At 60.9% G+C, this 55,265-nt stretch carries 60 protein-coding genes (2 of these 60 cut by a window edge); 22 read left to right on the forward strand and 38 right to left on the reverse strand.

The annotated features are described in order from the left end of the window. Together FZZ92_RS07640 and FZZ92_RS07645 are read right to left on the reverse strand one after the other, a co-directional pair. Positions 1-757, reverse strand: partial view of a mechanosensitive ion channel domain-containing protein gene (locus FZZ92_RS07640; protein ID WP_226422942.1) — the start only. 995 nt of this gene lie to the left of the window's left edge; only the first 757 of its 1,752 coding nucleotides appear in the window; it begins with the start codon at positions 755-757; the stop codon falls past the left edge of the window. Between the two features lie 33 nt (positions 758-790). Next, positions 791-1,366: a nucleoside triphosphate pyrophosphatase gene (locus FZZ92_RS07645; protein WP_226423013.1), complete on the reverse strand. Its 576-nt coding sequence runs from the start codon at positions 1,364-1,366 to the stop codon at positions 791-793. Positions 1,367-1,478: 112 nt separating this feature from the next. On the opposite strand from FZZ92_RS07645, the gene FZZ92_RS07650 reads away from it, so the two are divergent. From FZZ92_RS07650 to FZZ92_RS07665, 4 genes are read left to right on the forward strand one after another with little or no spacing between them, the layout of a single operon-like run. Then, entirely contained in the window at positions 1,479-1,802 is a 324-nt protein-coding gene (locus FZZ92_RS07650) for an Npun_F0494 family protein (protein ID WP_226398824.1), read from the forward strand. After that, positions 1,802-3,295: a cobyric acid synthase gene (locus tag FZZ92_RS07655; RefSeq protein ID WP_370631255.1), complete on the forward strand. Its 1,494-nt coding sequence runs from the start codon at positions 1,802-1,804 to the stop codon at positions 3,293-3,295. The genes FZZ92_RS07650 and FZZ92_RS07655 overlap by 1 nt, the downstream gene beginning before the upstream one ends. Beyond that, positions 3,292-3,531: a 2Fe-2S iron-sulfur cluster binding domain-containing protein gene (locus FZZ92_RS07660; protein ID WP_115023866.1), complete on the forward strand. Its 240-nt coding sequence runs from the start codon at positions 3,292-3,294 to the stop codon at positions 3,529-3,531. The genes FZZ92_RS07655 and FZZ92_RS07660 overlap by 4 nt, the downstream gene beginning before the upstream one ends. Continuing rightward, complete coding sequence (locus FZZ92_RS07665; protein WP_226398823.1) at positions 3,528-4,751, forward strand: chloride channel protein; 1,224 nt, start codon at positions 3,528-3,530, stop codon at positions 4,749-4,751. The genes FZZ92_RS07660 and FZZ92_RS07665 overlap by 4 nt, the downstream gene beginning before the upstream one ends. On the opposite strand, the gene cbbX is transcribed toward FZZ92_RS07665, so the two are convergent. The 13 genes from cbbX to FZZ92_RS07735 form a co-directional block, all read right to left on the reverse strand. Further along, complete coding sequence (cbbX, locus tag FZZ92_RS07670; protein ID WP_115023869.1) at positions 4,705-5,610, reverse strand: CbbX protein; 906 nt, start codon at positions 5,608-5,610, stop codon at positions 4,705-4,707. The genes FZZ92_RS07665 and cbbX overlap by 47 nt on opposite strands. Further along, positions 5,594-5,845 carry a 4a-hydroxytetrahydrobiopterin dehydratase gene (locus FZZ92_RS07675; protein ID WP_115023871.1) on the reverse strand — a complete coding sequence of 84 codons (252 nt, stop codon included), beginning with the start codon at positions 5,843-5,845 and terminating at the stop codon, positions 5,594-5,596. Before FZZ92_RS07675 ends, cbbX begins: the two co-directional genes overlap by 17 nt. A 35-nt stretch (positions 5,846-5,880) precedes the next feature. Then, entirely contained in the window at positions 5,881-7,020 is a 1,140-nt protein-coding gene (locus tag FZZ92_RS07680; protein ID WP_115023873.1) for a CO2 hydration protein, read from the reverse strand. Beyond that, a complete protein-coding gene (locus FZZ92_RS07685; protein ID WP_226422943.1) occupies positions 7,017-8,507 on the reverse strand; it encodes an NADH-quinone oxidoreductase subunit M in 1,491 nt (496 codons plus the stop codon). The genes FZZ92_RS07680 and FZZ92_RS07685 overlap by 4 nt, the downstream gene beginning before the upstream one ends. A 10-nt stretch (positions 8,508-8,517) precedes the next feature. Next, entirely contained in the window at positions 8,518-10,362 is a 1,845-nt protein-coding gene (locus tag FZZ92_RS07690) for an NAD(P)H-quinone oxidoreductase subunit F (RefSeq protein ID WP_115023876.1), read from the reverse strand. Positions 10,363-10,473: 111 nt separating this feature from the next. Then, positions 10,474-11,010 (reverse strand): BMC domain-containing protein, encoded by a 537-nt coding sequence (locus FZZ92_RS13170; RefSeq protein WP_115023878.1) that lies wholly within the window; start codon positions 11,008-11,010, stop codon positions 10,474-10,476. A 53-nt stretch (positions 11,011-11,063) separates the two neighbouring features. Beyond that, the gene (locus FZZ92_RS07705) at positions 11,064-11,315 is read right to left on the reverse strand and encodes a carboxysome peptide B (RefSeq protein ID WP_115095164.1); all 252 of its coding nucleotides are present in this window, start codon (positions 11,313-11,315) and stop codon (positions 11,064-11,066) included. Further along, positions 11,315-11,629 carry a carboxysome peptide A gene (locus tag FZZ92_RS07710; protein WP_115023881.1) on the reverse strand — a complete coding sequence of 105 codons (315 nt, stop codon included), beginning with the start codon at positions 11,627-11,629 and terminating at the stop codon, positions 11,315-11,317. The genes FZZ92_RS07705 and FZZ92_RS07710 overlap by 1 nt, the downstream gene beginning before the upstream one ends. A 2-nt stretch (positions 11,630-11,631) precedes the next feature. Continuing rightward, a complete protein-coding gene (locus FZZ92_RS07715) occupies positions 11,632-13,377 on the reverse strand; it encodes a carboxysome shell carbonic anhydrase (RefSeq protein ID WP_226398821.1) in 1,746 nt (581 codons plus the stop codon). 7 nt (positions 13,378-13,384) lie between these two features. Then, complete coding sequence (locus FZZ92_RS07720) at positions 13,385-15,754, reverse strand: CsoS2 family carboxysome shell protein (RefSeq protein WP_226422944.1); 2,370 nt, start codon at positions 15,752-15,754, stop codon at positions 13,385-13,387. A gap of 101 nt (positions 15,755-15,855) precedes the next feature. Beyond that, entirely contained in the window at positions 15,856-16,197 is a 342-nt protein-coding gene (locus FZZ92_RS07725) for a ribulose bisphosphate carboxylase small subunit (protein WP_115023886.1), read from the reverse strand. A gap of 59 nt (positions 16,198-16,256) precedes the next feature. Next, the gene (locus FZZ92_RS07730) at positions 16,257-17,672 is read right to left on the reverse strand and encodes a form I ribulose bisphosphate carboxylase large subunit (RefSeq protein WP_115023888.1); all 1,416 of its coding nucleotides are present in this window, start codon (positions 17,670-17,672) and stop codon (positions 16,257-16,259) included. Positions 17,673-17,743: 71 nt separating this feature from the next. Continuing rightward, positions 17,744-18,055 (reverse strand): BMC domain-containing protein, encoded by a 312-nt coding sequence (locus FZZ92_RS07735; protein ID WP_006169870.1) that lies wholly within the window; start codon positions 18,053-18,055, stop codon positions 17,744-17,746. 356 nt (positions 18,056-18,411) lie between these two features. On the opposite strand from FZZ92_RS07735, the gene FZZ92_RS07740 reads away from it, so the two are divergent. Then, positions 18,412-18,993, forward strand: a complete 582-nt coding sequence (locus tag FZZ92_RS07740; protein ID WP_226398819.1) for a non-canonical purine NTP pyrophosphatase — start codon at positions 18,412-18,414, stop codon at positions 18,991-18,993. 25 nt (positions 18,994-19,018) lie between these two features. Here FZZ92_RS07740 and FZZ92_RS07745 read toward each other — a convergent pair whose 3' ends face one another. Next, positions 19,019-19,804, reverse strand: a complete 786-nt coding sequence (locus tag FZZ92_RS07745) for a BMC domain-containing protein (protein ID WP_115023891.1) — start codon at positions 19,802-19,804, stop codon at positions 19,019-19,021. 116 nt (positions 19,805-19,920) lie between these two features. Between FZZ92_RS07745 and FZZ92_RS07750 the strand changes: the two genes are divergently transcribed. From FZZ92_RS07750 to bchL, 4 genes are all read left to right on the forward strand, one after another. Next, positions 19,921-20,298 (forward strand): hypothetical protein, encoded by a 378-nt coding sequence (locus FZZ92_RS07750; protein ID WP_115023893.1) that lies wholly within the window; start codon positions 19,921-19,923, stop codon positions 20,296-20,298. A 111-nt stretch (positions 20,299-20,409) separates the two neighbouring features. Continuing rightward, positions 20,410-21,687: a ferredoxin:protochlorophyllide reductase (ATP-dependent) subunit N gene (locus FZZ92_RS07755; protein WP_115023895.1), complete on the forward strand. Its 1,278-nt coding sequence runs from the start codon at positions 20,410-20,412 to the stop codon at positions 21,685-21,687. A 4-nt stretch (positions 21,688-21,691) separates the two neighbouring features. Continuing rightward, positions 21,692-23,266 (forward strand): ferredoxin:protochlorophyllide reductase (ATP-dependent) subunit B, encoded by a 1,575-nt coding sequence (locus FZZ92_RS07760; protein ID WP_226422945.1) that lies wholly within the window; start codon positions 21,692-21,694, stop codon positions 23,264-23,266. Positions 23,267-23,416: 150 nt separating this feature from the next. After that, on the forward strand, positions 23,417-24,307 hold the full coding sequence (gene bchL, locus FZZ92_RS07765) for a ferredoxin:protochlorophyllide reductase (ATP-dependent) iron-sulfur ATP-binding protein (protein ID WP_226422946.1): 891 nt from the start codon (positions 23,417-23,419) through the stop codon (positions 24,305-24,307). A gap of 216 nt (positions 24,308-24,523) precedes the next feature. On the opposite strand, the gene FZZ92_RS07770 is transcribed toward bchL, so the two are convergent. The 3 genes from FZZ92_RS07770 to psaM all read right to left on the reverse strand — a co-directional run bounded on the left by FZZ92_RS07770 (position 24,524) and on the right by psaM (position 26,094). Beyond that, positions 24,524-25,477 carry a protochlorophyllide reductase gene (locus tag FZZ92_RS07770; protein WP_226422947.1) on the reverse strand — a complete coding sequence of 318 codons (954 nt, stop codon included), beginning with the start codon at positions 25,475-25,477 and terminating at the stop codon, positions 24,524-24,526. 69 nt (positions 25,478-25,546) lie between these two features. After that, positions 25,547-25,849 (reverse strand): hypothetical protein, encoded by a 303-nt coding sequence (locus tag FZZ92_RS07775; RefSeq protein WP_115024328.1) that lies wholly within the window; start codon positions 25,847-25,849, stop codon positions 25,547-25,549. A gap of 140 nt (positions 25,850-25,989) precedes the next feature. Then, positions 25,990-26,094: a photosystem I reaction center subunit XII gene (gene psaM, locus FZZ92_RS07780; RefSeq protein ID WP_170951253.1), complete on the reverse strand. Its 105-nt coding sequence runs from the start codon at positions 26,092-26,094 to the stop codon at positions 25,990-25,992. Between the two features lie 83 nt (positions 26,095-26,177). On the opposite strand from psaM, the gene FZZ92_RS07785 reads away from it, so the two are divergent. Then, positions 26,178-26,648: a CRR6 family NdhI maturation factor gene (locus FZZ92_RS07785; protein WP_226422949.1), complete on the forward strand. Its 471-nt coding sequence runs from the start codon at positions 26,178-26,180 to the stop codon at positions 26,646-26,648. A gap of 35 nt (positions 26,649-26,683) precedes the next feature. On the opposite strand, the gene FZZ92_RS07790 is transcribed toward FZZ92_RS07785, so the two are convergent. Further along, positions 26,684-27,451 carry a sulfite exporter TauE/SafE family protein gene (locus tag FZZ92_RS07790; protein ID WP_226408084.1) on the reverse strand — a complete coding sequence of 256 codons (768 nt, stop codon included), beginning with the start codon at positions 27,449-27,451 and terminating at the stop codon, positions 26,684-26,686. A gap of 27 nt (positions 27,452-27,478) precedes the next feature. Here FZZ92_RS07790 and FZZ92_RS07795 point away from each other — a divergent pair, with 27 nt between their 5' ends. Next, positions 27,479-28,195 (forward strand): lipoate--protein ligase family protein, encoded by a 717-nt coding sequence (locus FZZ92_RS07795; protein ID WP_226422950.1) that lies wholly within the window; start codon positions 27,479-27,481, stop codon positions 28,193-28,195. Here the strand turns inward: FZZ92_RS07795 and FZZ92_RS07800 are convergent. Continuing rightward, the gene (locus FZZ92_RS07800) at positions 28,153-29,403 is read right to left on the reverse strand and encodes a site-2 protease family protein (protein WP_226423014.1); all 1,251 of its coding nucleotides are present in this window, start codon (positions 29,401-29,403) and stop codon (positions 28,153-28,155) included. The two genes, FZZ92_RS07795 and FZZ92_RS07800, sit on opposite strands and share 43 nt — an antisense overlap. Before the next feature lie 62 nt (positions 29,404-29,465). Here FZZ92_RS07800 and FZZ92_RS07805 point away from each other — a divergent pair, with 62 nt between their 5' ends. Then, entirely contained in the window at positions 29,466-30,137 is a 672-nt protein-coding gene (locus tag FZZ92_RS07805) for a phosphoribosylanthranilate isomerase (RefSeq protein WP_226422951.1), read from the forward strand. A gap of 11 nt (positions 30,138-30,148) precedes the next feature. On the opposite strand, the gene folE is transcribed toward FZZ92_RS07805, so the two are convergent. The 6 genes from folE to FZZ92_RS07835 all read right to left on the reverse strand — a co-directional run bounded on the left by folE (position 30,149) and on the right by FZZ92_RS07835 (position 35,440). Next, entirely contained in the window at positions 30,149-30,904 is a 756-nt protein-coding gene (gene folE, locus FZZ92_RS07810) for a GTP cyclohydrolase I (RefSeq protein ID WP_226422952.1), read from the reverse strand. A gap of 9 nt (positions 30,905-30,913) precedes the next feature. After that, the gene (locus FZZ92_RS07815) at positions 30,914-31,621 is read right to left on the reverse strand and encodes an SDR family oxidoreductase (RefSeq protein ID WP_226422953.1); all 708 of its coding nucleotides are present in this window, start codon (positions 31,619-31,621) and stop codon (positions 30,914-30,916) included. A gap of 24 nt (positions 31,622-31,645) precedes the next feature. Further along, the gene (locus FZZ92_RS07820; protein ID WP_226422954.1) at positions 31,646-32,635 is read right to left on the reverse strand and encodes an acetyl-CoA carboxylase carboxyltransferase subunit alpha; all 990 of its coding nucleotides are present in this window, start codon (positions 32,633-32,635) and stop codon (positions 31,646-31,648) included. A 13-nt stretch (positions 32,636-32,648) separates the two neighbouring features. After that, entirely contained in the window at positions 32,649-33,689 is a 1,041-nt protein-coding gene (locus FZZ92_RS07825) for a long-chain acyl-[acyl-carrier-protein] reductase (RefSeq protein WP_226422955.1), read from the reverse strand. 113 nt (positions 33,690-33,802) lie between these two features. Next, positions 33,803-34,522: an aldehyde oxygenase (deformylating) gene (locus FZZ92_RS07830; RefSeq protein WP_226422956.1), complete on the reverse strand. Its 720-nt coding sequence runs from the start codon at positions 34,520-34,522 to the stop codon at positions 33,803-33,805. Between the two features lie 75 nt (positions 34,523-34,597). Further along, positions 34,598-35,440, reverse strand: coding sequence for a creatininase family protein (locus tag FZZ92_RS07835; RefSeq protein ID WP_226422957.1), 843 nt, complete (start codon positions 35,438-35,440; stop codon positions 34,598-34,600). Between the two features lie 74 nt (positions 35,441-35,514). Here FZZ92_RS07835 and FZZ92_RS07840 point away from each other — a divergent pair, with 74 nt between their 5' ends. The 4 genes from FZZ92_RS07840 (at position 35,515) to FZZ92_RS07855 (ending at position 39,141) form a co-directional block, all read left to right on the forward strand. Then, on the forward strand, positions 35,515-36,762 hold the full coding sequence (locus FZZ92_RS07840; RefSeq protein WP_226422958.1) for a S1 RNA-binding domain-containing protein: 1,248 nt from the start codon (positions 35,515-35,517) through the stop codon (positions 36,760-36,762). After that, on the forward strand, positions 36,759-37,643 hold the full coding sequence (locus tag FZZ92_RS07845) for a Tab2/Atab2 family RNA-binding protein (RefSeq protein ID WP_226422959.1): 885 nt from the start codon (positions 36,759-36,761) through the stop codon (positions 37,641-37,643). Before FZZ92_RS07840 ends, FZZ92_RS07845 begins: the two co-directional genes overlap by 4 nt. A gap of 11 nt (positions 37,644-37,654) precedes the next feature. Further along, positions 37,655-38,443, forward strand: a complete 789-nt coding sequence (gene pgeF / locus FZZ92_RS07850; RefSeq protein ID WP_226422960.1) for a peptidoglycan editing factor PgeF — start codon at positions 37,655-37,657, stop codon at positions 38,441-38,443. Between the two features lie 83 nt (positions 38,444-38,526). Next, on the forward strand, positions 38,527-39,141 hold the full coding sequence (locus tag FZZ92_RS07855) for a hypothetical protein (protein WP_226422961.1): 615 nt from the start codon (positions 38,527-38,529) through the stop codon (positions 39,139-39,141). Between the two features lie 144 nt (positions 39,142-39,285). On the opposite strand, the gene FZZ92_RS07860 is transcribed toward FZZ92_RS07855, so the two are convergent. The 6 genes from FZZ92_RS07860 to hemH are packed head-to-tail and all read right to left on the reverse strand — an operon-like array spanning position 39,286 to position 45,777. Then, positions 39,286-40,953, reverse strand: coding sequence for an NAD(P)/FAD-dependent oxidoreductase (locus FZZ92_RS07860; protein ID WP_226422962.1), 1,668 nt, complete (start codon positions 40,951-40,953; stop codon positions 39,286-39,288). Positions 40,954-40,975: 22 nt separating this feature from the next. Then, entirely contained in the window at positions 40,976-42,163 is a 1,188-nt protein-coding gene (locus tag FZZ92_RS07865) for an amino acid ABC transporter substrate-binding protein (RefSeq protein WP_226422963.1), read from the reverse strand. A gap of 33 nt (positions 42,164-42,196) precedes the next feature. Further along, a complete protein-coding gene (locus tag FZZ92_RS07870) occupies positions 42,197-42,421 on the reverse strand; it encodes a GIVxVP protein (protein WP_115095142.1) in 225 nt (74 codons plus the stop codon). Beyond that, entirely contained in the window at positions 42,414-42,761 is a 348-nt protein-coding gene (locus FZZ92_RS07875) for a nuclease (RefSeq protein ID WP_166016885.1), read from the reverse strand. Before FZZ92_RS07875 ends, FZZ92_RS07870 begins: the two co-directional genes overlap by 8 nt. Further along, a complete protein-coding gene (gene ilvB / locus FZZ92_RS07880) occupies positions 42,758-44,545 on the reverse strand; it encodes a biosynthetic-type acetolactate synthase large subunit (protein WP_226422964.1) in 1,788 nt (595 codons plus the stop codon). Before ilvB ends, FZZ92_RS07875 begins: the two co-directional genes overlap by 4 nt. Positions 44,546-44,601: 56 nt before the next feature. After that, positions 44,602-45,777, reverse strand: coding sequence for a ferrochelatase (hemH, locus tag FZZ92_RS07885; RefSeq protein WP_226398801.1), 1,176 nt, complete (start codon positions 45,775-45,777; stop codon positions 44,602-44,604). Positions 45,778-45,849: 72 nt separating this feature from the next. Here hemH and FZZ92_RS07890 point away from each other — a divergent pair, with 72 nt between their 5' ends. From FZZ92_RS07890 to cobO, 3 genes are read left to right on the forward strand one after another with little or no spacing between them, the layout of a single operon-like run. Then, positions 45,850-47,001: a site-specific integrase gene (locus FZZ92_RS07890; RefSeq protein WP_226423015.1), complete on the forward strand. Its 1,152-nt coding sequence runs from the start codon at positions 45,850-45,852 to the stop codon at positions 46,999-47,001. A 25-nt stretch (positions 47,002-47,026) separates the two neighbouring features. Continuing rightward, entirely contained in the window at positions 47,027-47,659 is a 633-nt protein-coding gene (locus tag FZZ92_RS07895) for a class I SAM-dependent methyltransferase (RefSeq protein WP_226422965.1), read from the forward strand. Positions 47,660-47,680: 21 nt separating this feature from the next. Beyond that, positions 47,681-48,346: a cob(I)yrinic acid a,c-diamide adenosyltransferase gene (gene cobO / locus FZZ92_RS07900; RefSeq protein WP_115023938.1), complete on the forward strand. Its 666-nt coding sequence runs from the start codon at positions 47,681-47,683 to the stop codon at positions 48,344-48,346. Positions 48,347-48,364: 18 nt separating this feature from the next. Here the strand turns inward: cobO and FZZ92_RS07905 are convergent, their stop codons facing one another. Continuing rightward, the gene (locus FZZ92_RS07905) at positions 48,365-48,559 is read right to left on the reverse strand and encodes a hypothetical protein (RefSeq protein ID WP_115023940.1); all 195 of its coding nucleotides are present in this window, start codon (positions 48,557-48,559) and stop codon (positions 48,365-48,367) included. Between the two features lie 83 nt (positions 48,560-48,642). On the opposite strand from FZZ92_RS07905, the gene pyrH reads away from it, so the two are divergent. Genes pyrH through FZZ92_RS07920 form a run of 3 tightly spaced genes read left to right on the forward strand, consistent with a single transcriptional unit; the run spans position 48,643 to position 51,088 of the window. Next, positions 48,643-49,356, forward strand: a complete 714-nt coding sequence (gene pyrH / locus FZZ92_RS07910) for a UMP kinase (protein ID WP_115023942.1) — start codon at positions 48,643-48,645, stop codon at positions 49,354-49,356. A gap of 41 nt (positions 49,357-49,397) precedes the next feature. Next, entirely contained in the window at positions 49,398-49,946 is a 549-nt protein-coding gene (frr, locus tag FZZ92_RS07915; protein WP_226398799.1) for a ribosome recycling factor, read from the forward strand. Further along, positions 49,943-51,088 carry a geranylgeranyl reductase family protein gene (locus FZZ92_RS07920; RefSeq protein ID WP_226422966.1) on the forward strand — a complete coding sequence of 382 codons (1,146 nt, stop codon included), beginning with the start codon at positions 49,943-49,945 and terminating at the stop codon, positions 51,086-51,088. Before frr ends, FZZ92_RS07920 begins: the two co-directional genes overlap by 4 nt. Here FZZ92_RS07920 and FZZ92_RS07925 read toward each other — a convergent pair. The 4 genes from FZZ92_RS07925 to FZZ92_RS07940 form a co-directional block, all read right to left on the reverse strand. Then, positions 51,085-52,563 carry a deoxyribodipyrimidine photo-lyase gene (locus FZZ92_RS07925; RefSeq protein WP_226422967.1) on the reverse strand — a complete coding sequence of 493 codons (1,479 nt, stop codon included), beginning with the start codon at positions 52,561-52,563 and terminating at the stop codon, positions 51,085-51,087. The genes FZZ92_RS07920 and FZZ92_RS07925 overlap by 4 nt on opposite strands. Positions 52,564-52,601: 38 nt before the next feature. After that, entirely contained in the window at positions 52,602-53,990 is a 1,389-nt protein-coding gene (locus tag FZZ92_RS07930) for an MFS transporter (protein WP_226398796.1), read from the reverse strand. A gap of 58 nt (positions 53,991-54,048) precedes the next feature. Further along, positions 54,049-54,432 (reverse strand): Crp/Fnr family transcriptional regulator, encoded by a 384-nt coding sequence (locus FZZ92_RS07935; protein ID WP_226398795.1) that lies wholly within the window; start codon positions 54,430-54,432, stop codon positions 54,049-54,051. 87 nt (positions 54,433-54,519) lie between these two features. After that, positions 54,520-55,265 carry the 3' portion of a transaldolase gene (locus FZZ92_RS07940; protein ID WP_115023950.1) on the reverse strand. Its footprint extends 427 nt past the window's final position, so 746 of the gene's 1,173 nt are visible here — the last part of the coding sequence; its start codon lies beyond the right edge, outside the window; the stop codon is at positions 54,520-54,522.

Genomic DNA, 55,265 nt, shown 5'->3' on the forward strand with positions numbered 1-55,265 from the left:
TCTCCAAGAGTTCCCGCTGCAGGCGCGTAATCCTTTGCCGCATCCGGTTCCAAAGGATTGTGGTGGCCACCACCAGCAGTCCCAACAGCAGCTCCAGCACCAATGCCATGCGGAAGCGTCGGATCAACTGAGCCGGCGCATACACCCTTCGGGCATGGTTCAACCGTTGCTCCAAACGCGCGCGCCAGGCCTGAGCCAGTGCCAGCTCCTTGGCACCATTGATCTCGGCATCAGCGGTGGTGACCGTCAGCAACGGGAACGGCTGATCCCGACCTGGCAGCAGCGCAGCCAGTTCATAGGGTCCTCGACCTTCGCGCAGCACCACCAGCTTCAGAGGATCACCCGAGCGGACCAAGCCATAACGCTGACCGGCACTGCAGATCTGATCTTCAACCTGAAGGAGAGAATCCAGCATCCATTCGCTGACGCGCTCACTGAAACTGCACAGCTGATTGGGGTCATACAGGGCCCGAAGGTTGCCTTGAATCACCCGAGCTCGTGTGGATGCCGCGATGGTGGTGCGATCACCGAGAGGAACCGGGCTGGCGACACTGATCGCCGGCACTCCAAGAATGCGAACTTTGGCGAGCTCAAACTTGCCTTCCAAGGTTTGGTTGAGCTGCTCCTCGACCGAACCCTGGCCTTCCAGCTGCGGCATCAAATCCATCAAGGAGGCTCGACTGGCCACAGGGCCGATCAGCAGTGCCAGCACCAAAGCCAATCCGACAGTGATCAGCCGCCGGAACCAACGCACCACGGGCAACAACTCAGTGAAACCCCATGATGCGCACTACGCCAGCTGTTGTCCCAAGACTGTTCGGAGCCAAGGAAGGCTGAGGCCGATCACGTTCGAATAACAACCCTCCAAGCCATCAATACACAGTCCGCCGCGGCCCTCGAGGGCAAAACCACCGGCACATTGCAGAGGTTCTCCACTGGCCACATAAGCCTCGATCTCGGCCTGATTCAGCGGCGCAAACCGCACAATTGTCTCCACACACGCCAGCACGTCAGCCTGACCACGACGCATCAGGCAATGGCCCGTCAGCAGGGATCCACAACCACCAGCCATCCGCTGCCAACGCTCGATCGCTTCGCCTCGCCCCGTGGGTTTACCGAACACCTGTCCCCCAAAACTGAGCACGGAGTCGCATCCCAGCACCGCTGTGATCTCGGCATCGCCAACAGGATCAAGCGCCTGAGCCACCGCCTCAGCCTTGGCCTGAGCCAGCAATTTCACCAGCTCTGCTGGATCTGAATGGTGGATCTGCGCCTCATCCACACCGCTGACGCGCACCCGATGCGGAACTCCCGCCTGCTCCAGCAAGCGGCGACGCGCCGGCGAGGCGGAAGCAAGCAAGAGCACGGAAACACACCACAGAACAACGCTCCTTAGGCTGCCAGGGACGGGAGGCTTCGCCATCGCTCACCCCACAGACCTGCTGGATCAACGCAGCCGCGACCGGGCCTGCAGGGCGATGGGATGTCTGCCCTTCTCGGAGGCCCTCTACCGAGATCTTCAGCAGCAAGGCTTGGATGCTGGCGACCTCTGGAGCGAGCCGGGCCGCTACAGCCGCAAGGAGCGCTGGTTCCGCAACAGCGAGGCCCTCGAAGACGATCTCCGTTGGCTGATCAGTGTGGGCGTGCTGCGCCGGGAAGTGGATGGGCAGGGGCTGACCAGCCGCTTCAGGCTCACCCCCCTGGGTCGCCAGCTTCTGGATGAAGATCCTGCAATCCTGCAGCGTCAGATCCCAGTGCTGGATCGACTGCGTCACAGCCTGCGTCGGCACTGGCCGTTGTAATGCAAACCACTCCTCGCCCTCTCATGGTGCTTGGCACCTCAAGCGGGGCTGGCAAATCACTGATGACGGCGGCGTTATGCCGGGTGCTCCAACGACGGGGAGAGCAGGCGCTGCCCTTCAAGGGGCAAAACATGAGCAACAACGCCTGGGTGGATGCCGATGGCGGGGAGATGGCCTACTCCCAGGCCATGCAGGCCTGGGCGGCCGGTCTTGAGCCCTGCTGCGCCATGAATCCAGTGCTGCTCAAACCCCGGGGAGACAGCACCAGTGAGGTGATCCATGGGGGCCGGAGCGTGGGGACAGCCCGCGCAGAGCACTACTACCGCGACTGGTTCCGACCGGGTTGGCAGGCCATCCGGACCGGGCTGATGCAGCTCCAGCAGCAATGGCCCCAGGGTCGGCTGGTGCTGGAGGGGGCGGGAAGCCCTGTGGAGGTCAATCTGCAGCGCCGCGACCTCACCAACCTGCGCCTGGCCCAGTACCTAAGGGCCAACTGCCTGCTGGTGGCCGACATTGAGCGCGGCGGAGTTTTTGCCCAGGTCGTCGGCACGCTCGCCCTACTGCGACCGGTGGAGCGCCCCCTGATCAAGGGCATCCTGATCAACCGCTTCCGCGGCCGTCGAGAGCTTTTTGATGAGGGTCGAAGCTGGCTGGAGGCCAACACAGGGGTTCCAGTGCTGGGGGTGATGCCCTGGCTCAACGATCTGTTCCCGCCAGAAGACTCCCTCGATCTGCTGGAACGCAAACCCACCCGCGGGACCACCGATCTGGAGATCGCTGTGCTGCGGCTGCCCTCCATCAGCAATTTCTCCGACCTCGATCCTCTGGAGGCCGAACCCAGCGTGAGGCTGCGCTGGATTCAGCCCGGTGAACCCCTGGGAGAGCCCAATGCGGTGATTCTTCCGGGAAGCAAACAGACGCTGCGCGATCTGGAGGCGTTGACCAACAGCGGACTCGGCGACCAACTCAAGACTTACGCCCGCGCTGGTGGCTCCGTCCTGGGCATCTGCGGCGGAATGCAGATGCTGGGCCAAACATTGAACGATCCTGAGGGGCTCGAGGGCATGGATCAGATGGGGCTACAGAGCGGATTGGGACTCCTGCCCTTGGCGACCACGTTCACCGGCACGAAAAGCCTGCGCCAGCGCAGCATCCAAAGCCTTTGGCCCATGGACACGCAGCTGACGGGATTTGAACTGCATTACGGAACCACCATCCCAGACCCCGGTCTTCAGCCGCTGAGCAGCGACCCTGGCTTGGGTTGGTGGACTCCCGGCCCGAAGGAATCGAGCGTGGTGGGCACCTACCTACACGGTCTTCTCGACAATGGCCCTTGGAGACGAGCCTGGCTCAACAGCCTTCGCCGGCAGCGTGGTCTCCAGCCGTTGCCCAACGAGCCCAAAAACCACAGCGTGCACCGTGACCTTTTGCTGGATCGATTGGCCGACGCCTTCGAGCAGCATGTGAACCTTGCACCATTGCTCCAGCCATGACCTCGATCCCCGTGCGCTGGCCCGATGGCCGCACAACTCAGGAACGCATCGGTGACGACTGGTTGGTGGCCGCCAATGGAGCAGGCATCAACATTCCCACCGGCTGCCTAGGGGGCAGCTGTGGGGCTTGCGAAATCGAGGTGAATGGAAAGGTGGTGCGCGCCTGCATCAGCACCGTGCCCGCTTCGAAATCAGCGAAACTCTCCGTTGACTTCGCCACCGACCCGCACTGGTGACTCCCTTTCGACTCAGCCTGATGGCTCTGCTCACCGGAGCCTTGAGCGGCGCCGGTGTCGCTCTTGGTATGGGCTGGATCGACAGCTTGAGCCGGATGCTCTGGGGAGACCCAATCCTGGAAGGGTTGGACCGCGGCCTGCCCCTGGGCTGGTCGCTGCTCATCTGCGGCGGCTGCGGCTTGATCTTGTCGCTGCTGCATCGACCAGGCCCCACCACATTGCTGCCTGAGCTCAGGGAGACCCTGAACGATCTGAATCATCCGGACCAGGCTCCGAAGCGCGATGAAGGCCGTGGTCTTCTTGGAGCGACCTTGGCCCAGATCGGTGGAGGTGCCGTCGGGCCGGAGGCCCTAATGAGCCGCATGGCCGCACTGATCAGCCAAAGGATTTGGCGCGGGCGAGACCAGAAACTCCAGGCTGCAACGGTGGCGGGAAGCCTCGGGATGTTCGGGGCGCCACTGCTGGGGGGTGCTGTTGTTGGCGAAGCCCCCCAACCGAACAGAAAACAGACTTACCTCGACCGCTGGCTGCCTGGAAGCCTCGGCGGCCTGGCTGGTTTTGCTGCATTTCATGGCATCGGTGCCGCCAGCGGCGGATCGCTCCAACGGCTCCCCTACATCTGGCCCAGCACTCTGGGGGAAGACCTCGGCACCCTGAGCGCAGGCGCACTGGGTGGAGTAATCGGCTGCGGGCTGGGTTGGCTGCTGCTGCGCTGGCAAGGCTGGCTCAAGCGTCGCCAACTCATGGCCCACTGTCCTTGGTGGCCGCTGCTGACCGGTTTACTGCTGGGGGCCTGCATGCATTGGCTGCCATTGGTTCCCTTCGCAGGAGAAGACCAGATGCGGCCCCTGCTGGAAGGCCAGAACTCGAATGAGGCCTGGCTCCTACTGCTCTCCGCGATGGTGAAACTGCTGATGCTGGGCCTGTGTCTGGAAACCGGTTGGCGCGGGGGGGTGTTTTTTCCCCTGTTCCTGGTCGCCTGCGCGATCGGGATGGGGCTGCATCTGCTCCTCCCGGATCTGGGCAGTCTTGGCAGCTGGTGCGGAGCACTCACCGGTGCCTTGTACCGCTACGTGCTTCCTGCGCCGTTGGCTGTTCTGGTGCTGGGGCTCGCCCTACTGCAGGGGCACGGCGCGGCAGGCCTGCTCATTGGCCTCTGCATGGCTCAATTGATCAGGCTTCATGTTTCCCCGGATGGTGGCCCTCCACCTCGCCATTGAACACACGACTGGCCCGGATATCTGCCGCCTCAATCGTGGTGAGATCCAGCCTGGTCAGGGACTCCCCCATCCGCGAAAACAAACGGTTGGCCTGACGAAGACGGGCCCGATCCAAGGCATTGCGTATCGAGCGCGCATTGGCAAAAAAGGGCAGTTGACGCCGGCGCGACACGTAGTCCCAGAAAGCTGTTTCGGCCTCAGCGCTGAATTGGTAATGCTGTTCATCCAGAAGCAAGCCTGCGATCGCCATCAGCTCGTCGTCGCTGTAATCCGGAAAATCCAGATGATGGGCCACCCGTGAGGACAGTCCGGGATTGGAGCTATAGAACGTCTCCATCCGATCTTTGTAACCCGCAAAGATCACCACCACGTCGCTGCGCCGGCTCTCCATCTCCTGCAGCAGAATTTCAATCGCCTCGGCGCCGTAGTCGCGTTCGTTATCCGGTTTGTAGAGGTAGTAGGCCTCATCGATAAACAGCACACCGCCCTGGGCCCGCTTGAGCATCTCTTTGGTTTTAGGGGCGGTATGGCCCACGTACTGACCCACCAGATCGTCACGGCTGGCCGTGACCACATGGCCTTTGCGCAGGTAGCCCAGGCGGTGCAGGATTTGCGACATCCGCTGCGCCACAGTGGTCTTGCCGGTGCCGGGGTGCCCGGTGAACGACATGTGCAAACTCGGCGCGGTGCTGGGCAGATCCAATTGCTGTCGAGCCTGATCCACCAGGAGCAGGGCAGCGATCTCACGGATCCGCGTCTTAACAGGGGCGAGTCCGATCAGCTCTTGATCGAGTTGGTCCAACACCTCAGCCACCCCGGAATCGGCATAGGCCGATGCCAGATCAACGGAGGAGGGCATCGATCTCAGCGGCAAAGGCGCGATCGGCCTCGCTCAGCTGTGCATCGGGGCTGTCCTCTTCAGGACGAAGGGTGATGTTCACGTAGGTGCGCCCGAAGCTGATGTCGGGGAAGCGTTGGGTTGCCTCGCTGTGCTCGCCAAGCTTGTCAAGGAAATCACGGGTGGCGTCGTAGCTGTCGAACTCAAAGCGACATTCGAGGCACACGGGTCGTTTCCGCTCCTGCCACTGATTCATCAGAGCCCCCCGATCAACCTAAACCTGTTGAAAACTTAGAGGAGCGCCACCCGCTGGCAGCCCATCAAGCGCCCGGCCCAGGACTCCGCATAGGCCCGATTGGCCGCCTGCTGCTCGGGATCATCGCTGTCGAGCGGATGGGGCATCGTTCCAGCGATGGCGGCATTGGTGACGCAGAACATCGACTTCTGGAAGCTGACGCAGATTTGCACATGCACATCGGTCTGCCCCCGACCGTGGTCGTCGTACCAGAGGCTTAGTTCCTCAGGCAGATGGCGGTACATGTCCTGCATGCAGAGGCTGGGGGGAATCCCCGCACCCATGCTCGGAATCGGATCGGCGTAAAGGGCGCCGTACTTGAAATCACTGATGTCTGGTGAGATCTGACGTGCCTGGGCGTTGTACGACACCGTTCCCAAGAAGGGCATGCCTCGGAAGAAGACAGCCTCCACGTAGGGCACCGCCACATCCATCAGGAAGGTGAGGCCGGCTTCGGGCGGCAACACCCAGATCTCTTCACCGCCGATCGACACCTTGTATTCAATCGGGCTTCCCGCAGCCGCCACCAAACCGTCACGGATGTGATGCACCACATCGTTGACGCAGGTGACTTCCTTAATCGCATAACGGCGCGCCAGGTCGATGAAGATGTCACTCATCACCCGCCAAAACAAGCCGAGGCAGTAGATCGTGGTGAGCGAGCGAATGGCCTCAGGCGCGAAGTCGGGATAGAGGCGGTTGTTCAGAGCAAGTAGCGGATCTCGAGCCGACTTGCGCTTGATCACCCGCTGGCAGGCCTCTGCAAATTCGGGCGTGTCCAGGTAGGCATCAAGCCCTCCGGTGCCGTGCCAGAACATCGCCTTCTGGCAGTACTCGGCGTACTCAAAATTGATCCGGTCACCCAACAGGTGCTTCCAGAGGCGCTTGACGCTGAACCCCTCATGGAAAAAGCGGAACACCGGGAAGGGGTTGAGCATCTGCTTCTCGCCCTGGTCCACCAAGTTCTTGCTGTAAGCATCGAGAACCAGGCCGTAGCTCTCCAAGACATTGACCACCTGAAGCAGATGATCGGGGGTGTCTTTGAGCAGAGGCGTATCGCTGAGCAGCCGGCGGATCAGCTCCTCCTGAGCCGGTAAAACCGGGGGCTGAACGGGGGACACGGATGTCGGGGTCATGACAGATCTCCGGTGATCAGGCTGAGGCCCGTTGTCGCCGCTTCACTGAGGTTCGAAAGCAGCTCAGGAGCAAGGCCAAGCACCAGCACACCAAGGCTCAGGGCGATGGCCGGAAACTGCTCCCGCAACGCCACGGGGTTGAGGATACGGGGATTCACGAGCTCGCCGGGGGCAATCGCTAGGCGACCGAAGAAGGCACGGTTGACCAGCAACAGGAAATACACAGCCGTTAGGCCTGATCCCACCATCGACAGCAACGTGGCCAGGGGGAAAGGTTGGAGACTGCCGCGAAAAATCAGGAATTCGGAGATGAAGCCCGCCATCCCCGGAATTCCGGCGCTCGCCATAACGCCAATGATCATCAGTGATCCGGTAAGGGGCAGGCCGCGCTGGGGATTCAACAGGCCACGGAGAACATTGAGGTCGCGGGTCCCGGTTTGGGCGTAGACGACACCCACCACGAGGAACAGCACCCCAGAGATCAGCCCATGGCTGACCATCTGGAAGAGAGCACCCATCAGGCCAAGCGGTGTGGCTGCGGCGGCGGCAAGCAGCACATATCCCATGTGGCCCACGGAGCTGTAAGCCACCATTCGCTTCATGTCGGTCTGGGCGATCGCCGCCAGGGATCCGTAAAGCACGGAAATTGCAGCCCATCCCGCTAACCATGGAGCAGCCACCTGCCAGGCTTCCGGGAACAAGCCGAGGCAGAAGCGGAGCAGACCGTAAGTTCCAAGCTTCAGGAGAACGCCAGCCAGGAGAACCGACACCGGCGTTGACGCCTCGGTGTGGGCATCCGGAAGCCATGTGTGGAAAGGGAAGAGGGGAATTTTGATGCCAAAGCCGATCAGCAGAGCCCCCATGAGAATCAGCTGGGCCGTCATGCCCAATTCACCAGCCAGGATGGGGCGAAGGCTGAAGTCCATGGTCCCGGTGACCAGGGCGATGCCGAGGAAAGCCCCCAAGATCAGAACCCCTGAGACCGCCGTCACGATCAAAAACTTGGTGGCGGCATAGGCACGATTGGCACCGCCCCAAACCGCGATCAGCATCCACAGCGGGATGAGTTCCAATTCGTAGAACAGGAAGAAGAGCAGCAGGTTCTGGGCCAGGAAGGCTCCATTGACGGCGCCGGAGATCACCAACAACAGGGCGAAATACACACGGGGGCGGTTCTCGATCGTGCGAGACGCGATGGCGGCCACCAGGCAAAGCACCCCATTCATCAGAACCAGAGGCAGTGACAGGCCATCCAGCGCCAGGGCGTAATCCAGGCCAATGGCATGCACCCAGCGGGCTTGTTCCACCAGCTGCAGGCCGGCATCGGCTGCGTCAAAGGGCAACAGCAGCGCAAAGCTCACCAGGCACTGAACCACCAGCACAACGATGGAGACATCACGCAAGCGTGTGCTCGATGGCGATCCTGGCCAAAGGATCAACACGAGGGCCCCTAGGAAGGGGATCAGGAGGAGAAGGGAAAGCAGCATCTCGAGGCGATCAGGTGAGGAACCAGCTCACCGCGGTGAGGAAGAGAACGATGGCCAGAAGCACCGTGAGCACATAGGACTGGCTCTGGCCGCTGACGCTGAGCTTGAGGCTGTCGGCGCTGGCCATGGAGAAACGAGCCACCCCATTGAGCAGCCCATCTACAACATTTCGGTCGAACCAGGAGGCGAGCCGGGAGAAGCCAGCCACCACATTGACGATGGTGAGGCGATAGAAGCGCTCTGTATAAAAGTCGTAGGCCAAGAGGTCTTGCCACCAGCGCAGCAGAGGATTGAGCGAACGGGACCAGGCCTTGCTCAAGGGGAGCACCGCGCCGGCCAGCAGTCCCAGCAGGCCGCTTCCCACCACAAGCGCTGCTGCCCAGAGGGGGAAGGCCAGCAAACCATCGAGAGACTCAAGCCGCACCAGCAGCAGCGGCGTGATCAGCACAATCACGGTGAGCGCCACCATCGGCAGGGCCATCTGCCAGTTGACCTCAGCAGCCCGGCGGGACTTGATCAATGCATTACCCATGAACACATGGCGGAACAGCCGCACCAGCCCAACGGCAGTGAGGGCATTGGTGAGCAAGAACACAGCCATGAACGGCACGGAGCGCACGCTCAGCAACTCGATCGACTGAGCAAGCGCCAGGAAACCACCCAGAGGCAGGAACCCGACCAGGCCGGCACCCCCCACCAGGAAGGCTGTGGTGGTGGCAGGCATCCGGCTGCCCAGACCACCCAGCTCCGTGATGTCCTGGCAGTTGGTGGAAGCAATCACCCCACCAATGCTCATCGACAGCAGAGCTTTGGAGACGGCATGGGTGAACAGGAGCAACAGGGCCAGCACCGGGATCTGCAGCGCAATGGCGATGAAGACCAGACCCATATGAGCAGTGGTGGAGTACGACAGCGTTCGTTTGATGTCGACCTGGGCCAGGGCCACCAGGGAGCCACCGATCGCACTAATGCTGCCGATCACGAGCATCACGCCGATAGCGATGGGAGAGAGCTGCAGGATCGGCATCACCTTCAACAGCACAATCGCGCCGCAGGTCACCACAACCGAATTGCGGAGAATCGAGGCGGGATTCGGGCCCTCCATGGCTTCGTCCAGCCAGAGGTGCATGGGGAACTGGGCACATTTGCCCGTGGGGCCTGCGACCAGACCCAGGCCTAACAACGTCGCCGCCAGCGGGGAGAGGGTGTCCTGGGCGGCCCAGGCATAGAGATCGTTGAACCCCATCACGCCGGAGTAGCTGCAGAGCGCCACCACACCCATCAGCAGCAGCACATCTCCAACGCGCTTGGTGAGGAAGGCATCCCGTGCGGCGGTCACCACAAGGGGTTGGGCATACCAGAAGCCCACCAACAGATAGGTGGAGAGCGTCAGCATCTCCAGCAGGAAATAGCTTTGGAACAGGGAGTCGCTGAGCACAACGCCGCTCATCGCCCCCTCAAAGAACCCGAGCAGAGCAAAGAAACGGGCCAACGCCCATTCCTTATCCATGTATCCCAGGGAATACACCTGAGACAGCAGGCTGAGGCCCGTAATCAACTCGAGGGCCACCAGATTGGTGAGCGAAAGGCTGAAGCTGATATCCAGCTCCAGGTCGGCCACAGTGAGCCAGGGAAAGGCCAAATCCACTGGCCCTGATTGGTACACCTCCTGCAGGATCAGGCTTCCGTGAACGAAGGCCACCAGGGTCAGGAAAATATTCAGATACGCCGCCGGTCGATGCGCATCACGCCGGAACCAGCCACAAGCCCACGGCAAAGAGACCAACATCCCGATGAACCCGTAGAGCGGGATCAACCAGGCGGTCTGCTGAGGTAGCGAAAGCTCCGGAGTCAAAACAGCGAGCGGGAAGATGATCGAGCTGGTCGCTAGATGGCCGGCGAATCTAAGAGCCGGTCATCAGCAAAAGAGCTCTTTGTGAACGGCAATGAGGTGGCTTTTTGTCCCTCAGCTACGGCGAGCTGCACCACTACCGGCCAACACCGGTTCCACTTCGTTGTGGGGGCGGGCAATGATGTGAGCAGCAACGAGGCCGTCACCGACCCGCTCGCATGCATCAGCACCGGCACGCACAGCGGCATTCACGGCACCGGTTTCACCGCGCACCATCACCGTGACGTAACCACCACCCACATATTCACGGCAGATCAGGGTGACTTCCGCAGCCTTGGTCATCGCATCGGCTGCCTCAATGGCAGGAACCATCCCGCGGGTTTCGATCAAGCCCAAGGCCACACCGGGGACTTTGGGGGAAGGCGTCGCAGCGGGTTTAGCCACCGCCGATCTGCCACCTGAACCCGTGCTGGATCCACTGCTGCGGCGCGTCGTCGTGGTCGCGCGAGAAGTTGTTGTTGCAGGAGCAGCTTTGGCCGGGGTGGATGCTGCTGCAGAAGTGCTGGCCACTGGCTTCACATCCACGGTCTTGTTCGCCGCAGCAGAGGTGCGGGTGGTGCGACGACGGGGAGTGGGGGAAGGAGTAGCCATGGCTGTGAAGGTGTGGAAACGGAACGGAAACGGCGGAGGGAGATGGGTGGTCCCTATCCGTCCGGATTCCAGAAATCGATAATTCCACCGATGGTCAGATCGGTGAGGACGGTGTTGTCAGGGCAGGCATGCCGTGCCGCCGAACCGCTGGCGGTGAACACCCAGTTGCCCTCACGGGCACCAACGGGATCGACGGCCACCAGCTTCTTGCCCTTGTTGTTGCGCAGAATGCGCAGATGCATGTGATCAAGCCCTGCAACCCTGTAGGAGCAGATCAACGTGCCCATCACCTGCATGATTTCCATCAGCTGGCTTTGCCTCCTGCAGGCTTGCTGCTAGGGCTGGGCGAAGGAGAGGGCGCCGCAGTCTTCGGCGGATCGGGCTCCCAGTGATCAATGATCCCCACAATGGTGAGGTCACTTGGGTACGACTTGCTTCCAGCAGCTTCACGGGCCGCTGAGCTGCTGACGCAGATCACCCAGTCGCCAGGTTTCGCACCGACAGCGTCGACGGCCACCTTCTTGGTGCTGCCATCGAGAACCACTTGGAGATGTTTGTGCTCGAAATCGGGGATCCGGTTGGTGGAGACGAGCGGCTTGATGACCTTGACGATGAGCATGATCAGTGAGCCTCCGGAAGTTGCGGGTCGAGCGTGGAACCGACGACCTCGGCCGGAGCCGTCTGGTTACGGTCGCGAATGGTGAGACAAGTGTGGAGCAAACCCTCGTTAACGAGAGCTGCATAGCGATCGGCGATGGCCTGATTCACCCGTTGGCAATCAGCGATGGCCCGTTCTCGGGCTCCTGGGACACGGCCTGAGTAGTCGAAACGCACCACGATCGGAATCGGAAGATCCCGCGCCACATTCAGGCCCTTGAAAATTTTGACCCCCACATCGAGATCAGGAGCTCCCTCCTCAACCGTGTCGAGGTGGGCGAAGTAGGTGAGGTTGCGCAGATGCACCTCCTTGAAACCGATACCAACGCCGATGAAACGCTCCGCGTGGCCAGCATCCGGATAGGGACCACCGTGCAGATCCTGCACGTAATCGATCTGGGAGATGTTGTTGGCGATCAATCGGGTCAGGAAGGCCACCATCCCCGCATCCATGGGGGCAGGTGCGGAGCTTTCGACGGCTTCAGCAATTTGAGCCATGGCCTGATCGGCAGTCATGGATGCCGTGGCTGCATGCAGTTCCCTGGCGCAAAGCCAACGGTCGAGCACCATTTCGCTGTCACGGCTCGGGGGATGAACACGGATCGCATCGGTATCGGTGTCGAGGCCGATCAAAAGAAGATCAACGGAAGCACCGCAGCAGAAGCTGTTTTCCACCGACTCACGGAAATCCAGCAGTCGCTGATGACCAGCCGAAGCCGCCAATTCATCGTTGCTGCCATGGGCAGCGCAGCCCTGGTGGGAGGGGTCGAGGGAACTGAAGTGGTAAGTCACCACCTTCAGATAGCGGGTTGGTTCAGTGGAGGGATTCGGAGCGCCTTCGCGATAACGGCGATGCTCTGTTTTGACCCAACGATTCACCGTGTTTTCCACATCAAACATGGCGCCGGCATGGGAGCGTCGACGCACAGCGCTGAAGGGAATGCGCAGGGCGTAGGCCACGGTGTGCGCAAGGCGCCCGTCAGCACAGGGGGTCAGATCAAGAAGATGAATGCCGCAGTCGAGCAGGAACTGTTCAAACTCTCTGGAGGCATCACTGCCAGTGGCTCCACTCAGGGGGTCGTCCTGGAAAAAGCGGTCGCTGAACAAGCGATGGCTTTCAAAAACACACCACGCGAACAGGGCGCGCATGTCGAGAGGACGCACCCAAGCCCTCTGAAGGATGTGATCCGGCAAGTCGAAACCGAGTTCTGACCTGCAAAGCCGTTGGGCCTGGGGAATGAAATCGGTTTCATGCTGCAACGCTGAAACCTGCTGAAGCAGGGGAACGATCCGATCGAAACGTCCCTTGATCTCTTCCTCATAGGCCTGCAGACGGTCATTGGCCGCTGCATCCGTGAGCGGATGACGCCGATGGGTGATCGGCAGTGAGCTACGACTCAGATTGAAAGGAACAGCCCGGGTGGCTGCTTTCTCGCGCCGCACCCAACCGGGCTGGGAGGGAGCAGGACGCTGAGCGTCGTTGCTGGAGCGAATCCGGCCTGCAGCGACCGAACCACGATCCAATTGCGCTGCTTTGCCAGAGGTTGTTAAGGCACGACGCCTTTGCAAAGCAGCCTGGCGGGTCGACGACTCCATATCCGGAGCCATCTCTGCAGGATCAGTGATGTTGGCCAGCTGCTGAAGCTGGAGACGGGTTGGAGCCGAGGGGGCCTGAGGTCGCCCGCCACGGAAAGGCTTGGAGCGAACCATCAATGAATCAGCCCCGTGCGCCGCCGGAGACGGTGATCAGGGACCCCTTCTCGGTGTTACCGCTGGAACCAGTGACCCGACTAACAGGCCATTCGGTCTCTTCATTGCGCTTGCGCTCAAAAGAGGACATGGCACTCATCGGACCAGGTCGGCTGGGATTGCGACGGCGCGCCGATGCACCCTCTGTACCGGTCACATGCTCCCCACGATCCCAGTCATCGCCTGTGATCTTGGTGGAAGAGCCTTCACCGGTGACCCGCGATGCGGGCTTGTCAGTGGGCTCACTGACGACAGCAACGGTGGGCTGGAACTGACGTTGTTGCTGGCGGTTTTGGAACTCGCGGTTATCGAAGCGAAATTGCTCGGTACCGGTCACCTTGCCGCCAGCCATGTCAAAAGGGCCGGTGATGCGATTCCCCTCCTCGTAAGACGTGCCGGTTACACCGGAGCGTGCATCACGCTGCTGCTGAGCAGCGCGGGCGGGAGAAACAACACTGAAACGGGTCCAGGCAGCACCCTCAGGGGATTGACCGTGGGTGTCGGTGCCGGCAGGGGCATCAGCGCCACAGGCAGCGGCCAACTGATCAGCGCCGACATAAGGAGTGCCGGTCACCGCTTCACAAGCGCCGCGTTTATCCCCAGTCATGACACCGCCGACTCCGGGTTGAATCCCTGTCATCGCAGCGGAAGGGGTTCCGGGACGCACAGGGGTGCGCTCACGAATGGCTTGGACTGCGGGAGTACCGCAGTTTTGGCCGGCCTGCTCGAGGCCTGCATAAGGAGTTCCCGTTACGGCCTGGCAGCTACCGGGCTCGTCACCTGTGACGTGCTCCGAACGGCCGGTGCGGGTTCCGCTCACCACCTGGTTGCGGTTGGTGACACTGAAACCAACTTTGGCAGCTTCAGGCTCAGGCTTGCCGCCGCAAAAGGCATTGACCTGCTCAGCACTGATGTATTGATCACCTGTCACACGGTGGCAGGAGCCGAATTCATTACCGGTGACCTGGGAGGAGCGACCCACCAATGTTCCAGTAACTCCCGTACCCGAAAGGGTGCCGGACAAACCGACTTTGGCGGCCGGACGGCCTTCGGGGAGGGGATCAGAACCGAGGTATTGATCGCCCGTGAGGCTGCGGCTTGCACCGGCTTCGTCGCCGGTGACACTGGCGGAACGACCCACCATCACGCCACTGACGGGACGACCTTGTTCCGTGAGGCTGTGACCCACCTTGCGGGGGGAACTCACACCTCCACCGCAGTAAGCAGCAGACTGGTTGGCCGAAATGTACTCGGTGCCGGTCACGCTCTTGCAGGTGCCAGGCTCATCACCGGTGACCTTCTCAGAGCGACCCACTTCATTGCCGGTGACACGGTTGCCATGGCTGGTGGCCGTCACACGCACTTTGGCTGGCGTCGTGGCAGCCGGAGCGGTCTGACAGAAGGTCTGGAAGACTTCAGCCCCCAGATACTCCGTACCTGTGATCGATCGGCAGGTGCTGGCTTCGTTACCGGTGGTTTTGACCGAGCGGTTGGCCTGGGTGCCGGTCACTGTTTGACCAGCAGTGGTGGTGCTTTCACCAACTTTCCAATGGGCATCAGCGGCAGCAGCCTGCTTGGCGCCATGGCGGTTGGGACCGGTGGGGCGCGTAACACCGGCACTCTGCTTGTTGCGTGCACCGGCCTTGGTGCGCAACTCGCGCACCTGCTGGGCCAGCTCACGGCTGGTGAGATCAGGGTTGGCCTGACGGGCAACAGCAGCGGCACTGGTGGACTGCTTACCGGCGGTTTTGCCATGCTTGGCCATGGCGTCGCGGCGGGCCAAAACGAGGGCGCGACTGGGATTCTCAATAGCGCGACGCTTGGGGGCCGATGCACGACGTTCCGTGCGCACGGAAAGCTTGGGAGCTGATGCACTCAATGAGGTCAGTGCAGTCTTTTCGGCAGCGCGCTTGCCTCCGCAGCCACAGCTCTTGGTGGTTTCAGCGGGTGCAGGAGCTGGAGCAGCTTTGGTTTGACGGGCCAAATCAGCGCGGTTGCGATCGCGGCTGGTGTCTGCGGTTTTGCCGCGACGGGACAGGGCCTCACGGCGTGCAAGCACCAGATCACGACTGGCATCGCGATGGGGCTTGACCTGTGAAGTGCGCCTGGAAGGAGCAGCTGTGAACGAAGTTGTTCGCTGCGGAGCTACAGCAGCGGAAACAACAGGTGCGGAAGCAGGTTCAGCAACTGCAGCCACGTTCGTGCGGGTGGGACGGGCGTCATCAACGGTGCGAACACGGTTGGCGCCAGTACCAGCTGCAGCTGAGGACTTCTTACCGGAAGTGGTCAGCGCCTTACGGCGTTCTAATGCGAGTTCGCGACTGGAGAGTCTTGCCATGTCCGCCCGAGGGAGTCGTCGTGAGGTGGAAGGGCACTTGCCCCTCCGAAAAAAGCTGGAGCCCTGATCAGGTCAGGGCTCAGAACCATGGGTCCGAAGGATCAGCGTCCTTCGAAGACCACGAAGCAGGCACCCTGGCTCTGGGTGTAGGCGTCGTAACCGACGATGCGCACGTGGTGATCGGGGTATGCGCGGTGGCAAGCCTCGAGCTCACTGACGACAACGTTCAGATCCTTCTCACCGAAGAAGGGGAGCTTCCAATAAGACCAATAGATGGCCATGGAGTTGCTGGGATGGACGTGCTCAACGAGCGGGCTCCAACCCTGGGCAATGATGTACGCGATCTGGTCGTAGATCTCGTCCTGGGTCATCGGCGGGAGGAAGCCGAAGGTCTCCAGGGTGGCGACTGTTTGATAGTCACCCACGGTGCTCTGGAAAGGCATGGGGATCCTGGGTTTAAGAAAAAAGGGTGGCCGGTTGCATCAACCGGCCGAAGAAACGATCAGTTCTGAACGTCGAGCTTGTCGACGGTGTCGAACTCGAACTTGATCTCCTTCCAGGTCTCGAGAGCGATGGCCAGCTCAGGGCTGTGCTTACCGGCTTCCATGAGGATGTCCCGGCTTTCCTTCTCGATCTCGCGACCGGCATTGCGTGCCTTGACGCAGGCCTCGAGGGCCACACGGTTGGCAGCAGCACCAGCAGCGGAGCCCCAGGGGTGACCGTGGGTACCACCACCGAACTGCAGCACGGAGTCGTCACCGAAAATGGCGACCAGTGCGGGCATGTGCCAGACGTGGATACCGCCGGAAGCAACGGCGAACACACCAGGCATGGAACCCCAGTCCTGATCGAAGAAGTTGCCGCGGCTGCGGTCTTCGGGCACGAAGGATTCGCGCAGCTGGTCGATGTAGCCGAGGGTGGTCTGACGATCACCTTCCAGCTTGCCGACCACGGTGCCGGTGTGGAGCTGGTCACCACCAGACAGACGCAGACACTTGGCGAGAACGCGGAAGTGAATGCCGTGCTTGGGATGACGGTCGATCACCGCGTGCATGGCGCGGTGGATGTGCAAGAGCATGCCGTTCTTGCGGCACCACTTCGACAGACCGGTGTTGGCTGTGAAGCCACCGGTGATGAAGTCGTGCATGACGATCGGCATACCGAGTTCTTTGGCGAACTCAGCGCGCTCATACATCTCTTCGGGAGTGTTGGCAGTCACGTTGAGGTAGTGACCTTTGCGCTCACCGGTCTCCTGCTCGGACAGCTTGATGGCTTCCGCAACGAATTCGAAGCGGTTCTGCCAACGCTGGAAGGGCTGGGAGTTGATGTTCTCGTCGTCCTTGGTGAAGTCCAGACCGCCGCGCAGGCACTCATAGACAACACGGCCGTAGTTCTTACCGCTCAGGCCGAGCTTCGGCTTGATGGTGCAACCCAGCAGGGGACGGCCGTACTTGTTCATCCGGTCGCGCTCGACCTGGATGCCGTTCGGCGGGCCGTAGCAGCTCTTGATGAACGCCATCGGGAAGCGGATGTCTTCCAGACGGAGGTGGCGGAGAGCCTTGAAACCGAAGACGTTGCCGACCAGGGAGGTCAGAACGTTGGTGATGGAACCCTCTTCGAACAGGTCGAGGGGGTAAGCGATGAAGGCATAGAAAGACTCCTTGTCACCAGGAACGTCTTCGATGCGGTAGCAACGGCCCTTGTAGAAGTCGAGATCGGTAAGGAGCTCGGACCACACAGTGGACCAGGTGCCGGTGGAGGATTCAGCGGCCACAGCTGCGGCAACTTCTTCCTTGGGCACACCTTCTTGGCCGGTGCACTTGAAGCAGGCCAGCAGGTCGGTGTCGAGGGGGACGTAATCAGGAGTCCAGTAGGTATCCCTGTACTCCTTGACCCCAGCGTCGTACTTCTTGCTCATGGGAAAACTCCGTTAGGTCGGTGAAGAGGGTGAGACGTTCGCGTGCCTCGTCAGAGGCTCAGCGGAAGATCTCAGTCCTTCTGACCAAGGAAGTTGCCGTTGCCCAGTGCAGGCTCCACTTCGCGGTGGGGGCGGGCAATGATGTGTGCAGCAACCAGGCCGTCACCGACGCGCTCGCAAGCATCAGCGCCAGCACGCACTGCAGCGTTCACAGCACCGGTTTCGCCGCGCACCAGAACGGTGACGTAACCGCCACCGACAAACTCGCGACCAATCAGGCGCACTTCGGCAGCCTTGGTCATGGCATCAGCTGCCTCGATGGCGGGGACCAGACCGCGGGTCTCGATCATGCCGAGGGCGATGCCCATGGTTTCGTTAGCCATTGCCTACCGGGAAAAGAGGTGGAATGTTCGCTCGGGACATTGCTTTGCCGGAACCCTTCCCGTCAAGCGATTCGGAAGACTTTCTTGATCACTGTCCATAGTGAACTAAATAAGCTGGGCTTATCACGCAGTGCCTCACTGTTCCGGTCTGCTGTGGTGGTTCCTGTGGTCACATCCGCACAAGTCGTTGTCGAGCGTGGTGAAACTCCATATCTTCACGCTGCAACACGCTCCCGAAGCCTTGCTGAGGGGTGGAATGTTCAACCCAAATGCGTGTTGCTCGGTCGAATCCAGATATTTTTAAGTCCTACCCCCCAATCAGCCCGCACAATGGAGGCCCTCATTCGTCGGCCCCCTTGTCGCTTCAGCTCACCATTGCCACGGGTAACCCCACCAAGGTTGCTGAAATTGAGGCCATGCTGGGTCCCCTTCCCATACACGTTCAGCGTCAACCCGATGATCTGGATGTTGAGGAAACAGGAAGCACCTACCGGGAAAACGCCGAGCTGAAGGCCACCGCAGCAGCACTGCGAACTCAAGGTTGGGCGCTTGCAGACGATTCCGGGCTTGAAGTTGATGCACTCCAGTGCGCTCCTGGCCTGTTCTCCGCCCGATATGCCGAAGGCAACGACGCCAAAGTGCAGAGAATCCTTGCGGAGCTTGGCCCCTCCCTTTACCGCAGCGCCTGCTTCCGCAGCACGATGGTGCTGAGCGACCCCACAGGGACGTGCCGAGCGGCGGCAGAGGGCATTTGCTGGGGTGAGCTCCTCAGCGCACCGGCCTACCCAGGTGGCGGCTTTGAATCCTTGCTCTGGGTACGTGAAGCCCGTTGCACCTATGGCGAACTGAACCCGGCACAACTCAGCCGACTGGGCAGTCGTGGCAAAGCAGCACGAGCTCTGGCACCTCAATTACGCCAACTTCTTGGCCTGAACTGAGTTCAACGATCAGCGAGCAGAGCGATCAGCGCAATCGTGCGTTTCGGTTGACATGGTCGATGGCGCGCATCGCTGCTGCCGCCGCTTCCTCAACATCACCTTCACGCCCCGCCAGGGTGAGGCGTCCAAAGGCACCCACAGCTTTCACGTCCACCAAAGTGATATTCGAGGATTTTTCAGCCTCATTGGCAGCAATCAGCACATACCCCGCCGGCTCAGTCTCCAGGATGAACATGCTCATCCCGGCCTCAATCATCGAACCGCGTCGGTTGAGGCGGTTGATCAACACGGCGTGGTCCGGCGTGATTGCTCGAATGACTTCGGTCCAGCTCACCTCTGCTGGAGAACGCTGCTCAATCGTGCTGCCAATCGCTTCCAGCACCACATCTCCGGAATGGAGAACAGTGCTCTGGTCGCGGTGATAGAGGGCCATCGAACCAAAAGCCCGCTCCACCACCATCTGGCCGAGGCGAACATTGCTGGCTTTCAGAGCAATGTCGGTGACGCGGTGAACCGCCATGCCCGGAGAAACCTCCATCCAGAGGCAGGCGTCTCCAGGAATGGGCAGGAATCCTTGACTCACCGACCCCATGTAGGCCGCAAGTTGAGGTTGCAGCGAGTCGATGAAGACGTGGGTGCGCAGTTCGATCGACTGCACTTGACTGTTTTGGCGAAGCAGCCGGGGAGACTCGGAATCCGTTGTGACAACACAACTTGCCCCTCCCTGCTGGGAGGTCACCTCAGTACCGGTGACGAGAGCACTACCGCCGCGTCGCCGCTCCCGAGCATCGAAGCTGGCAAAACGGGTCATGGCGGGGAGTGTACCGGACGAATCCGGGGCAAACGGGCCATCAAAGAGTTAGAGCCAGCGGTCTTGCACCTTGAAAGACAGCCGATACCGTCCAGAAAACCTCTCTAGATCCTGCAATGACTGAGCAGTCTTCTTTAAAACCAGTTGATCTCAACGCTGATCAAGCCCTTGGGATGGTCAGCTTCGGCCTGATGCAACGCCTCGCGCAGGATGGGCAGGTGGATCTGCCCTGGCTGGAGGCATCAGGCAATCAAGACAGAGATCGTCTGCGTCAGCTGCGTCAACGCCTAGAGCTGACTGCATTGGCCATCGAAACAGGTGCCCCCCTGACCACGGCGGAAGTGAGCATGCTTCTCGGAGCCCGACCGGGAACGGAGCGGGCGGAACGCGGCGGCCTCGTTGCCCGTCGGGTCAGCCGCAACGTTTGGCGTTTGAGCAAAACAGAGGAGAGTGACCGTTCAGAGCGTTACGACGGATTCCGCCGCCGCCTTTGATCGCAAAGCAAGCTCTGTCGGCCAGGCCTGATCCCGAAGAGTTTGCGCTGGGTTTGGCATCCAAGCCCCAATCTTTTGCAGCTTGAGGGGCGAACGTCGCATGGAGCGGCCATGGCCGGGCCCACCCTGTTAAAGGAATCAGGACCACGGGAGGTGTTCTGTGGACTGACCTCGATCGTCTGGCTACATCGGCGCATGCCCGATGCCTTCTTTCTGGTGGTGGGATCCCGCACCTGCGCCCATCTGATCCAGAGCGCCGCTGGGGTAATGATTTTTGCCGAACCCCGTTTCGGCACCGCGATTCTCAACGAACGGGACCTGGCCGGCCTCGCCGATGCCCACGACGAACTTGATCGCGTCTGCAAGGAGCTGCTGCAGCGCCGTCCCGAGATCCGCACGCTGTTTCTGGTGGGTTCTTGCCCCAGCGAAGTGATCAAGCTGGATCTAGCCCGGGCCGCCGAACGGCTGAACGACGAGCTCTCCGGCCGAGTGAGGGTGGTGAACTACTCCGGTAGCGGCATTGAAACCACCTTTACCCAGGGAGAAGACGGGGCACTGGCGGCGCTGATTCCACTGCTCCCCGCTAGCGACGAGCGGCAGTTGCTACTGGTGGGCACCCTCGCCGATGCGGTGGAAGACAGGCTGATTCACCTGTTCCAGCGGATGGGCATCGAGACAATTCACAGCCTGCCTCCGCGGCAATCGACTGACCTGCCTGGGGTGGGAGCGGGAACCACGGTGCTACTCACCCAACCCTTTCTCACCGAAACCGCACGCTTGCTGAGCGATCGCGGCGCCACGGTGCTCACGGCCCCATTTCCCCTGGGAGCCGAAGGCAGTCGCCGTTGGATGGAGGCTGCTGCCAATGCCTTCCATCTCCCGGACGAGCGGATCGCCGCAGTGCTCGATCCGTTGATGGAACGGGCCCAAAGCGCCCTGGCCCGCCACCGCGCCGTGCTGGAGGGCAAGCGGATCTTTCTTCTCCCCGAATCCCAACTCGAACTGCCCCTGGCCCGGTTCCTGCAACGCGAATGCGGCATGGAGTTGGTGGAGGTGGGAACGCCTTATCTGAACCGTGAACAGATGGCCGCTGAGCTGGCCTTGCTCCCCGACGACACACCGGTGATGGAGGGGCAGCACGTGGAGCAACAGCTGGACCGGGTGCGCGCCAGCCAACCGGACCTTGTTGTCTGTGGCATGGGCCTCGCCAATCCGCTCGAGGCCGAAGGCATCGCCACCAAATGGTCGATCGAATTGGTGTTCAGCCCGATTCACGGCATCGACCAAGCCGGAGACCTGGCGGAACTGTTTTCCAGACCGTTGCGTCGCCGGCAAATGATTCGACCCGGTCTACATCCGAGCAACCCCGACCAAACCGTGCACGCCTGATCCCATGCAACTAACGCTCTGGACCTATGAAGGGCCACCCCATGTGGGGGCCATGCGCATCGCCGCCTCGATGCACGGCGTGCACTACGTGCTCCATGCCCCCCAGGGGGACACCTACGCCGACCTGCTATTCACGATGATTGAGCGGCGCGGGCAACGTCCGCCGGTCACCTACACCACCTTCCAGGCCCGGGATCTCGGGGGTGACACCGCAGAACTGGTGAAACGGCATGTGCGCGAAGCCGTGGACCGCTTCCAACCCGATGCCCTGCTGGTGGGTGAGAGTTGCACCGCGGAGTTGATTCAGGATCAACCGGGCGCCCTGGCCCAGGGCATGGATCTGACCATGCCGGTCGTGAATCTTGAGCTGCCGGCCTACAGCAAGAAGGAGAACTGGGGAGCTGCGGAGACCTTCTATCAATTAATCCGCAACCTGCTCAAAGCGCAGGCCCCCACAGACATCAACCATGACGCCCAGGCATGGAAACAGGAGGGCCGTCGACCCCGGGTGAACCTGCTGGGGCCGTCTCTGCTCGGTTTCCGCTGCCGCGACGACGTGCTGGAGGTGCAGAAGCTGCTCACCTTGCACGGCATCGATGTCGGCGTGGTGGCACCACTCGGTGCAGGGGTGGACGATCTGAAGCGCATCCCCGATGCCGATCTAAACGTTTGCCTCTATCCGGAGGTGGCCGAATCCACCTGCAGCTGGCTGGAGCGCAACTTCGGCATGCCCTTCAGTCGAACGGTACCGATCGGTGTGGGCGCCACCCACGATTTCCTCGTCGAAGTGCACACCCTGCTGGGGCTCGAGGCACCCGCTGCTGACGAGGGCTACAAACGCTCACGCTTGCCTTGGTATTCGGAGTCTGTGGACTCCACTTACCTCACCGGCAAGCGGGTGTTCATTTTCGGCGACGGCAGCCATGCCATTGCAGCAGCACGGATCTGCAGCCAAGAACTGGGCTTCAGCGTCGTGGGGCTGGGAACCTATAGCCGGGAGATGGCCAGGCCCGTCCGGGCAGCCGCCAAGGCCCTGGGTCTGGAGGCCTTGATCTGTGACGACTACCTAGAGGTGGAAGCCGCTATGGCCGAGGCAGCGCCAGAACTGGTGCTCGGAACACAAATGGAACGACACAGCGCCAAGCGGCTGGGGATTCCCTGCTCCGTGATCAGCACGCCGATGCATGTTCAAGACGTGCCGGCCCGGATGAGCCCCCAAATGGGCTGGGAAGGGGCAAACGTGATCTTCGACGACTGGGTGCATCCGCTGATGATGGGACTAGAGGAACACCTGATCGGAATGTTCCGCCACGACTTCGAATTCGTGGATGGCCACCAGAGCCATTTGGGCCATGCCGGTGGTGCCGGAGCAGCAGACATCTCTGCATTGAGCGACGTCCCGGAGGACGGCCAAGATTGTCTGCAATGGACAGCCGATGGGGAAGCCGAACTGAAGAAGATCCCCTTCTTCGTACGGGGCAAGGTGCGTCGCAACACCGAGGCTTACGCCCGCGATGTGGGCTGCCGGGAGATCAGCAGCGAAACGCTCTATGACGCCAAAGCCCACTTCAAGGCATGAGCAATTGCACTCATTTCTTTTTATTTAATTGAAAGAAATTCTGTTCTTGCCGCCTAGTCAAGGGCCAGATCTTTCATTTCTTAGTGAAAACCAACCACTGCACATCTGCTGCTGTTGAATGAAAATGACTTCTCTTGCAAAGGTCGCTGAATGACCACGACTCTGACGCGACCGGCGGACGGCGAAGGCAGTGTTCAGGTCCACCAGGACCCGGAAATGAACATCCAGGAGGAGACCCTGGTGATTGCCGTCTACGGCAAAGGTGGAATCGGCAAATCCACCACCTCATCGAACCTGTCAGCCGCCTTCTCAAAACTGGGCAAGCGGGTGCTTCAGATCGGCTGCGACCCCAAGCACGACAGCACCTTCACCCTCACCCACAAGATGGTGCCGACGGTGATCGACATCCTCGAGGAGGTGGACTTCCACAGCGAAGAGCTGCGACCGGAGGATTTCGTCTTCACTGGCTTCAATGGTGTGCAGTGCGTTGAGAGTGGTGGCCCACCAGCAGGAACTGGCTGCGGCGGTTACGTGACCGGACAAACCGTGAAGCTGCTCAAGGAGCATCACCTTCTGGAAGACACCGATGTGGTGATCTTCGATGTACTCGGCGATGTGGTGTGTGGTGGCTTTGCCGCCCCGCTGCAACACGCCAACTACTGCCTGATCGTGACGGCCAACGATTTCGATTCGATCTTCGCGATGAATCGCATCGTTCAGGCGATTCAGGCCAAAGCCAAGAACTACAAGGTGAGGCTGGGCGGCGTCGTCGCGAACCGCTCTGCTGACACTGATCAGATCGACAAGTTCAACGAACGCACCGGTCTGCGCACCATGGCCCATTTCAGGGATGTGGATGCAATTCGTCGGTCGAGGCTGAAGAAATGCACCATCTTTGAAATGGATGATGAGGATGAGGCAGTGGAAGCTGTGCGCAATGAATACCTGCGGTTAGCCCAGAACATGCTCGACAAGGTGGAGCCCCTGGAGGCCGTATCCCTCAAAGACCGCGAAATCTTCGACCTGCTGGGCTTCGACTGAAGAGATTATTTCTGCGTCTGGAGCAATAAAACCAGCCCAACTGGCCATTTAACTTCAGCCCTTCCTGGAGTGTGATCCTGAATGTGATTGCACTCCAGAGAAATAAATCGAATTTCTAGGCAACGACCACCTCAATCAAACCACCTCTCCGAGGCTCATCGCCTGGATAGAGAGCCGATACGAGCAAGCAAGCTTTTAGCCCCCTGCTAATCAGGCTCAGGCCAAACCCACCAAGGCCATGGACAACTCCCACACCCGCCGTGCCGTCTCCGGATCGGTGGCCTTGTCGGATAGTTCCTGGCTGAACTGCTGACCATCCTTTTTCTGGCGGTTGCCCCAGCTCCAGTGCACACCGGAATCAGCAAAGTCGGGATTGGCCACCACATCTGCCACCCGTTCTCCGGCTAAAGCCTGGGAGACGTAGCCGCCGGTGATGTTCTTCTGGAACCAGGGGAAGATCTTCTGAAAGGCCTTGGGCGTGTTGCGGAACAACGGGGTATCCGCCACGCAGCCGGGGTAGAGCGAGGTGAAGGTGATGCCCGTGTCTCCGTGCAGGCGGCGGTGCAGCTCCTGGGTGGTGATCATGTTGCAGAGCTTGCTGTCTTTGTAAGCCTTGCCGGGCTTGAACGGCTTGCCACTGGCCATGGCGATGGGGTCTTTGAAACCGCCCTCAAACCCGGAGAGATCCCCCAGATCCGCCGGCGCAGGGATGGGAATCTTGCCCCCCAGTTCCTTGGAGTTGGCGGTCACGGTGCCCAGGATCACCACCCGCTTGGAGGGATGGGTGGACGTCTTGAGCCGACCCAACAGCAGCTGCACGAGCAGGAAATGACCAAAGTGGTTGGTGGCCATCGAGATCTCGTACCCCTGGGGAGAGAGCTCCGGCTGCTTCAGTTTCGGCTTGTAGACCGCCGCATTGCAGACCAAGGCATCCAACCGCTCGGGTAAGGCATCAACCGCTCGGCGCACACTGTCGAGATCACCCAGATCCATCAACACGTGCTGAAGCCGCTCCTTGGGGAGGTCCAGCTCATCAGCGGCAGCCGCTGCTCGCTGCGGGCTGCGATTGGCAGTGATCACCGTCCAGCCCCGCTTCACCAGAGCGCGCGTGGCATTCAGGCCGACACCTGATGTGGTGCCGGTGATCAGAACGGTGCCGGGCGTGGACATCAAGACAGGGTCAGGAAGGTTGTCAGTCTGCCGGTCAGCACTCAATCCCAACGCCGCTGGTCACGAATCTCAGCGCCAGATCACACGTAAGCGATTGGGTCCGATCCACTGATCCTGCTCGCTGATCAGGCGCTTCTCTCCTCCAATACTGAACAGACGATCGAACCGCTGCTGCAGCGTGTCCAATTTGGCCGTCTCGATCGACACCACCGCCGAGATTTCACTGTGACGGTCCATCCGTTCCTGATAAGCCACCGACAAGCGGATCAAGCTCACACAGCCCAACAAAACAAGACCTGCCTTGGCAGCCAGGGCGAGAAGGCTGCACTGCAGTTCTTGTTGGTCGGTCTGTCGCTGAATTGCTGCAGCCATGGTGACTGCATCCGTGCGGGGAGCTGAACTTTGAGCCTGACTGGCGGTCACCGCATCAGCACGAACATCCGCTTTTAACGCAATCCGTTGACGGTGCCAAGACCAGCTCCACGCACGTTGATATCACGAGCCGATTGAAATCAGGCTTCGTAGAGGCTGATGGAGAGACGCAGGGCCAGAACAGCGGCATGGGCAGCCACCACGAGGGCAATGAACACCTCAGGTGCAGAGAGAAGGGTTTCCATGGGAACCATGCATCAAACGCTCCCATTCTTCTCCGAGGGAGGGGCTGCAGGCCATCATTCGCAAAGGCCTGTCACACCAGCCCATGGATTCGGTTCTGATCGATGCCCCTGCAATCCGGTCGTTGGATCTGCGGCCGCTGGAGATATGGAGCGATCAGCCGCTGAACACACTGCTCGGCCAAGGGCCAGTGCTCGAGCTCCGTTTCGACTGGCCCCGAGCCCAGGATGACCCGCGCGAACTACCGGAATGTCCGGAACCTCGCCTCTGGGCCCTGCGGGCGGATGCACGGTTCCCTTGGCTGCCACTGTTGCTTGAACGCGACCAGGGCAGCCTGATCCGCCATGTTGCCCTGGTGGTGCCCCACAGTTTCAGCCGCAGCGAAGGCCTGCGTTTTGACCCTGAGGCCTTGGAGCTCTGGGTGACGCATCGCTTGATGCTGCTGGACGACCTCTGCCAACAGCAGCTGGGACGGCCGATGCAAGGCAACCTCTCCCAGATGGCCGCAGCCCTGGGTTATGAGCTCGATGCAGGGTTCTGGTCATTACTGAACTGAATTGAATTGACTTGAACTGTTGAACAGTTGGCCATTCAGCTCAGCAAGAGCTGCAGGGCCCGCCTTGAGCTGTCGATCGCCAGGATGATGGCGAGAGCCTTCAGGCAGCGCACCAGAAGAGCTGCATCAAATTGATCGAGACGGCTGGCTGCCCACTGGGCGGCAATGGCCGCCACACCACCCAGCAGCAACCCCATCAGAGGAACCCCGCGGCCCTCATGCAGGAACTGCAGAGACGCTGCGCTTGCTGAACAGAGCACCGCTACCGTGCTGAGCCGCACGGCCTGATGAATCGGCACGGATAACGGACCGCTCATCAGCGGCACCATCACCAGCCCCCCGCCTAGGCCCAACATCCCGGCGGTCCAGCCGGCGATGCAACCCACACCAGCCAACTGCGGTGCTCTGCTGTCATCAACGTCCTCGCTTGCGTCTTCCTCGGCCCGTTCCCGAACGCAGAACGCCAGCACGATGTACATCAAGGTCTGCATCGCCAACAGCATCCATCCCGCCGCAAAGCCAGCCAGGCCACCGAACAACAGGGCCGAGCCAAAGGCCGCCAAGCCGATGGCGAGCCCGGGCCGTGTCGGTACCCGCCCTTGGCGCAGGTGAGTGATGGTGCCCGCCAGTGCCGTGGGCACAATGGCGAAACTGCTGGTGGCCAGGGCCTGATGGGGCGGGAGATCGAGCCAGAGCAGGAGCGGGGCAAAGATCAAGCCGCCGCCAATCCCCAACAGCCCCGCCAGCCCCCCCGCCAGCAGACCAAGGGCAATCAGGATCGGCACATCCCACCAGGGCACCATGGCGTGCGATCGATGCTTTCCTCCAGCATGCCCGCAACCGGGCGTCTGCTTCCCACCCAGCAAGCGGATGGACACACCCAGATGGCCTTGGATGCCTGGCTTCTAAAGCGATGCAACGGCCCGGCATTGCGCTTTTACCGCTGGGATGGGCCCTGGCTCTCGCTGGGACGCCATCAACGCCAGTGGCCTGAGCACTGGAATGAACTGGCCCGTCACGGCCGCCTCAGCCTGGTGCGCCGCCCCAGCGGCGGCCGAGCGGTGCTGCATGCCGGCGGTCTCACCTACGCCTTGATCTGGCCTGATGCACCACGACGTCGCCAGGAGGCCTACCGCCAGGCCTGTCAGTGGTTGGTTGATGGCTTCAAGGGACTCGGTCTACCGCTGCACTTCGGATCCGACCCGGCTGGAGCCGAAGCCAGCAACTGTTTCGCCAGTGCAACGGTGGCCGACCTGGTGGATGGATCCGGAGTCAAACGGGTCGGCAGCGCCCAGCGCTGGCAGAACGGTCGTCTGCTTCAGCACGGAGAAATCCTGCTGGATCCGCCCGCCGACCTTTGGTTTGAGGTGTTTGGGGAAGCGGCACCGGCAGTAGCCCCGACGCAGATCAGCCGACTGGATCTGGATCAGCAGCTACGCCAGAGCATGGTTCAGTCGTGGCCTGACTTCTGTTGGCAAATGCAGCCCCTGAACACCAAAGAAGTTCAGGAGTTGGACGACGAACTGGCGTCCTGGTCGGAGCTCTGAGCCTGCATCGTCTGGACCATTTGAGGGAGCATCGCCAGTCCCAGGGGATAGCCATTGCGCTTGCGCGCCTCCTCAAGGATCGCGGAGGGGAGGCTCACCCCCAGACGCTTCAGCACCGCATCCCCCACATCCATACGATCGAGAGTGCCGGAGGGAAGCCCCGCAGCACTCATCACCAGAAGGCGTCCCTGGGATGCCTTCTCAATGGCCGGCACCGCTTCCACCAGAGGGGCGGAACACACGATTGAGGGCAGTTCAGAGAGGGGGCGCAGATGATCCTCGAGTCGCTGCTGGTCCCATTGCTGCACCGGCAAGAGTTTCAATGGATGATCGTCAATCCAGCCCACCCAACGACCGCTCTTACACACGAGCACCCAATCGGCGGGTCCCTCCCCCTCGCTGGCGGTTAGCCGCAGCTGGCTGAGGCGCCGCAACGTCTGATCCGCCTCCAGCACGCGAAAGCGTCGGCCCGCCGCGGCCTCCACTTTCAACTCCCGCAGCACGTTCTGCAACTGCAGCATCTGGGTCTGACTGCGGTTGGCACTCAGCCCGAACCAGCCGATCAACATCAGCAGGATCCCGTTGATCCCCCAGCCCTGCCAGAGCAGGACACCGCCCATCAGAATCATCAAAATCGACAACGCACGACCGGACGCCGACGCCACCTGAACGCCCTTCTGCTGACTGCCACTGATCTGCCAGACCAAGGCCTTCAGGATCAGCCCGCCATCGAGAGGAAGACCTGGCAGGAGATTGAACAGACCCAGCATCAAGTTGAGCAACCCCACCTGGCTCAACAGCTGCGTCGCCAAGGGCTGGGTGTCGGAGAGAGCTGCAGCACCCACCAGCATCCCGAGGGCCAGCAAAAGGCTGACAATCGGGCCAGCAGCAGCAATGCGCAGATTGCCCATCGCTGTGGGGCATTCCTTCTCAACCCGGGCAATACCGCCCAGATGAAACAGGGTGATGCTTAAGACCTTCACCCCTTCCCGTAGGGCCATCAGGGCATGACCCAGCTCATGCAGCAGCACGGAGCTAAACAGCAGCAAGGTTGTTAGAAAACCCAGACCCCAGCTGGCTGTTCCCGAGATCGTGGCGGCATATCGAGATTGGAACAACGTGGTGAAGATCGCAACAGCGAACAACCAGCTGGGCTGGAGCCGCAGTGGGATTCCGCCGATCTTGAGCACCTGCCAGCCCTCTCCCACCGCCAATTCCGTCGTGTGCCGCTGTCGCGGGCTGTCATCCACGATCCTAGGGAGAGCAATCGATGCAGCCCTTGCGTGATCCCCGCCCCAGTCCAGACCTCAAGATCTGTGGGATCACCGACCTTGAGCAAGCACTCGCCATTGCGCGCATGGGCGTGCAGGCGATTGGTGTGATCGGCGTTCAAGGCACCCCGCGCTACGTCGAACCATCCCAGCGCAGGGCCTTGTTCACGATGCTCGAGGAGCAGCATCCGCTACTGCATCGGGTTTGGGTTGTAGCAGATCCCGACGATGCCGCGCTTGAGGAAGCGCTGAGCGGTGCAGGCCAGCCCTCCGTGGTGCAGCTCCACGGCGGCGAATCAAGCGATCGCTGCCGGATCTTGAAACAGCGCTATCCCCAGCAGCAGTGGTGGAAAGCCCTCCGAGTGCGGGAACCCACGGATCTCCCGAAGCTCAAGCAATACGACACCCATGTGGATGCTTTGCTCCTCGATGCCTGGAGCTCCGATCAACTGGGCGGCACAGGACACCGCATCCCCCTCGATTGGCTCGGTCAGACCGAGCTATCAGTGCCGTGGTGGCTGGCCGGGGGCGTGAGTTCGGAATGGGTTCCAGAACTGCTCAGCAGGGTGAACCCTCAAGGTCTGGATGCCTCCAGCCGACTCGAAGAACGACCTGGATGGAAAAACCTCGACAAGGTTCAGGCCCTTGTCGAGGCAGTACATCAGGGTTGATACAGACCTGATCAGGTGCTGAGCAAGGCTTCCTGCTGACGCACCAGCTCAAAGAACTCCTGCTTGAGACTTGGATCGTGGCGGAAATCACCGCGCACCACCGAGTTCACCATGCTGGTTTGCGGCTCCTTCACACCACGCCATTTCATGCAGTAGTGCTGAGCCTTGATGATGATGCCAAGCCCCTGAGGCTCGCAGAGCTTCTCAATTTCATCGGCAAGGATCATCACCGCTTCCTCCTGGATGTGCGGGCGAGAAAACACCCAGTCGGCGACACGCGTGAACTTGGAAAGACCGATAACCCGAGCTCCAGGCTTGATCCCGATCCAGCAATTGCCCATGATCGGCACAAGGTGATGGGAACAGGCGGAGCGCACCGTGATCGGACCAACGGTGTAGATCTCATCCAGCTGCTTCACATTGGGGAAGCTGGCCACTTTGGGTTGCTGGTGGTAGCGCCCTTTGAACACTTCCTGCAGGTACATCTTGGCGACCCGCTCGGCCGTCTCATGGGTGTTGTGATCGTTATCGATATCGATCACGAGGCTCCGCAGCAGGTCGCGAACCTTGTCTGCAACTTCAACCTGCAACTGATCCAGCTCTCCGGGATGGAGGTGATCAGCAATGTTGTCGTTGGCCAGGAAGGAAACTCCAGATTCGACCAACCGTTCACGAATACGGGCTGAGACCTGGGGCTTTAAGAGCTTGTTGCCGTTGCCGTTGCCGTTGGCGACGCCGTTGGAAACGAAAGGGACTGTAGTTGTCATGGTGTTCGTTTAAAAGGCGCCGGCGGCCGGCATAAGGGTGAGGTCTTCGATCAACTGGTTGCTGGGTTGCATCGCCAGATTCGCCAGTGTCTCTGCTGCCTGATCGATAGAGAGCATGGCACGACGATCGAAATCGCTTTGTACGGTTTCCGCGTCCCAAAGCGGTGTGTTGACGGCTCCGAGGGTGAGGGTGCAGGCACGAATGCCATGGCCTCGCTCCTCTTCTGCCAGACAGCGGGTGAAGCTGGCCAAAGCAGCCTTCGTCACGCAATACGCTCCCCACTGGGGGAAGGCATTGCGGGCCGCATGGCTGCTGATGTTGATCACCAGTCCGCCGTTCTCACGCATGGAGGGAACGACAGCAGAACAAACCTGCATCACGCTGGTGACATTTAGCTGTAGCAGCCATTGCCAACGATCCAGCGGCATGGACAGAAGTTCACCGGTGTAAGCAGCACCGGCGTTGTTGATCAACACCGAAGGGGTCGCCCCCCGCTGCAATAGATCAGCCATCGCCAAAGCGATCGCATCGGGTTGGGTCAGGTCAATGGCTGCAGACGCCACAGAGACGCCCTGCTCACCGAGCTGTGCAGCGAGCTGATCAAGTTGATCGGCACTACGGGCCGTCAGCAGAAGATCCCAACCCTGTTGAGCCAGAAGTTCGGCTGTGCGGCGACCAATGCCTCGGCTCGCACCCGTAATTAGAGCCGTTGGCAAAAACCGTTAGCAAACCGCGATACTTTAAGCCGCTTTCTCGACATCCTGTGACGTTTTTTCGAGAAAGCGCCCCATCGCCCTGAATTTGGAGTACCTGGCATCGCGGAGCTCCTGTTCCGACAGGCTCAACAATTCATCGAGATGCCGGTCAATCGCCGCCCGCAGAATTTCGCCGGCGTCCAACGGTGCCCAGTTGTTGCCACCGGATGGCTCCTCGAGCACCTCATCCACCACCCCCAGCTCCAATAAATCGCGGCCGGTGATTCGCAAAGCCGCCGCGGCATCAGGCGCCTTCGCTGCATCACGCCAGAGAATGGAGGCGCAGGCTTCAGGGCTGGCAACGGTGTAAACGCTGTGCTCGAACATCAGCAATCGGTCCGCAACCCCGATCCCCAACGCACCCCCGGAACCGCCTTCGCCGATCACAGTGGCGATCACCGGAACGCGTAAGCGGAACATTTCACGCAGGTTGACTGCGATTGCTTCACCCTGGCCCTGCTCCTCCGCTTCGAGTCCGGCATAGGCGCCAGGAGTATCGATAAAAGTGAGGATCGGCAAGCGAAAGCGATCGGCGTGGTCCATCAACCGCATCGCTTTGCGGTAGCCACCCGGAGCGGCCATCCCGAAATTGCGTGCGACGTTTTCCTTGGTGTCGCGTCCTTTCTGATGGCCGATCAACATGATCGGTCGATCACCAACCCTACCGACGCCGCCAATCAACGCCTGATCGTCATTGCCACGACGGTCTCCATGCAGTTCGACCCAGTCGTCACAGAACATCTGAATGAAATCCAGCGTGCTCGGACGATGCGGGTGGCGGGCGACCTGAATCTTCTGGGCGGGAGTCAGACCCTGAAAGATCTCCTGACGCCGACGGGCTGCGAGGGTCTCCAGCTGCTGCAGCTGCTGCGACACGTCAACTTCCGAATCCCTGGCCAACTGGCGGATTTGCTCAATCTGCTGCTCCAGCTCAACAAGCGGTTTTTCGAACTCAAGCAGGGGGCGACGGGGCATGGCTCTCCGGGGATCAGGCGGCAGTGGCCTGCAGGTTGGGATGGAGGTTCAGAGTGCTGAACCCATGGCGGACCGATGCCGCACCGATGAAATCCATCTTCTCGAGGGTGATGTTGTTGCGCCCCCAGCTGAAGTTGGTGTGACAGCGCTCGAACTCGAGCAGCATGGCCTCTGCGAAACAAGCAAACATCTGGCGCTGAGGTTTCTCCATCTCGGCGATGGCCATCATCGACCAACCGATGTCGCGGCAGAACTCAACGATTCCACCCTTCAAGACGTGAATCCCGCCACCAGCGACCTTGGTATCCAGATTCTTGGGGTAGCCCCCATCAATCATCAAACAAGGCTTCTTCAGGCTGTTGTGGTCGATCTCAAGCGTCTTGGGCATGCTTGCCACCCAGACGACCACATCCGCCTCCGGCAGAGCCTCATCGAGCGTCAGGATCCTTCCACCGCCGAGCTCCTGTTGCAGGTCCAGCAACGGTTGCTGCTGTCGCGCCACTAGTAACAGTTCTTCGACGCCGGTTCGCGCCTGCAGCCAACGGCAAACGGCGGAACCGATGTCACCGGTTGCTCCAACAACGGCGACCTTGGCCTTACTTAGGTCGATACCAAGAGTTGGCGCGTTGTTCTCCACCTGGCGGCAGATCACCCATGCCGTGTGAGTGTTCCCGGTGGTGAACCGCTGCCAATCCAGGGTGGTGCTGCGCACCGTCTGGTGCTGCAGGAGATTGAAGTTCTCGAAAATGATCGAGGTAAAACCGCCCAGGGCGGTGATGTTGATGCCCTTCTTCTGGGCAAGTTCCATCGCGTTGAGCACCTTACGGCGAGCCGTCTTGAAACGGCTCAACATCTCGGGCACAAAGCAGGAATCGATGTAGGCACCCTCGATGATCGTGCCCGTTGGACTGGTGACTTCAACGTGCTCCACAAGCTGCGGAGGTGCGCTGCACCACACATCAAGATCACCATCCGAGATGTGATCGAACCCGAGTTCCATTGCCTTGCGGCGAGCGGCCTCAAAACTCGTTGAATGTCCGATCAGACCAAACATGTACTACTGCTGACGTCTCAAAGAACACCTCAAGGGACCATGCTCCCACGCCAACCGGTATCGACGGCAACGTGCCTGTCGAAAAACCGGCGTCAATTGGGTCCTGAACTGGCTTAAACGGCCAGAGCTGCCGCCGCCATCCGGGCGATGTCACGGGAGGTGAAACCGATTTCACCCAAAGCTTCTTGGTAGGCAATCAGGAAGTCTTCGATCAGGTCTTCCTTTTCCATATGAAGGACGGCAGCGTCAGCAGCCACGTCTTCCAGCATCGAGCGAATTAGGGGAAGGTTGGCCTTGTTTGCTTCGAACAGCTCATCCTTGCTGGTTTCGAAGTTGGCCTTCAGCCATTCCTGGCCATAGTTCAGATGGGTGTACTCATCTTTGACGACACCCTCTGTGATCTTGCGAGCGAAGGGATCAGCAACGGGGATATAGATGTGATATGCCGAAATGGCAAACGCTTCGATCAACAGAGCCTGGATCAACAGGCAAGTAACCACCTTGCCTTCCTTGAGCGCAGCCTGGAAGTTGCCGTGAAGCGGTTCGAAGAACTTCTTGGCAAAAGGCAGGTCAGCTTCAACGCCCAGGTTCCGGCCGCAGGAGGTGAAGCCCTTCATGTGCTTCATTTCCATCCGTGCCAGACGCTTGAGCTCCTCAGCCTGTTCGGGGATCAGCGTCCCGAGAGAGATGTAGTTGTCGTGAGCTTCCTGCTCGCCCTCGATCACGATGGCGTTGATCCGGCTGTAGGCGTCCTTGTAGGCAGCAGTTGTGAAATCGGGCAGTGCGTCTTGGCCCTCCAGCACAGGTGCTTCAGGTGCGTTGAGGGTCGTCATAGGACGCTTGCTACCGCTTCAGTGGGACCGACAATAACCAGTGCCCCAAGAGTTGGGGACACATGCGTCCAAAGTTCAGGACTTGGGGGCGCCATTTGACGGGTTGGTGAGCAGGCTTTGGGAGGGGGGCCAGTCACTTGCCATAAGGGTCTGAAAACGCGCCTGCCAATGGCGAATCAGACGTTCCTCCAAGCGGCGGCCCAGATCTACCGATGCCGGACGCGCATCCCCGATCACTCCCGACACGCTGAGATCGTCGGTGAGCCAAGCGCAGGGTGCCGCTCCTTCGAGGCTCCACCCTTCCGGCGGTTCCTGAGAGGAGCCAGACGATACAAGTCCATCCACAGGACGGTCTGAACCGACCAGGTCTGGCTCGAGCTGCAACATCAAGCTGGTTTCGGCTTGCCCGGCATGCAGACCATGGAGCAACTCCTCTTCTGGCATCAGATCAGCCAACCCTTCCACACCACTCCAAAGGAAACAGGGAAGAACAGCCAGCGACGGGCAGCGGGCCCGCAGCTGTCGGGCCGCAACCTGCAACAAGCCGATTTGGCCGCCGTGGGCATTGAACAGAACGAGGCGTTGCATCCCCATCGCCGCCAATTGCATGCCCACCTGGTCGACCAATTCCAGAATGAGAGGAGCCGAAAGGCTGAGAGTGCCAGAGAAATTCTTGTGCTCGGGGGAAAAGCCAAGGGCCTGACAAGGCAGCCGCCAAAGCGGCAGAGCTGGATCAAGCCCGAGCAGAACCGAATCAAGGATGCTTTCAGCGAACACTGCATCCGTCGACAGCGGCAGGTGAGGTCCGTGTTGCTCACAGGCTCCGAATGGCCAGATCACCGTGGCACCAGGCCTGGTGGCAGCATTTCTGGCCTCGGGCCATGTCAGCTGATCAAATCGCTTTTGGAGCTGGTCCATGGAGTTGCACAGGCATGGGGATGCTGATCCCAGCCCAGCCTGTCAAAATGGTCGATCGATGACCCCCATGGTCCATGCCCGCAGCCGGCAGTCCGCAGCCCAACCGCCCCAAGGCACCAAAGCCGGCAGCGACCAAACCGCTGCAGGTCATGCAGATTAATCGCCGTGAAGAGCAGGAACAGCTCGCACGGGAGGCAGCAGAAGCGCGCGCGGCAGCCGAAGCAGCGGCTGAAAAAGCACGAATCCTGGAGGAGCGGGCTGGTATAGCCATGCCGCCAAAGCCGGCCCAACAAGACGGAAGAACGTCTCCCAGCACGAACGATGACGCCCGGTTCGACATGGGTGCCATGGAAGGCATGACCATGGCCGACTTGATGGGTGCGCCTGATCAGCAACCCAAGAAGGAGCAGCGCAATCAACCGCGCAGCGTTGATGATTTCGATTTCGATGAAGAAGCCTTCCTCGCCGCTCTGGACGAGAACGCTCCTGTGGGCACGACAGGGGAGGTGATCAAGGGCACGGTGATCGGTATCGAAAACGATGGCGTGTATGTCGATATCGGCGGTAAAGCTCCTGGCTACATGCCCAAGAGCGAGGCAGGCCTTGGCGTTGTGACCAACTTCCGGGAACGCTTCCCGAAAGGCCTGGAAGTCGAGGTTCTGGTGACCCGTGAGCAGAATGCTGATGGGATGGTCACGATCAGCTGCCGCGCCCTGGAGCTGCGCAAGAGCTGGGACCGGGTGAAGGAGATGGAGAAGCAGGGGAAAGTCGTTCAGGTCATTGTGAATGGCTTCAACCGCGGCGGTGTCACCTGCGATCTCGAAGGACTGCGCGGCTTTATCCCCCGCTCACAACTCCAGGACGGTGAAAACCATCAAGAGCTGGTGGGCAAGACCATGGGAGTGGCCTTCATCGAGGTCAATTCCGAGACACGCAAGCTGGTGCTATCCGAGAAACGTGCTGCCGTTGCTGAACGGTTCCAGGATTTGGAAGTGGGGCAACTGGTGGAAGGGCAGGTTGCAGCGGTCAAGCCCTATGGCCTGTTCATTGATCTCGGAGGCATCAGCGGTCTGTTGCATCAATCGGCGATCACCAATGGCAGCCTGCGTTCGATCCGTGAGGTCTTCGATCAGGGTGATCGGGTGTCGGCCCTGATCACAGAACTGGACCCGGGACGGGGACGCATCGGCCTCAACACAGCACTGCTGGAAGGCCCCCCCGGAGAGCTACTTATCGAAAAAGACAAAGTGATGGCTGAAGCAGCCGATCGCGCCAGCCGGGCACAAAGCGTTTTGAAGCAGCAGGAGCAATCCGCCGGATGAGCACTGCTGCCCTGACAGCCGCTGAGGACTGGGAACTTGACTTCTATTCCCGACCGATCCTGGAGGCCGATGGCCGAAAGCGCTGGGAACTTCTGATCACCTCCACCCCTGCTGTGAGCAGCGACGCACCACCGTTTCGCTTCGCCAAGGTTTGTCCCTCCGGTGAGGTGAATTCACTGTGGTTAAGCCAAGCCCTAGCGGAAGCCAAGGAGGCATCCGCCAGTGGGGGCTGGGGATCCCCCGTGCGCCTGCGTTGCTGGCGCAGTTCAATGCGAACGATGGTGCAACGGGCCGCCACCGAACAAGATCTGGAAGTGATTCCAAGTCGCCGCACCTTCGCCCTGCTCGATTGGCTCCAGCAGCGCGAAAGGGAGGTGTACCCACAGGATGAGGGGTTCATGGCAGGACCACTCGCCCCCCCGCCGGCCCCCGTTACGACGCCACCGGTACCCCTGCCGGAAGAGGTTCAAGGGGATGCCTGGAGCTGGGCCGCCTTGCCGGCGAGCCTGCTGCTGGAGGCATCGGAATGGCCAATGAGTTTCAGCGGGCTTCTGCCGGTGCCCGATGGCATCGATCCCGATGCTTCCGTGCCTGGTTTACGCCTGTTCAGCCAAAGTCGCTCCCTCGCCATGGCGGGTTGGTTGGGGGGTCTCGAACCAGTGCGCATGGTCGTTGAAGACCGGCAGCTGGTGCTGGAAGCCGGTCAGGACGACCGCTGGCTGGTGAGTGACCTCGAATCGGGTGTTGCCACTGAAATCGCCGAAGCCCTGATGACCTCGCAACAGCAGGTGCGCGGCCTGCAATTCATCGCCATCCAGGCCAGCCCCGAGGAGCAGACCTTTGGCGGCTTCTGGATGCTGCGGGACATCCCGATGGCCTGATCGCAAGGCTGATGCACGACGGGCCTTTTGATCGACCAGATAGCCGCTTCAACACGTTGAAGAACTGGACCTGGATCGGTTGTTACGGGGGCTACTACCTCCAGAGCGATCTGCTTCACGAGCACGGCTTTGAGCACGGCTTCTTCACACGGCTCTGGCAGGGCCGCGGGCCCGACCAACTGGCGGGCTACATCAGCGCGGGCATCAGCGTCCATCGTCCCCAGCAGGTCCATAGCGGAATCGTTCTGAAGGCCAGCGAAGCTCGTCAGGATCCCTGGCCCGAGGCCGACGGCCTGGTGAGTGATCGCGGAGGCCAGAGCCTCTGGGTGTGCGGTGCGGACTGCACGCCAGTTCTGATTGCCGATCCCGGCACCGGGCATGCCGCTGCCTGTCATGCCGGCTGGCGTGGGGTGGCCGCTGGAATCCTGATGACGGCCCTCGATCAGCTGTTGGAGCTGGGAGCCCGTCGAGAGGATCTGGTCATTGCCCTAGGCCCTGCCGTGAGCGGCAAGCGCTATCAGGTGGGTGAAGATGTGGTGGAGGCCATCACTGCCGCGATTCCAGGGGATGCTGATCTCCATGAGAGCGAAGCCCTCCTGCCGGATGAGCAGCCGGGGCGGCATCGCTTGGACATCCGCGCCGCTGCCAGGGTGCAACTCCAGAGCGCAGGAATCGCCGGCGAACGGATCGCCCACTGCCCGCTCTGCACCTTCAGTGAACCCGAGCTGTTCCATTCCTGGCGACGGGATCAGGTGAAAGCCGTGCAATGGAGCGGAATCGTGGCGCAAGCCCCAACTTGAGCAACGCCAATCACGGCTAAAGGGCTAAGGCTGACGAATTTCCAACTACGAGCCAATTTGAAGAAAGCATTTCAGCTTTCACGATGTTCCAATCGATCCTTCGCCTGGGTTTGGCGAGTGCAGTCTCCCTCGCCCCCCTGATCGCCTGTGCCGGCGCCGCTGATGCACAACCATCAGTAATGTCGGAAACCATCAGAGTCGGCGAAGTAAAAGCTGCACAAGACACATGGTGTGGCGCTCTCGTTGCCATCAGCACAGCACACGCTGAAGGGGGTCTCGCTAAATCCAAGCCGCTGTCTAGCGACATCATTGATGCGGCCTATGCGTATCAATTTGGACCAGTCGCTTTTAAACCCACTTGGGCTTATGGAAAAAAGACCTTCCGCACAACAAAAGACGGTGCTTTGTCATATTTCATCGGTGACGATCCAAATTACAACGACCCTGGATTTGGCATTGGATCTCCCGGTGATGGGAATTACCCTAACTTGAGCAATAGGAGCCCTTGGGTCAAGTGCACACCGGAAATTTTTGCCATCCAAGTATTTGGGAATACAGCTAATTCGATGGGCTGGGTGCATTTTGAAGCTGCAGACGGAACAACTTCTAAAGTCGACAAAACCTTTTCTTATGTTCGAGACGATGAAGGAAATCTACGCATAACAGTTCACCACTCATCAACACCCTTTTCCTGGTAGATTTAAAATTTTTATTTGGCGAATCAAGAAACAAACTCCTACCCGTTGGCAACAACGGGTTTTTCTATATCAGCAAGTATCAAGCTCAGTATCTTCCTCGGATGAATGCAAAAGCTGAGAGATCTGAATGAAACTTCGTTGCCGTTAGCAGCTCTCAACTTTGTCCATCAACAGCTGTCGAGCCACCGCTTCAGCGGCCCGGATGCCATCGATTCCGGCCGACAGGATGCCGCCGGCGTACCCCGCCCCTTCACCCGCCGGCACCAGCCCCCTCACATCGAGCGATTCCAACGTCTCATCCCTGGGAATCCGCACCGGCGATGACGTGCGGGTTTCGACGCCCGTCAGTACGGCATCGGGGTGGTCGTAGCCCTTCAGCTTGCGGGCAAAGGCCGGCAACGCTTCCCGCAAGGCCTCAACGATGGGAACCGGCAGCAGATCGTTCAGGTCGGCCGGGTGCACACCCGGTTGATAGGACGCTGGGATAGCGCCAAGACGGGTTGACGGACGGTCAGCGAGGAAATCCTCCAGCCGCTGCGCCGGGGCGGCATAGCTTCTGCCCCCCAGTCGAAAGGCACGCTCTTCGAGCTCACGTTGAAGGGCAATCCCCGCCAACGGATCCCCGGGGAAACGTTCAAACGGTGCAAGGTCGTCTGCTTCCAAGGCCACGACCAAACCACTGTTGGAGTTGCGCTCGTTTCGGGAATGCTGGCTCATGCCGTTGGTCACTACCCTTCCCTCTTCCGAGGTCGCACCCACCACAAATCCACCGGGACACATGCAGAAGCTGTAAACGCAGCGTCCGTTCTCAGCATGGTGGACCAACTTGTACTCGGCAGCCCCGAGGCGAGGATGACCGGCCGCCTCCCCCCATCGGGCTGCATCGATCAAGTGCTGCGGATGCTCAATCCGCACGCCAACCGAAAACGGTTTGCGCTGCAGTTGCACGCCGATCTCTTCCAGCATTTCGAAGCAGTCCCGCGCCGAATGACCGGGAGCCAGCACCAGATGGCGGCAGGGGATCTCCGTGCCATCCGCCAGCACCAATCCTTCAAGTTGATGCGGCTTGTCAGTGACGCTGGCCCTGAGCTGGAGACGTGTCACGCGACTGTCGAACCGCACCTCGCCTCCCAGGGCTTCAATGCGAGCCCGTAGACCGCGCACCACGGTGGCGAGCTTGAACGTGCCGATATGGGGCCGATGCAGCGTCAAGATCTCCTCGCTGGCGCCACAGGCCACCAGCTCCTCCAGCACCTTGCGCCCGTAGTGCTCAGGATCGCTCACCTGGCTGTAGAGCTTGCCGTCCGAGAAGGTGCCCGCGCCTCCCTCACCGAATTGGGCGTTGGATTCCGGGTTGAAGGGGCTGGTTCCTCGCCAGAAGCCGAAGGTCTGCAGGGTGCGCTGCTTCACCGACTGCCCCCGCTCCAGCAACAGCGGCCGGAAACCCATCTGCGCCAAAAGCAGGGCAGCAAAATAGCCGCAGGGGCCTGCTCCCACCACCACCGGCCGATCGACCGGATCCAACGGGAAGCCATCAGGGGCATTGCCGACAGACCGATAGCGGGTATCCGGCGCAAGACGAACCCGTCCTTTGTTGCCGATGCGCCGCAACAAGGCAGCTTCACCCTTCACCTGCACATCCACGCTGTAAATCAGCTGAATCCGATCGCGGCGACGCGCATCCACACTGCGCTTCACCAGGGTCTGGCCTAGGAGTTGATCCGGCGGAATCCGCAGGCGCTTGAGCACCGCCTCCCGCAGGGCCTCCTCCCCATGATCCAGGGGCAGCTTCAACTCACTCAGGCGCAGCATCTCGAGGTCGTATCCCCAGACCTCATTCGATCAGACCGGCAATGGCCTGACCTGACGGAGCCTGGCCGGCACGAAATCGGGAATCACTGGCAACGGCCTGAAGACGCAGGCGCTCACCGCGGCGCCGCTGATCGAAGGCCTCGCAAATCGGGACTGCCTCCTGATCGGGATCGAGCCAACCCATGGCATCGTTGGTTCCATCATCGGACAGCTGCAGCGGTGCTGCATCCGCCAGAGCCAACAGCCTCGCCGTATCGAAGCCGGCACCGGCGAGCAGAGAGGGAGCCGTGCCGGTGTGCTGCTGGAAGTTCTCTTGGAAGTCAGACCAGGCGTCCCCACGAGCTGGGTGCCGCAGGCCAAGCTGTTTCCAAGGAACCTCGGGAGCATCCTGCAGACCTTCAGCCTCAGTGAGCCAAATCCAGTTCGGCGTTCGCGGTGCCCCACCGCCGAAGCGTCCCTGCTGCTGCTCAGCCCGCAGCTGTTGCGAGAGAGGGCCATCGGGGGCATCAGCAACCACAACAGTGGGCACCCACGACCAGGCCATGTCGTCCTTGAACCGTTGCAGACGCCGGTCGTTGCTGGGATCCACCCGCTGAACCGGCTCGGCTTCGTAGCTCTCAACAATGCCGCCAGCGGCCTGGAACAGTTCAACAAAACCCTTGGAGCTTGTGGACTCCAGGGCTGACGGGGCCTCCACCACCATGGCCCGTCCCCAACCGGCCTCCATCGCCGCCGCCACCATCGCTTTCAGATCCTCCTGTTGGGAGGGAACCAGCGGCCAGAGCCGTTCACGGCCTTCGAGGCCACGCAAGGTGTCCAGAGACTGCCCCCGCTGAAAGGGCAACAGCACGGTGAGATCCCGCTCAACCGCCAAAGCAGCAAAGGTCCGCAAATCCGCAGACGGGGGTGCCACCAGCAGCTTGAGTTCGCTGGATGGCATCAACTGCGCCTCAGGCGCCTCGCCGGAGTTCAGCCCATGCCACGCCACCGGGGGGAAAGACTCACCACAGGCCTCCACCGAAGACTGGCCGAGACGAAAGCCCTGCAAGAAGTCCTGCCGCAATGCAGCATCGCGATGGCCCATCGGCAGCAGCACCGCCAGCCGTGGGCGACTGAAGCCACTGGCGACCATGGATTGGCAGCCAATCAACGTCGCCGCAACAACAGACCATGACAGCCAAGGCCAGCATCGCCACTCAGGCTTCGACATGGAATCGGAGGGAAGCAACCCGATTCCCGCAAGTTAGGGAGAGGGATCAGACTCGTCTGGTTTTGTCACAGAGGTCTCAGACCCGCCTCCCAACTGGGACAACCAACCGGCCAAAAGCAAGCCAACACCGAGTCCGATGGCCAGGGGGCGATTTTCGGCGGCGGCTCCCTGACCCCACACGGCCGTTGCCAGAAAAGCACCGCCCAACAGAAGGCAAGGCACCAGCACAATGCCTCGGGCGACTCTGTTATCAGCCATCGACCCCACAGCTGTTGACAGCCAAACCGGCGGCAATCAAGCCACTGCTGAGGTCACGTTCAGCACCGATTGGCGTCACCCGAGCCATGAGCTGACCCTCGCTGGAACCGACCGGTCGGAGATTGACCCTGCGCCGGCGCGGCAGTTCTTTACGCAACCAGGCGGTCGCTTCGGCTTCGTGGCTCACATCAACGGATGTACAGGCCAGGGAAACGGTGTAGGTGCGGTTGTGATCGCCGACCTGAAGCAGGGAGCTGCTGCGCACCTGAAGCACCTCAGCGGCCTGAACCGGAACTGCCCAAAGCAGCAGCAGCAATCCGGTTAAGACAAGTCGAATCAAGGGGTCGTGGCATTGAGAACCGGCATAGGGGCCGGGAGGCCCACCATTTCAGCATTGCTTTTGCCGGGGGGAACCATCGGATAACAGTTCTCACCGCGGCGCACGTGGATATCAATCAGCATCGGGCCGGGGGCCTTCAAAGCGGCCTCCAGGTCAACGCGCAAGGTCTCCCGCTCGCGGATGTGCACGCCGTCCACACCGAAGGAGCGGGCAAGAGCAACGAAGTCCGGCATGCCATTGAGCATGTCGGAGGCTGAATAGCGCTCGTCGTAGAAACTCTCCTGCCATTGGCGCACCATGCCCTGCCAATGGTTGTTGACGATCACCACCTTCACCGGGAGGCTGTAGGCCGCCAGTGTTCCCAGCTCCTGAATGTTCATCAGGATGCTGGCGTCACCGGCAATGCACACCACTTGACGATCGGGGCAAGCCACCTGGGCGCCCATCGCGGCCGGCATGCCGAAACCCATGGTGCCGAGACCAGCACTGCTGATCCAGCCGCGGGGACCATTGCGTAGGTACTGGGCGGCCCACATCTGGTGCTGCCCCACATCCGTGGTGACGATGGCATTTGGAGCCAGGTCGCGAACAGCCAGCAGCACCTCCTGGGGATACAGGGGACCCTCCGCAGGAGGAACGGTGAGTGGATAGGTCTGTTTCCACTCGGCAATGCGCGCAAGCCAGGGAGCGGTGCGTGGTTGCACCTGCTGTTGCAGGCTCAGCTCCACCAACCGCGCCACGCTCAGGCCCAGATCACCCAGCACCGCCACCTCAGGACGACGGGTCTTGCCGATCTCGGCCGGATCAATCTCAAAGTGGATCACCCGGGCCCGAGGGGCAAAGGTATCGAGCTTGCCGGTGACCCGATCATCAAAGCGGGCGCCGACGGCAATCAGCAGATCGCATTCGGTGACGGCGAAGTTGGCGTAGGCCGTACCGTGCATTCCGAGCATCCCTACGGATAAGGAGTCGTTCTCATCGAAGACACCCTTGCCCATCAAGGTGCTGGTTACGGGGATCTGGAAGCGCTCTGCGATGACGCGAAGGCTGTCGTGAGCACCAGCAGAGATCGCACCACCCCCCACGTACAGCAGGGGGCGCTCCGCCTCCATGATCAGCTCAAGAGCTGACAGGATCGGCTCATCCCGCGGTGGCTGCGGCTTGCGAAAGCCCTGGGGAACAATCGACCCAGGCTCAACGGGCACATAGTCGAACATCTCCTGACCGACATCCTTCGGGACGTCGATCAGGACCGGACCCGGACGACCACTTGCTGCGATCAGAAAGGCCTGGGCAACGATGGACGCAAGATCGGCTGGATCCCGCACCACCCAGGAATGCTTCACGATCGGCAGGGTGATGCCAAAGATGTCGGTCTCCTGGAAGGCATCGGTGCCGATCGCCGGACGGGGCACCTGACCGGTGATCACCACCATGGGCACCGAGTCCATCTGGGCGGTGGCGATGCCAGTCACCAAGTTGGTGGCACCGGGACCGGATGTGCCAAAGCAAACGCCCACCTTGCCGGTGGCGCGGGCATAGGCATCGGCAGCATGGGTTCCAGCCTGCTCATGTCGCACCAGGATGTGCTTGACCCACCCCTCGCTCTCGGCGATATGGAGAGCGTCGTAAATGGGAAGAATCGCCCCGCCGGGGTAGCCGAAGATCGTGTCGACGCCGTGACGTCGCAGTGCATCCATAAGGGCTGTGGCCCCGGACATTCTCAGCCCACCGTTACCTGCCTGCTGCCCAGTGACGGCCGAGGACGCGGAGGTGAGAGTCACAGGGGCGACAGGTCAATGACCCTCAAGATTAAGGGCCGGAAGCGCCCCTGGCTCAATCAGAGCAATCCGAGGGCATGAAGCGGCCCTTGACCACTGATCAACTCGAGCAGAAAAGCCGAAAAACCAACCATGGCCAGACGGCCGTTCCAGACTTCCGAACTGTTGTTCCAACCCCATTCCCACTTCTCCTGGGGATACAGCTTCACCTTGGTGGGCAGTTCCGCCGCCGCATCCAGACTCACTTCAGGACCCTGCAGGCTGCTGCTCACCAAATCAGCAAGACCTTCAATGAAGGGGGTATAGGTATCGAGAGCCCGCACGCGGCGGAAATTCACCACACCAGCTTCAGTGGCCAACTCCCGGTATTCGATATCGATTTCCTCGAGCGTCTCGATGTGCTCGCTAACGAAGCTGATCGGCACCACCACGAGATCATTGGTCTTGGCTTCGCCTAATTCTTCAAGCGCCTCTTCCGTGTAGGGCTTCAGCCATTCCACCGGGCCCACACGGCTTTGATAGGCCAGGGTGAAGGGGTTGTCGTGGCCCATCTGAACGGACAGTTCCTTCATGATCAAACCCGTGCAGGCTTCGATCTCTTTTTGGTAGGGGTCGCCAGCCTCTTCGACGTAGCTCTTCGGCACACCGTGAGCACTGAAGAACACATGGGCTTTGCTGGGATCATCGCTATTGCGGACTTCTTCAGCGATCAGCTCGGCCATGGCTTTCACATAGCCCGGGTGATCGAACCAACTGCGGATGCAGCGAATCGGCAGCTTCTCAAAGGAGGGATCTGCCTGACGCAGCCGCTGCAGCTCACGGAAACTGGAGCCACTCGTGCTGATCGAGAAGTGGGGATAGAGGGGGAGCACCACCACCTCATCCATGCCGTCTGCCTTGATGTCCGCTACAGCGGATTCCGTGAACGGGTGCCAGTAGCGCATGGCCACATAGCTGGTGGCATCGATACCGCGCTGCCGCAACATGCTCTGAAGCTCTCGGGCCTGCTGCTCTGTGATCCGGCGCAGCGGTGATCCGCCACCGATGGAGCGATAGGCCTCCTGCGACTTGCCACTGCGCAGGGTGCTGATCAACCAGGCCAGTGGCTTCTGCAGCGCCGGGCTAGGCAGCCGAATGATCTCCGGATCGGCGAACAGGTTGTAGAGGAAAGGCCCAACATCCTGGATACGCTCCGGGCCACCCAAGTTCAACAGGACGACACCGACGCGAGACATACCGAGCAGAACGGTTTTAGGGGGTTGAGCGTAGCGGCCATCGACGCGATCCTTGACGTCGACGACACATTTATGGAGCTCAAAAGTGCGCTGGAGACCGCCAATGCGCAGCTGGCGGAACGGGGGTCACGACTGCGCATCGAACAGCGGGGTCGACGGCTGAACCTGCGCGGGGCTCTGCCTCTACGCGGGGATCCGAACCGCAGCAGCTTGCAACGGATCAGTCTGGGGCTGACGGCAGATCCAGCCGGGCTGAATCAAGCCCTCAGCACCGCAGCCCTAGTGCAACTGCAATTGGAGCAGCGCAGTTTTGATTGGACGCTCTGGTCGGCCCCAACGTCAAGCAAAGCCAAGAGCCAATCCATTGGAATTCAGGCCGCACTCAAGAGCTTCGAAACAGCATTTTTTACCGACCCGCGTCGACGTCGCTCCCCAGCGAGCAGCCGCACCACCTGGACAAGCGCCTATCTGCCCTACCTGCGGCGCCTGGCCCATCAGAGCGGTAATCAGCAGCTGGAGCCAGCGCTACTGATGCAGACGTTGACCAGCTACGACGACGGCAGCCGCAGCCGCCAGCAGTGCGCCACGGCCCTGGCGGCCCTTGCCCGGCATCTGGAGCTGCCCTTACCGGAGGACTGGCGCCAGGAGGCCGGCGGCTATGGCCTGCACCGGGCCCGCTTCCGCCAACTGCCCACCGACCCACAGATCCTGGAGGCCGCAGGCCGCATTCCCAATCCCCAGTGGCGCCTGGCCTATGCCTTGATGGCCACCTACGGCCTGCGCAACCACGAGGTGTTCTTCTGCGATTACTCCTCCCTGGCACCGGGTGGCGATCAGGTGTTGCGGGTGCTGCCGACCACCAAAACCGGTGAACATCAGAGTTGGCCATTCCACCCCGACTGGGTCGAACGCTTCGGCCTAGGGGAGCTAGCGGAGAACCCGGCCGCCCTGCCGGCGATCCAGACCGATCTTCGTCGCACCACCCTGCAGCAGGTGGGACGGCGGGTGAGTGAACAGTTCCGCCGCTATGACCTGCCGATTACGCCCTACGACCTGCGCCATGCCTGGGCCGTGCGCACCATCCATGTCGGCCTACCGGACACCGTCGCCGCCAGGATGATGGGCCACTCGGTGGCGATCCACACCCGCACCTATCACCACTGGATCACCCGGCGTGACCAGCAGCAGGCGGTGGATGCAGCCCTGGCCCGTCAACCGGCCTGACCACACACCTGACTGAATTAAGACGATGACGTCGTTTCTAAGGCCACTGGCCTACCGCTACCGCTGGATCTACGACGCGGTAACGGCGGTGTCATCCCTGAGTGTGGGAGGGGTGGACCGCCTGCGGGCTCTAGGGCTTGATGCCTTGCAAGCCCAGCTCAAGCCAGGAGCCGCAGTGCTTGATCTCTGCTGCGGCAGCGGCGAAGCAGCAGCCCCTTGGCTGGCGGCAGGCTATGCGGTGACCGGCCTGGATATCTCTCCTCGCGCCCTGGATCTCGCTGCCCAACGGCACCCAGGCCTAAGGAGAGTGGAGGGGCTGGCCGAAGATCCGCCGCTGGCCGATGGCAGCTTCAACGCGATCCAGATGAGCGTGGCCCTGCACGAATTTCCCCGCAGCGATCGGGAGCAGGTGCTGCGCAGTGCCCTGCGGCTGCTGAAACCCGGCGGCTGGTTGGTGGTGGTGGATCTGCACCCGGCTGGGCCCTGGCTGAAGCTCCCCCAACAACTGTTTTGCGCCCTGTTTGAAACCGACACCGCTACCGCCATGCTGGAAGACGACCTCCCCGCTCAACTGGAGCAACTCGGGTTCAGCGGAGTGACCCAGGAGCTGCTGGCGGGACGGGCCCTGCAGCGCATCACCGCCACTCGCCCTCGATAACCCCAACACAACCCTCCTTCCATGAGCAATCACGACCTCGACCAATCCGCCGCGGAACTGGGCATGGGGGGCAAACTCGCCCCCGAAGCGGATGACGCCGGCTATCGCAAACGGATGGAACGGCGCCAGCAGGTGCAGAAGCAACGGGTGGAGGAACGCAACAAGGAAAAAGGCTTGGTGCTGGTGTTCACCGGCCAGGGCAAGGGCAAAACCACCGCGGGCCTGGGGCTGGTGCTGCGCACCTTGGGCCATGGGGAACGGGTGGCAATTGTTCAGTTCATCAAGGGGGGCTGGGAGCCCGGCGAGGCGCGGGCGCTGAAAAGCTTCGGAGAACAGGTGAGCTGGCATGCCCTCGGGGAGGGCTTCACCTGGGAGACCCAGGACCGGGAGCGGGACCAACAGTTGGTGGAGGCGGCTTGGCAGACAGCCCTCGGCTATCTCCGCGATGCCAGCGTGAAACTGGTGCTGCTTGATGAGCTGAATGTGGCCCTGAAGCTCGGCTACATCGAGGCCGACTCAGTGATTGCAGGATTGAACGAACGACCGGAGCTCACCCACGTGGCGGTGACCGGCCGTGGAGCACCGGCAGCACTGGTGGAGCGAGCCGATCTAGTGACCGAGATGACCCTGGTGCACCACCCCTTCCGCGAGCAGGGGGTGAAGGCCCAGGCGGGCATCGAGTTTTGAAGGGTTGATCAGCTCGCCTCAGGCCGCTTCAGCAGCCTCGAGATCGTCCTGCAGACAACGGGTGGCCGCGATGAGCACGGAGAGTCCACTCACCAACAGGGCGCGATGCACAACAGGTTCCCGCCAGCAGTCGGGATCATGACTGGCTCGTTCCAGAGCCGAGAGGGTGAGACGGGCCATCACACCGCTCTGGGTGGCATCGGTCTCTGGCATCAAGCGGCCGCGGTTCACCCATCCAAGCGGCGATCTGAGGCATGTGCCAGTGCTTGCTACTGTCAGAAGGATCTGGACCGTTGATGACCTACACACGCGTCCTGCTGAAACTCAGCGGCGAAGCTCTGATGGGATCTCAGGGCTACGGAATTGACCCCGCCATTGTTCAGTCCATCGCTTCCGACGTTGCCAAGGTGGTTGCCAATGGCACTCAGTTGGCCATTGTCGTGGGCGGTGGCAACATTTTCCGCGGGCTCAAGGGTTCTGCAGCAGGCATGGAACGGGCCACAGCCGACTATGTCGGCATGTTGGCCACAGTGATGAATGCCATCACCCTCCAAGACGGCCTGGAGAGAGCCGGCGTGCCCACCAGGGTGCAGACCGCCATCGCCATGCAGGAAGTGGCGGAGCCCTACATCCGCCGTAAAGCCATCCGGCACCTGGAAAAAAACCGGGTGGTGGTGTTCGGCGCGGGTTGCGGCAATCCTTTCTTCACCACCGACACCACCGCCGCCCTCAGGGCTGCTGAGATCAACGCCGATGTGGTGTTCAAAGCCACCAAAGTGGATGGGGTCTACGACAAAGACCCTGCCAAACATGCCGATGCCGTTAAACACGAGCACCTCAACTATCAGGATGTGCTTAGCGGTGAACTGGGCGTCATGGACAGCACAGCCATCGCCCTCTGCAAAGACAACAACATCCCGATTGTTGTTTTCAACCTGTTCGAACCTGGCAACATCGGCAGAGCCGTGGCAGGGGAACCGATCGGGTCCCGCATCGGCGCTCCCGCCTAACAACGCACCCCCCAGCACGCACGCCTCCACCCCCAGCAACCATGTCGACCCAGGACCTCGAAGCCAGCATGCGCAAGTCGTTGGAGGCCACCCAGCGCAACTTCAACACCATCCGCACCGGCCGGGCCAATTCCTCGCTTCTGGATCGAATCAGCGTGGAGTATTACGGCGCCGAAACACCGCTGAAATCGCTAGCCACCCTATCGACACCGGATTCACAGACGATCCAGATACAACCGTTCGACATCAGCGCCCTCGCCTCGATCGAGAAAGCGATCGCCATGAGTGAACTTGGCTTCACTCCCAACAACGACGGCAAAATCATCCGCATCAACGTGCCGCCCCTCACCGAGGAGCGCCGCAAGGAGTTCTGCAAGCTGGCGTCCAAGTACGCCGAGGAAGGCAAGGTTGCCCTGCGCAATCTGCGCCGCGACGCGATCGACAAGATCAAGAAGCAGGAAAAGGAGGGTGATTTCTCGGAAGACCAGAGCCGCGATGAGCAAGACAGCGTTCAGAAAACGCTCGACAAGTTCATCAGCGAACTTGAGAAGCACCTGGCCACCAAGGAAGCCGACATCCTCAAGGTGTGAGCAACGGAGTGGATCGGACCCGCGATGTTCTGATCATCGGGTCCGGTGCAGCCGGTGGTGCCGCAGCGGCCCATCTAGCGGCAGCCGGTCACGACGTACTCGTGCTGGAACGCGATGCTGAGCCTCGGATCAAGCCCTGCGGCGGAGGCATGGCCGCTTCGGTGCAGCAGTGGTTCCCGTTTTCCCTGGAGCCGGCGGTGGAGCAGGTGATCCGCCGCGTTGACTTCAGTTGGTGTCTGAAAGATCCGGTGGTGGCCGAGTTGCCGGGGGATGCGCCGTTCTGGATCGTGCGCCGCGAAAGGCTGGATCAACTACTCGCGGATCAGGCCATTCAGGCTGGGGCTGAACGCCTTACAGGCGTTGAGGTCAATGACATCCGTCGTCATGGAGACGTCTGGCACATAACGGCAACCAATGGTCGCCGTTGGAACGCTCGGGCCGTGGTGATCGCCGATGGTTCGGGATCACCCTGGCCGCAACGGCTTGGTCTTGGCGCAAAACAGCCCCAGATGGCCACCACCATGTCGGTGCGGTTGGAAGGGCAAGGCAACCTGGCCGATGGCACCACCCGCTTTGAATTCGGCCTGGTGAAGCAGGGCTTTGCCTGGGCATTCCCAATTGCCGGTGGCGTGAACATTGGCGTGGGCAGCTTCATCGGCAGGCAGGACGCTGACCCAGAGCAGGTGCTGGCTCAGTTGCTGCCGGATCTGGGCTTCGCTGCCGATGCTGGCATTCGTCAGCGCGGCCAACTGCGGGTGTGGAACGGCCATCACCGTCTGGACGGCAACGGCATTGTTGTGGTGGGCGATGCGGCATCCCTTTGCGATCCCTTTCTGGCCGAGGGGTTACGGCCTGCCCTGATGAGTGGCTGCGAGGCGGCTCGACATCTCAACCGATGGCTCAAAGGCGAGAGTCAGGATCTGCGGAGCTACAGCCGCGCCATGCGAGAACGCTGGGGGGAATCGATGGCCTGGGGTCGGCGTATTGCTCAGGTGTTTTATCGCTTTCCTGGTGTGGGATATCAGCTGGGGATCAAACGGCCCACCGCACCCCAACGGATTGCACAAATTCTCTCCGGGGAGATGGGCTATGGCGACATCGCCCAACGGGTGATCAAGCGGCTGCTGCTGCAGCGCAATTAAAGACCGAGGCTGAGCTGCTGGCTGTCGTTGTCTGGCTGCTGTCGTTGGCGCCTGCGGCGAGCCGTTGTTGGCTTTAAGCCAGCCTTACGCGAGCCATGCTTGCGCTGAATCGCATCGGCATGCCGATCGAAACCGGCCGATCGACGAATCTCCCAGATGCGATCTTTGGCGTCCTGCATTGATGAGGTCACGTCAACGATCGGTGCGGGCATACCGCCGCCGAGCATCCACGGCTCATGGATATGAATCGCGGGCACATCCTTGAGTTCAGGACACCACTGACGGATGAACACCCCCTGGGGATCGTGGTCCATGCCCTGCTTGATCGGGTTGTAGATCCGAATCGTGTTGATTGAAGTGCTGCCCGACTGCATCTGGCACTGGCTCCAATGGATTCCCGGTTCGTAATCAACAAACTGGCGGGCAAGGTGCAGGCCACTATCCCGCCAGGGCAGCCAGAGGTTGTAGCTCGCGAATGACATCAACATCGCCCGCATACGGAAGTTGATCCAGCCATGGGCCCGCAAGGCGCGCATGCAGGCATCCACAAAGGGGACGCCGGTGCGGCCTTCACTCCAGGCCGACAAGCGCTCGGCATCCGACTCGCGAATGCCCCGCATGAACGGATGGAAGTCGCTGAATTCAATCGCCGGCTGATCCTCCAGCTTCTGGATGAAGTGGCAGTGCCAATGCAGACGTGATTCAAAACTGCTGACGCCCCGGCCGCTTTGGTGGCGACTGGTCTGCAGCACCTCCCTCATCGAGAGGCAACCCCAGGTGAGGTAAGCCGACAGACGCGAACAACCGGTGAAGGCGGTGTTGGGGCTCGACATCGCCCGTTGATAACGCGGGGCACGGTGCTGCAGAAAATCACTCATCTCCCCCAGGCCGACCGACCGACCGCCGGTCTGCCGATGCGGACACCGATCCGACGGCAGGGCTGAGCAGGGGCGCTTTGGGATCACGCCGGGATCAATACCCTCCAGCACTTGCAATGCAGCTGGCGCTGGCGTGATGGGATCCGCCATTTGGGCCTCCCAGCGCTTGGCCCAGCCGTTGCGGCTGCGCATCCGGCGCGTCACCCCAAACTGCGGGATTTCCGTCCAGGCGATGCCGTGCTGACGGGCCCAGGCCCCCACACGTTTGTCGCGCTGAAAGGTCCAGCCGTTGCCGGTTTCCTCATGGCTCCACAGCCCATCGATGCCGAACTGGCACCGGGCCCGCTCCAGCACCTGCACCACATCGCCTGCCCGCACCACCAATGGCTGCCCCAGATCAGCCAGAGCCTGGCGCAACTCCAGCAAAGCCTCCCGGCAAAACAACCATTGCCGCTCGGAGGCATCGGGCTGCCGCCACAACTCCGGCTCAAATACATACAGCGGCAGCACCGACCCGCGTTCAGCGGCAGCCCGCAAGGGCCGGTGATCAAGCGTGCGCAGATCACGCTTGAACCAAACGATCTGCAGCGCTGCCATTCACAGCCCGACAAGAGCTCAGGTTCTAGTGGATCCGTTCAATCCAGCGCCAATTCCATGACCTCCCCGAAGCGGGTTTTCACCGTGTTGCGGAAACCGACCACATCCAGGCGGCGCGTCAGCAATGCAGCGCAAAGGAAACAAACCATCTGGAGGGCAAACACCCCGCCATAGGCAGCGAACAAATCACCATCGCTCCAGGCTTGGAACAAGCTGAGCAGACCGCCTCCACTAATGATGGCGAGGCCGCAGGAATAGGCATAGCCCGCACCCCAGATTCCGAGGAGCAAGCCCGTGCGGCCTGGCTGCACAAAACTGAACATCAGGGTGAGGCAGGCATTCATGCACACCCCCAGCGATAGACCAAACAGGGCAACCCCTACGCGCAACAGGGGGATCGACTGCTCAGCCCCGGCCCACAACATCAGCATCAAAGCCAGTGCAGCCAGCACCGCACCCACCCGGGCGGTGCTGATGTTGCCGACGCGCTCAATCAACCAGAACCCACTGAGCCCCAAGCCACCGAAGAAGCCCAGGGCGATCAACACATTCAGCGATGTGGTGGCGCAGACACTCATGCCAAAGACGGCGGCGCCGTAGGGCTCCAGCACCGCATCGTTGAGGAACATGCTGAAGGTGAACAGGCACAGCACCCCAAGGAAACGACCGGCCTGGGGGATGGACCGCAGTTTCAAGAGCAATTGGGGCAAGGCCAACCGCTGGGGAACATCGGGGGGGGCCGCCCCCACAGGCGCCATCAAGCCTGTGGTGCGGCGTTCCACGCCGAACACCGACGCCACCCCCAGCCCCAGCAGCACCAACGGCGTCACCAACGACAAACGCTGAAGTCCGGCCAGAACAGCAGTGCGGCTGGCATCGGCCGCACAGGCATTGCCGAACACCTGATTCACCAGAACACTGCCCAGCAACACCCCCAGAAGGCGCATCCCCCACACCACCGACAGCACCCGCGGCCGCTCGGCTTCCGTGGTGCGATCAGCGATCAAGGCCGAAAACGCTGTTCCACCAGCGGCAATGGCCGTGCCAATCGCCACAAACACGAGGATCAACAGGCCAATCAGCAGCCCATTGAGCTCACCGCCAGAAGCATCCATGCTGGTAGCCAACCGCAGCACCAGCTGGCAGGCCACACCGAACAACAGGGCAATCGCCAACGAGCTGATGACGATGAAAGGCGTACGCCGCAGCCGGCTGGGGGGGATCCGATCAGAGCGATGGCCGAACCAGGCGCGGGTGAACCCCATCAACTGCTGCCCCCCGACAGCCAAGGCCGCCAGCACCGCCGGCAACTGGATGTCTTGAATCAGGAGACGGTTCAGCAGGCCAAGGATCAGGACACCAAGAATCCCAAGACTGAGCTGGAACAAGCCCAGTTGCAGAGCCAGACGCAGGGGATGGCTTTGCAACGAGCCATACAAAAACTTGCAGGATTATGCCCTTTTCGCATAAAAAGCGACCCGGAGCTCATCCCTCGGCCAACTTGATGTCTCGCAAGCGGGCATCGATCGACGCGAGAAGCTGCACCGCAAACATCGGTGTCTCCTGAACCGCAAACAGAAACTTGTCGCGATTCATGGCAATCAGCCGGCAATCACTGGTGGCCGTGGCTGTGCTCAGACGCTCATGGTCCTCCATCACGAGGGCACCTGCGCCAAAAACATGGCCAACAGGGATGTCTTCATGCCCTTCATGGCCTGTCGAATCGATCCAGGTGAGACGCACGGATCCTTCCAGTAACCCATACATGCAGGTTCCGGTTTCCCCCGTGCGAAACAGAATCTGCCCCTGCTTCAGATGGATCACTTCGGCCTTGCTTGCCAAAGCGCGCATGGTGTCGAGCGCATGCATGGGAATGAATCGTTGACCGAAAAATCAAACGTGAATGAAAGGAGAAGCGAGGCTCGCTTCTCCTCAGCAACAGATCAGACGACGGACTCAGACGGAGGTCAGTGCCAGAGCAGCGCCAAAGCCTTGGCGAACGTCTTCCTGGGAGATCAAACCATCATGATCCTGATCCAGCGCATCGAAGATGGCATCACTACCAAGCCATTCATCGCGGGTAATCGACCCATCACCGTTCATGTCGTTAAGCATGAAGATCTCTGAGACAGCGTGGCGGAAGGCGGAGCCACCCTCCAGTTCCGCAAGACGATGGGCCAGCTGATGCTCCAGGGTTTCAATCGCCTTACTGAAACCTTTGATGCCCTCAGTGAGTTTGTCGGTGGCCATCCGGTCGTCATGCATCAACGCATCGAACTTGGCGCGATCAACGTGGATCTTGTCCTCACCCCCGCTGGAATGGGCCGCATCCAACTTCTGGGTTAGGGCTGCATCACTTTCGCGGAGCTGATCCAGCAACTTGGGTGAAATCGTGAGCAGATCACAACCGGCCAGCTCCGTGATCTCATCGATGTTGCGGAAGCTCGCCCCCATCACCTCCGTGCTGTAGCCGTGGGTCTTGTAGTAGTTAAAAATCCGAGTCACAGAAATCACCCCGGGATCTTCCGGCCCGGGGTAAGAATCGCGCCCGGTTTCAGCCTTATACCAATCCAGGATGCGCCCGACGAAAGGGGAAATCAGGGTGACGCCAGCTTCAGCGCAGGCCACCGCCTGCCCGAAGCCAAACAGCAAGGTGAGATTGCAGTGAATCCCCTCTTTTTCGAGCACCTCGGCAGCTTTGA

This window comes from Synechococcus sp. MU1611, from assembly GCF_020514255.1.
In the GTDB taxonomy this organism is placed as follows: domain Bacteria; phylum Cyanobacteriota; class Cyanobacteriia; order PCC-6307; family Cyanobiaceae; genus Parasynechococcus.

Excerpts from the sequence above, each read along its gene's own strand:
- FZZ92_RS07870 (WP_115095142.1), bottom strand. The coding sequence starts at position 42,421 with ATGGCTGATAACAGAGTCGCCCGAGGCATTGTGCTGGTGCCTTGCCTT.
- FZZ92_RS07685 (WP_226422943.1), bottom strand. The coding sequence starts at position 8,507 with ATGCTGCTTTCCCTTCTCCTCCTGATCCCCTTCCTAGGGGCCCTCGTG.
- FZZ92_RS07845 (WP_226422959.1), top strand. The coding sequence starts at position 36,759 with ATGAGCACTGCTGCCCTGACAGCCGCTGAGGACTGGGAACTTGACTTC.
- FZZ92_RS13170 (WP_115023878.1), bottom strand. The coding sequence starts at position 11,010 with ATGGCTACTCCTTCCCCCACTCCCCGTCGTCGCACCACCCGCACCTCT.
- FZZ92_RS07730 (WP_115023888.1), bottom strand. The coding sequence starts at position 17,672 with ATGAGCAAGAAGTACGACGCTGGGGTCAAGGAGTACAGGGATACCTAC.
- bchL (WP_226422946.1), top strand. The coding sequence starts at position 23,417 with ATGACCACGACTCTGACGCGACCGGCGGACGGCGAAGGCAGTGTTCAG.
- FZZ92_RS07720 (WP_226422944.1), bottom strand. The coding sequence starts at position 15,754 with ATGGCAAGACTCTCCAGTCGCGAACTCGCATTAGAACGCCGTAAGGCG.
- pgeF (WP_226422960.1), top strand. The coding sequence starts at position 37,655 with ATGCACGACGGGCCTTTTGATCGACCAGATAGCCGCTTCAACACGTTG.
- cobO (WP_115023938.1), top strand. The coding sequence starts at position 47,681 with ATGAGCAATCACGACCTCGACCAATCCGCCGCGGAACTGGGCATGGGG.
- FZZ92_RS07785 (WP_226422949.1), top strand. The coding sequence starts at position 26,178 with ATGGATTCGGTTCTGATCGATGCCCCTGCAATCCGGTCGTTGGATCTG.
- FZZ92_RS07735 (WP_006169870.1), bottom strand. The coding sequence starts at position 18,055 with ATGGCTAACGAAACCATGGGCATCGCCCTCGGCATGATCGAGACCCGC.
- FZZ92_RS07725 (WP_115023886.1), bottom strand. The coding sequence starts at position 16,197 with ATGCCTTTCCAGAGCACCGTGGGTGACTATCAAACAGTCGCCACCCTG.
- psaM (WP_170951253.1), bottom strand. The coding sequence starts at position 26,094 with ATGGAAACCCTTCTCTCTGCACCTGAGGTGTTCATTGCCCTCGTGGTG.
- FZZ92_RS07755 (WP_115023895.1), top strand. The coding sequence starts at position 20,410 with ATGGCCGGGCCCACCCTGTTAAAGGAATCAGGACCACGGGAGGTGTTC.
- FZZ92_RS07805 (WP_226422951.1), top strand. The coding sequence starts at position 29,466 with ATGCAGCCCTTGCGTGATCCCCGCCCCAGTCCAGACCTCAAGATCTGT.
- FZZ92_RS07865 (WP_226422963.1), bottom strand. The coding sequence starts at position 42,163 with ATGTCGAAGCCTGAGTGGCGATGCTGGCCTTGGCTGTCATGGTCTGTT.
- FZZ92_RS07775 (WP_115024328.1), bottom strand. The coding sequence starts at position 25,849 with ATGGCTGCAGCAATTCAGCGACAGACCGACCAACAAGAACTGCAGTGC.
- FZZ92_RS07830 (WP_226422956.1), bottom strand. The coding sequence starts at position 34,522 with ATGACGACCCTCAACGCACCTGAAGCACCTGTGCTGGAGGGCCAAGAC.
- FZZ92_RS07895 (WP_226422965.1), top strand. The coding sequence starts at position 47,027 with ATGACGTCGTTTCTAAGGCCACTGGCCTACCGCTACCGCTGGATCTAC.
- FZZ92_RS07715 (WP_226398821.1), bottom strand. The coding sequence starts at position 13,377 with ATGGTTCGCTCCAAGCCTTTCCGTGGCGGGCGACCTCAGGCCCCCTCG.
- FZZ92_RS07925 (WP_226422967.1), bottom strand. The coding sequence starts at position 52,563 with ATGGCAGCGCTGCAGATCGTTTGGTTCAAGCGTGATCTGCGCACGCTT.
- FZZ92_RS07935 (WP_226398795.1), bottom strand. The coding sequence starts at position 54,432 with ATGCATGCGCTCGACACCATGCGCGCTTTGGCAAGCAAGGCCGAAGTG.
- FZZ92_RS07760 (WP_226422945.1), top strand. The coding sequence starts at position 21,692 with ATGCAACTAACGCTCTGGACCTATGAAGGGCCACCCCATGTGGGGGCC.
- FZZ92_RS07840 (WP_226422958.1), top strand. The coding sequence starts at position 35,515 with ATGCCCGCAGCCGGCAGTCCGCAGCCCAACCGCCCCAAGGCACCAAAG.
- cbbX (WP_115023869.1), bottom strand. The coding sequence starts at position 5,610 with ATGCCCTCCTCCGTTGATCTGGCATCGGCCTATGCCGATTCCGGGGTG.
- FZZ92_RS07820 (WP_226422954.1), bottom strand. The coding sequence starts at position 32,635 with ATGCCCCGTCGCCCCCTGCTTGAGTTCGAAAAACCGCTTGTTGAGCTG.
- FZZ92_RS07855 (WP_226422961.1), top strand. The coding sequence starts at position 38,527 with ATGTTCCAATCGATCCTTCGCCTGGGTTTGGCGAGTGCAGTCTCCCTC.
- FZZ92_RS07905 (WP_115023940.1), bottom strand. The coding sequence starts at position 48,559 with ATGCCAGAGACCGATGCCACCCAGAGCGGTGTGATGGCCCGTCTCACC.
- FZZ92_RS07795 (WP_226422950.1), top strand. The coding sequence starts at position 27,479 with ATGCCCGCAACCGGGCGTCTGCTTCCCACCCAGCAAGCGGATGGACAC.
- FZZ92_RS07650 (WP_226398824.1), top strand. The coding sequence starts at position 1,479 with ATGGGATGTCTGCCCTTCTCGGAGGCCCTCTACCGAGATCTTCAGCAG.
- FZZ92_RS07770 (WP_226422947.1), bottom strand. The coding sequence starts at position 25,477 with ATGTCCACGCCCGGCACCGTTCTGATCACCGGCACCACATCAGGTGTC.
- FZZ92_RS07660 (WP_115023866.1), top strand. The coding sequence starts at position 3,292 with ATGACCTCGATCCCCGTGCGCTGGCCCGATGGCCGCACAACTCAGGAA.
- frr (WP_226398799.1), top strand. The coding sequence starts at position 49,398 with ATGTCGACCCAGGACCTCGAAGCCAGCATGCGCAAGTCGTTGGAGGCC.
- FZZ92_RS07745 (WP_115023891.1), bottom strand. The coding sequence starts at position 19,804 with ATGACCCGTTTTGCCAGCTTCGATGCTCGGGAGCGGCGACGCGGCGGT.
- pyrH (WP_115023942.1), top strand. The coding sequence starts at position 48,643 with ATGACCTACACACGCGTCCTGCTGAAACTCAGCGGCGAAGCTCTGATG.
- FZZ92_RS07790 (WP_226408084.1), bottom strand. The coding sequence starts at position 27,451 with ATGGTGCCCTGGTGGGATGTGCCGATCCTGATTGCCCTTGGTCTGCTG.
- FZZ92_RS07680 (WP_115023873.1), bottom strand. The coding sequence starts at position 7,020 with ATGACCCCGACATCCGTGTCCCCCGTTCAGCCCCCGGTTTTACCGGCT.
- folE (WP_226422952.1), bottom strand. The coding sequence starts at position 30,904 with ATGACAACTACAGTCCCTTTCGTTTCCAACGGCGTCGCCAACGGCAAC.
- FZZ92_RS07890 (WP_226423015.1), top strand. The coding sequence starts at position 45,850 with ATGGAGCTCAAAAGTGCGCTGGAGACCGCCAATGCGCAGCTGGCGGAA.
- FZZ92_RS07750 (WP_115023893.1), top strand. The coding sequence starts at position 19,921 with ATGACTGAGCAGTCTTCTTTAAAACCAGTTGATCTCAACGCTGATCAA.
- FZZ92_RS07860 (WP_226422962.1), bottom strand. The coding sequence starts at position 40,953 with ATGCTGCGCCTGAGTGAGTTGAAGCTGCCCCTGGATCATGGGGAGGAG.
- hemH (WP_226398801.1), bottom strand. The coding sequence starts at position 45,777 with ATGTCTCGCGTCGGTGTCGTCCTGTTGAACTTGGGTGGCCCGGAGCGT.
- FZZ92_RS07705 (WP_115095164.1), bottom strand. The coding sequence starts at position 11,315 with ATGGAAATCATGCAGGTGATGGGCACGTTGATCTGCTCCTACAGGGTT.
- FZZ92_RS07835 (WP_226422957.1), bottom strand. The coding sequence starts at position 35,440 with ATGGACCAGCTCCAAAAGCGATTTGATCAGCTGACATGGCCCGAGGCC.
- FZZ92_RS07675 (WP_115023871.1), bottom strand. The coding sequence starts at position 5,845 with ATGAATCAGTGGCAGGAGCGGAAACGACCCGTGTGCCTCGAATGTCGC.
- FZZ92_RS07655 (WP_370631255.1), top strand. The coding sequence starts at position 1,802 with ATGCAAACCACTCCTCGCCCTCTCATGGTGCTTGGCACCTCAAGCGGG.
- FZZ92_RS07710 (WP_115023881.1), bottom strand. The coding sequence starts at position 11,629 with ATGCTCATCGTCAAGGTCATCAAGCCGCTCGTCTCCACCAACCGGATC.
- FZZ92_RS07825 (WP_226422955.1), bottom strand. The coding sequence starts at position 33,689 with ATGTTTGGTCTGATCGGACATTCAACGAGTTTTGAGGCCGCTCGCCGC.